Origin of the sequence: Chitinibacter sp. FCG-7 (assembly GCF_040047665.1) — a bacterium.
Classification (GTDB): domain Bacteria; phylum Pseudomonadota; class Gammaproteobacteria; order Burkholderiales; family Chitinibacteraceae; genus Chitinibacter; species Chitinibacter mangrovi.
On record NZ_CP157355.1, the window covers coordinates 1,153,432 to 1,211,102 of the forward strand.

The following is a 57,671-nucleotide window of genomic DNA, read 5'->3' on the forward strand; positions in this document are numbered from 1 at the left end:
GCTCAACACTGCCTTTGGTGCCACCGATGCCGAGGCCCTGACGCTGGCCGAGCGTGTAGTACATCAGCCCCTGATGCTCGCCCATTACCTTGCCTTCGGGCGTCACCATCGCACCCGGTTTTTTCGGCAAATAGCGATTGAGAAACTCGCGGAATGGGCGCTCGCCGATAAAACAAATCCCGGTCGAATCTTTTTTCTTCGCGTTCGGCAGATCAATCTGCTCGGCGATCACGCGCACTTCGGATTTCAGTAAATCACCGAGCGGGAAAACCGCGTGCGAGATTTGCTCTTGGCACAAGCGATACAGGAAATAAGTCTGATCTTTGCTTTGATCCGCAGCGCGCAGCATTTCGGTGCGCCCGTCCTCTCTTAATCGCGTTTTGGCGTAATGCCCGGTGGCGAGTTTGACGCCACCGAGCTTGATCGCGTATTCCAAAAACGATTTGAACTTGATTTCGCTATTGCACAGGATGTCGGGATTTGGCGTGCGGCCAGCCGAGTATTCGGTCAGAAAATGGCTGAAAACGCGATCTTTGTACTCGGTCGCAAAATTGACCAGCTCAATGTCGATACCGAGTAAATCGGCAACAGCGATCGCGTCCATCGAGTCTTCTTTGATCGAGCAATATTCGTCGTTATTGTCGTCTTCCCAGTTCTGCATAAAAACGCCGTGTACTTCATAGCCCTGCGCTTTGAGTAAATGCGCGGTAACGGATGAATCAACGCCGCCAGAAAGACCTACTACAATCTTGCTCATAATGCATTTCCATCAAAGTCACGGATGATCTCTAGCGGATAGCGCCGACCCGCCAAATAATCATCAATACAAGCCAGCAGCAGCGGGCTGCGGTGTTGCTCGGCGCGGGCGACGAGTTCATCGCGGCTCAACCAGACTGCCGCTTCAATGCCTTCATCGGCCAGACCCAATTGGCGCGCAGCATCATGCTCGCCCAGCTCGCCAGTGAACGCATAGCGCAGATAAGTCAGATCGGTGCCCGGCACGGTCCACTGATAAATCCCGACCAAGGCGCGGGGTTCAAAGTGATACGCAGTTTCTTCCAGCGTTTCACGGCGGCAGGCAGCGATGATCGATTCATTGGCGTCGACGTGGCCTGCGGGTTGATTGAGTTTAAGTTGACCTTGAATGCGTTCTTCAACGATCAGAAAGCGCCCGTCACGCTCGATTACTGCGGCAACGGTGGTATTGGGTTTCCACATGGAAGTGTCTTGTTTTTACTTGGGAATTGGCCAATTTTACCTGATCGCCGCAGAAAAATCCCCCGCAGGACAGCAAGAGCAGCAGCTCGATCAATATTCACAGCCTAGCCATTTCCACCGCGCCGATGAAATCATTTGCCGATTCGCAAGACCCAGTGCTAGAGTAAATCGTTGCTCTAACATGGGGTTAGGGCAACACGTACGGTTGTGCAAACAGGCTGGCACCAATGTGTCGGCGAGGCAGGAGACGACACTCCTGCAACGAGCGGCTGATTTAGCAGCCGCACCTGTCAGCAAAATCAGCGACGTAGATAGTGAAACCTTCAAGGAGTTCGCCATGCGATTTAACTTCATGGAAGGCTTAGCGAGTACGGTCAACGATGCGTTGATGAACTTGTTCCGGGCCTTTAAAGCACCTAGCAAACTGGATCACGATGACGCGAGAAATCTCGCTCTGGAAATCGCTGAACCATTTCGGTAGCTACGGCCAGCCAGGATTGAATGATTAAATAGCAACGGGGCGAAAGCCCCGTTTTTATTTGCGGCCATCAGCTATCTGTTACTGGCACCAGTACCCCAGCTTTAATGGCGCAACAGATTGATCGGCTCTTGCTGCTCAACAGGCGCCTCAACGGGCAGCACCAAGATAAACAAGGCCCCGCCTGCTGGCGCATCGCGCAGCTCAAGCGAGCCGCCCAGCGTGCCATTCACCAGCGAATACACCAGATACAGGCCCAGACCGCTGCCGCCCTGGCCAAAGCGGGTGGTAAAAAAAGGATCAAATACGCGCTTTTTCATCGCATCGGGAATGCCGCAGCCATTGTCCTGATAGTTCAACTCGACTTGCATCTCATTAACCATCCGCGCCGAGATCACAATTTCCCCAGCAGCATGCGCGGCAAAGCCGTGAATCAGCGAGTTATTAATAAAATTGCCGATCACCTGCTCCAGAGAGCCCGGATAACTGTGCAGCACCAGCCCTGCCGGTACTCGGTTCACAATCTGCACTGCAGTTTTGTTCAGATTCATCGCGTTTGCCGCAATCGTTTCGGCGATGATCTGCTGCAGATCAAAGCGGCGACGCTTGTTGGACGCGGTATCAACGGCCACCTGCTTTAAATTGGAAATCAGATTACTCGCCCTGCGCGCATTACGCTCGACCAGCTCGGCAATCATGCTGGTATCGTCCAGATACTGCAGCAGCAGGGTTTTTTTCATTTGCCCGTCGCTGATTTTGTCGAGTATTTCGTGATTTTTATCGAGCAGCGTGCTCGCTGCCGTCAACGTATTGCCCAGCGGCGTATTAAGCTCGTGGGCAAAACCGGCCACCAGATTACCCAGCGAGGCGAGTTTTTCCGACTCGATCAAATGCGCCATGGCTTTTTGCAGCTCGATCGTGCGCTCGACCACTCTGGCCTCCAGCTCGGTATTGTTTTGCTGCAGTTTGGCGTTCAGCCGGGCAATATCGGCCTGGAAAATCTGCCGCTCGATATTGGCCAGCGCGCGCGTGCCAATAATGGTGAGCTGATTGATATATTGCACCTCATCGGCGCTCCAGTTTTTGGTGCCGCCGCTTTGCTCAACCATCAGCACGCCATACAGGCTTTCATTCAAGCGCAGCGGACTAATCACGACTGCACCCACTTTGCCGGGCTGAAATAGTTGCTCGTACATATCCCAAGTGTGCTGGTGATGCTGGGCATTGTGCGCTACGGTCACCTCGCCCAGCCGCAGGCTTTTGAGCAATCCGGCACCAAATTGCTGCAATGATTCGGTTTTGTGCGGGTAAACCTGCCGGAACGACTGAAAATCGGTCATGTATTCCCAATAGCTCGCGCCGACACCCTTGATAATTTGCGTACTGGTCTGGCACAGCAGCAGAGCCAGCTCGTCCAGATCACAATGCTCAAGGCGGCCATTATTGGCCAGCTCAAGCAAAATGCGCCCCGAGCTGGGGCGTAAACCGGCCAGATCTTCCAGCTCGGCCAATTGTTGCTGGTGATCGTGCGGGCTGATTTTCTCGCGCAACTGATTGGCCAGCCTAAAGGCACGCAAAGCCAGTGAGGCGTCATTGACCGACTCAGCCAGCTCAGCCTGCAATATCAATAGCCGCATCTGGATATGCGCCGAACCTGATGCGCTGGCAAAATCGATCCCGGTTTGCACTTCATCCAGTGCGGCTTGCAGATGGCCTTCATGCTCGGCAATGCGGGCGCGAACGCCATAAATATTGGCCAGCGCCCACATATGATGCGCCTGCTGGCAAATGCTCAGCGCTTGCGCCAGATTGGCCTTGCTGTGCGCCAGCTCACCCTGCTCCAGATACGCCTCGGCAATCCGGAAATAAATCTCGCCAATATCATCGGCGTGATCAAGCTGCTCGGCCAGTTGCAAAGACTCCTGATAGACCGTGAGCGCCTCCTGATTCTGGCCGATCCGCAGCAGGTTCACGCCAAGATTAAGCAGGATATTCATCAATAGCGTTTTATCATCAATCAGCCGGGCTTTTTCCTCGGCCTGACGCAACAGGATGGCCGCGGTGGCATTGTCTTCCAGCGCGTCGTAAATCTGCGCAATCCCTACTTTGGCCCACACCCAGCACACCTGGTCTTCGGCCAGCGTGGCAACCTCCAGACAATGCGCCCACGCCTGCATGGCGCGGCGGTATTCGGCACGCGTATAGACTGCGCGGCCAATGACATTGAGCAGACGCGCTTCATCCTGAAACCAGTGATAGCTTTGCGCCAGCTGCAATGCTTCATACAGAATATTGATGCTGGAGTCGGGGTAGCCATGCTGATCGATCACCAGGCCATACTGGATGGCAATGGCAATAAACGCGGCATCGTCGTGCGCGGCGCGCGCCATGGCAAAGGCGGCTTCACAGTAGCCAAACGCTTCGTAGCGGTCGGCATTGCATAATTTGATGATTTTATCGAGCGCCGTTTGCAAGGGCGCGGTGATGGCGGGCAGACTCATGCACAGTCACTCGGTGTCGGGTGATGTTCACTATAGTCAGTGACCTTGGGCAAGCCAATACACCATTGCTTTTAGCGAAGGGTATATGCTTAAAAGCCAATCTGGATATAAATCAGGGCGACATACCCACAAGAAGTAATGTCGCCCTGTTTCACTTTTCGACCAATTTAAAAACCATTTGGCCCAAGCACAATACAAAAAACCTGATTAGCTGCGGTATTCGGCGTTGATTTTCACATAGTCATACGAGAAATCGCAGCTCCATACCGTCGCCTGATGTTCGCCACGATTAAGCTTGATATTGATCGCGATCTCGGCTTTGTTCATCACCGCCTGGCCCTGCTCTTCGCGGTATTCCGGGTTGCGCCCGCCGTTGATCGCCACCAGCACGTCATCCAGACGCACCTCGATGTTATCCACATCCAGATCGTTAATCCCCGCGTAACCAATCGCTGCCAAGATGCGACCCAAGTTTGGATCCGACGCGAAAAACGCGGTTTTCACCAGTGGCGAGCGGCCAATTGCGTAGCCAACGGCTTTACATTCGTCATAGCTCGCGCCGCCTTCCACATTAATCGTGATGAATTTGGTCGCGCCTTCGCCATCGCGCACAATCGCTTGCGCAAGGAACTGCGACACTTGCAACACCGCCGCTTGCAGCGCGGCAAAGTCAGCGCTGTTGGCGTCGACGATTTCGTCATTACCGGCTTGGCCTGTCGCGATCAGGATAAAGCTGTCGTTGGTGCTGGTGTCGCCATCGACGGTAATGCTATTGAACGAGTGATCGGCGGCGTATTTGAGCATTTGCTGCAGCAAAGGCTGGCTAATCGCCGCGTCGGTCGCCACATAGCCCAGCATCGTCGCCATATTCGGGTGAATCATGCCCGAGCCTTTGGCGATGCCGGTAATCGTCACGGTTTTGCCGCCGATGCTCACTTGTGTGCTGCTCGCTTTAGGCACGATGTCGGTGGTCATAATGCTGCTGGCCGCTGCAGCCCAATTGCTGGCCGAAAAGTCGGCTTTCGCCGCAGGCAGCGCGGCGATAATCTTGTCAGCCGGTAGCGGCTCTAAAATCACGCCAGTTGAAAATGGCAGCACCTGATGGGCTTCAATACCCAACTCGGCCGCTGTTGCGGCGCAAATCGCTTGCGCGCGCTGCATGCCATCGACGCCAGTACCGGCATTGGCATTGCCAGTATTGATCACCAAGGCACGGATTTCGTGACCTACAGACAAATACCCCTGACAAAGCCGCACCGGCGCCGCGCAAAAACGATTCAGCGTAAATACGCCAGCGACCCGCGCACCCGGTGCAATACGGAACAAGGTGGTGTCTTTGCGACCCACTTTCTTGATGCCTGCCGAGGCAATTCCAATTTCAACGCCGGCAACGGGCAACAGAGCAGCAGGGTCCAGCGGGGCGATATTTACGGGCATGATGGCTCCAAACGAAATCTGAAAAATGCAGCAAAAGCGCATTGTAACTGATGCGCGATGACGATTTAAGGGCAGCGCCTGAAAACGCAATGTTTGCTACGGCGGACAATTGCAGGCAGCACGCCGCGCTAGGTCTGCGAAGCTGTGTTTGCCCTGGTGCTAACGACTATGCGGGCTTGCCACAATAGAGCAAACCAGCGGGCAAAGGCATACTGCAACGCTTTGCTGTACCCCACGCGGCATCGCCAGCAACGGTACAGAAAGCGTTTTATTCATTCAGGTAAATCAATATGTCACGCGCAAACTGGGGCTCGAAACTGGGCTTTATCTTGGCTACCGCTGGCTCGGCTGTCGGGCTGGGTGCCATCTGGAAATTTCCGTATATGGCCGGCAAAAACGGCGGCGGCGCTTTTCTGGTGGTGTATCTGGCCTGCGTTTTTACCGTCGGCATCGGCATGCTGCTGGCTGAAATGGCCATTGGCCGCGCGGCGCAAAAATCGGCTACCACCGCGTATCGCAATCTGAAAGGCGGCCTGTGGCCGTGGGCTGGGCGGCTATCGGTGCTGTGCTCGTTTGTGATTCTGTCGTTTTATTCGGTGGTTGGCGGCTGGACTTTTGCCTATTTATACCAGTCGATTACGGGTGCGGCGATTACCAGCAATGTGACCGAGCTGGGGAATATTTTCAGCCAGTTTATCGCCAACCCTAGTCTGGCCATTCTCTATACCACGCTGTTTCTGGGCGTAACCATGCTGGTGGTGCTGGGCGGCGTACAACAAGGGATTGAGCGCTGCAGCAAGGTGTTGATGCCGCTGCTGTTTGGCTTGCTGATTCTGCTGATCGGCCGCTCGCTGACGTTGCCGGGCGCAATGGCGGGCGTGGACTATTTTCTGACACCCGATTTTTCGCAAGTCAACGCCCCGATGATTCTGGACGCGATGGGTCTGGCGCTGTTTTCGCTCTCGGTTGGCATGGGCTTGCTGATTGCCTACGGCTCCTATGTCGCCCCAGATACCAATCTGGCCAAAACCTCGGTCTGGATTACGCTACTGGGCACGCTCGCCTGCCTGTTGGCCGGGCTGCTGGTGCTGCCCGCGGTGTTTGCTTTTAACGTTGACCCCAGCGCTGGCCCCGGCCTGACTTTTATCACCATGCCGGCGATTTTCGCGCAAATGCCGTTTGGCCAGCTATTTGCGATTGCGTTTTTCCTGCTACTGATTTTTGCCGCGCTCACTTCATCGGTATCGATTCTGGAGCCGCTGGTGGCATTTTTGATGGACGAATTTCATTTCGAGCGCAAACCCGCCACCTGGCTTGCCAGTGGCAGCGTCTGGGTGTTTAGTATTCCGGCGGCGCTGTCGTTTGGCGCGATGAAAGATGTGCTGTTCTTTGGCAAAAATGCTTTTGACCTGATGGATTACGCCAGCAGCAACATCATGTTGCCAGCAGGTGGTTTATTGTCGGCGCTGTTTGTCGGCTGGGCTATCTGGCCGCGAATGCACCAGGATCTGCACTTGGAAGGCTCGGCGCGCATTCTGCCCGCTTTCCGCGTCGTGTGTGCCTGGGTATCGCCGCTGGTGATTGGCGCAATCTGGTGGCACAGTCTGTAACATAATTACTGCGCTTGTGCGCCAGTCGGCTCTGTATCAATCGGGGCAGATTGGGCACAATGCACAGCGTGAAAGCCACTACTTATCAAATCGAGCCGCTAGGCTATCTCGCTACGCCATTTGCCGATAAATTCGGCATTCCGCGCCAGCCGCGCCTTGCGCCACACGCCATCGGCACGCTCAAGCTATTGCCGCCATACAATCGCACCGAGTGCATACGCGGCTTGAGCGACTTTTCGCACGTCTGGCTCCAATTTATATTCCACGAAGTCGCCGGTCAGTGGTCACCCACCGTGCGCCCGCCGCGCCTGGGCGGCAATGCCAAAGTCGGCGTGTTTGCCAGCCGCAGCCCGTTTCGCCCCAATTCGCTCGGCTTGTCGCTGGTTGAGCTGCTTGACGTCGATACCACGGACGGCGTCACGCTGCGTTTTGGCGGTGTCGATCTGGTCGACGGCACGCCGATTATCGACATCAAACCGTATATTCCCTTCGTCGAAAGTCTGCCCGAGGCTCAAGGCGGCTTTGTCAGCGGCGCACCGGAGCAACTGGCGGTGGCGTTTTCCGAGCTGGCGACACAGCAGATTGCCGCCGCGCCTGAAGCCCACCTGCTTGAGCTGATCACCGAGGTATTGGCTCAAGACCCACGCCCAGCGTACGCCAGCGACGTATACCGGCTATATGGTATCCGGCTATACCGCTATGATGTGAAATGGCGTTGCGATGGAAAAACCGCTTTTGTTGAATCACTCGACCTCATTTGAACGGGTAGCATCCATATGAAAATCACCGCTTCACACCGCGCAGCACTAGCACTTTGCGCCGTTATTCTCACCGCCTGCAACACCAATCCCAGCGTACCGACTGCGCCCGTGAAAACGCCAGCACCAGCACGCATCGGCCTGGCGCTCGGCGGCGGCGCGGCCAAAGGTTTTGCGCATATTGGCGTGATCAAAATGCTCGAAGCCAACGGCATCAAGGTCGATGTCGTCACCGGCACCAGCGCGGGCAGCGTCGTCGGCAGCCTGTACGCCAGCGGCATGGACGCTTTTGCGCTACAAGAACGCGCCGTCGCGCTCGACGAAGGCCAGATTCGTGATGTGAATCTGCTCGGTGGCGGCCTCGTCAAAGGCCAGAAGCTGCAAGACTATGTCAACGCGCAAATCGGCAATAAAACCTTCGACAAGCTGGCCAAGCCCTTCGCCGCCGTCGCCACCGATCTGGACAACGGCAATCGCATCGTGTTCAGCCGCGGCAACGTCGGCCAGGCCGTGCGCGCCTCAAGCAGCATTCCGGGCATTTTCATGCCGACGGTAATCGGCAAGCATAAATACGTCGATGGCGGCGTCGTCAGCCCGGTGCCGGTCGATGCGGCACGCGAACTCGGCGCCAATTTCGTCATCGCCGTCGACATCTCAGCCAAAGCCAGCGGTAAATCATCGACCAGCACGCTGGGCATGATGAATCAGGCAATTGTGATCATGGGGCAGAAACTGGGCGAGCAAGAGCTGGCGCGCGCCGATATTGTGATCACGCCCAAAGTCGGCAAAATCGGCGCCGCCGATTTCGATCAGAAAAACGTCGCCATCGTCGAAGGCGAAAAAGCCGCACTGGCCGCGTTGCCGCTGATCCGCAAGAAACTGGCAGAAAGGAAATAAGGGTATATGTCTGTAGAGCAATCCAATATTGACTTACAGGGCAATACCCGTAGCCCGCACATCTGGGTCGACGCCGATGCTTGCCCGGTGGTGATCAAGGAAATCCTGTTCCGCGCTGCCGAGCGTTTGTCTTTGCCAACGGTGCTGGTGGCCAATCAGTTGCTGCGCGTGCCGCCGTCCAAAGTCATCCGCGCGGTGCAGGTGTCGCACGGCTTTGACGAAGCCGATCACTGGATTGTCGAGCAGGCGCAGCCGGGCGACTTGGTGATTACTGCCGATATTCCGCTGGCGGCGCGCACGGTGGAAAAAGGCGTTGCGGCGCTCAATCCGCGCGGCGAGTTTTACTCCGCCGAGAATATCCGCGAGCGGCTGAATATGCGGGATTTTATGGAAGAGCTGCGCAGCACCGGCCTGCAAGCGGGCGGCCCTGCGCCGTTTAGCCAGGCTGATCGGCAGGCTTTTGGCAAATCGCTCGATCGTTTTCTGGCCAAAATCAAGCGTTAAAATCTAAGCTCGATGATGAAAGCGGGCGCGCCGCAGCGCTTGGCTGGCTGAATGTGCGGTACCAGTTGTGCCACGCCTGCACATACAGCACCGCCAGCAGAGGAAAAACAATCCAGCTCAACGGATTAAAGCGCCAGGCTGCCGACCAATCTCCAGCCAAAATAGCTAGGCCAGCGCGCGTCATGCCACACCCCCAGCAATGATCCCAATGAAGGACAGCACTGAACAGGCATGGCGGAGCGATGGCCAGAAACTGGGCGGGAAAAATGCCGATCAATCCCGCGGCCAGCGCCGGGACGCATAAGTAAAAAAACGGCTTATTTTTTAAGAGGTCGGCCATCGACATCGGTCACTTTTCCCATGCAGATCAGGATAAAGTCGATCAGCGACCAGATACCACAGCCGCCCAGCGTCAGCAATTTAGCAATACCCAGGCCGGTATAACCCAAGTAGAAGCGATCGACCCCCAGAACGCCGACAAAGAAACTGAGCAACATCGCCACAATCCATTCTTTGTCCGATACATTTTCAGGATTTACCGCAAAGCCAGTCGAGCCGTTCACCGGCACGCCACACTTCACACATACCACTGCTTTTGCATTGACTTCAGCACCACACGATGGACAAAACGGCATAGCTTTTCCTTTTAGCAAAATTTCCAACGCAAAACTTGCGTGAATCTTTAATCATTATCCGGCGGGCTCTGCTTTTTACCAATAAAACCCGGGCGGCTGTTGTGCTATCGACGCTCAGCCAGAATGAGGTCAATCAACCCTGATCATCTTGGGCAAAGTGAACCCAATTGCTTCATTGGGCAATTGCCGCTAGAGTAGCAACATCACAGAACGTTTGTTCAATAAACTCATAGTGCAAAAATTCTCCAGCAAGGTGCTGAGTCGCAGCGCAGTACAGGCCGTACGACAAGACGAAAGCAAGGTAGCTGGAGAACTTTTGCCTTAATCAATATGGACTTCGCCAAACTCCCCGCCCCTTTGCAGGCCAAGCTCGCCAAAGTCGGTATTAGCCGGCCGTTTGATCTGGTGCTGCATCTGCCGATGCGTTACGAAGACGAAACGCATTTGTACGCCATTGCCGATGCGCCATTGGGTGCGGGCGTACTGATTGAGGGCGAAGTTTTATCGTGCGAAGTAAACTATAAGCCACGCAAACAGCTGGTTGCGCGCGTCAAGGACGCCAGCGGTTCGGTGATGGTGCGGCTGCTTAACTTCTACCCGAGTCAGGCGCAGCAGCTCGCGGTCGGTAAACGCGTGCGGCTGTACGGCGAAATCCGCCGTGGCTATTTCGGCCCTGAAATGGTGCACCCGAAAATCCGTGTTGGCGGTGAAGTGAGTTTGCAAGAAGCACTCAGCCCCATTTACCCGACGACGGCCGGTTTGTCGCAAAACCAGCTCGCCACGCTCATTGCCAAAGCCTTAAAAGCCGAGCCGCTGCCCGATACGCTGCCGCAAGCCCTGCTCGACGAAATCAGCCTGCCGGACTTTGCCAGCAGCGTGAAACTGCTGCACACGCCAACGCCTGATATTCCGCAAATCCTGCTTACCGCACGCACGCATCCGGCGTGGCAGCGTTTGAAGTTTGATGAATTACTCGCTCAACAATTGTCGCTGCGGCTCGCCCGCGCAGTGCGGCGTGAACGCACCGCGCCCAAAATTGCACCCGCTGGCCGCTTGGCAGCACAACTGATCGGCAGCCTGCCTTTTGGCCTGACGAATGCCCAAAAACGAGTATTACTTGAAATTAATCGCGACTTGGCGCAGCCGCACCCGATGCAGCGCTTGCTACAGGGCGACGTTGGCGCGGGTAAAACGATCGTCGCCGCCGTCGCAGCCTGTCATGCAATCGAGGCAGGTTTTCAAGTCGCAATGCTCGCGCCGACCGAAATTCTGGCCGAGCAGCATTATCAAAAACTCAGCCAATGGCTCGCGCCGCTTGGCGTCAAAGTCATCTGGCTGGCGGGTAGCCTGAAAACCCGCGAAAAGCGCGAAGCACTCGCTGCGGCCGCCGATGGTAGCGGCCAGTTGCTGGTCGGCACGCATGCGATTTTTCAGGCCAGCGTCGAGCTGAAAAATCTGGGGCTGGCGATTGTTGACGAGCAGCATCGCTTTGGTGTGGCGCAGCGTTTGGCGCTGCGCGAAAAAGGCGGTAGCCCGCACCAATTGATGATGTCGGCAACGCCGATTCCGCGCACGCTGGCGATGAGTTTTTACGCTGATCTGGACGTAAGCGTCATCGACGAATTGCCGCCGGGTCGCACGCCGATTGTCACCAAACTGATTTCGGATGCGCGCCGCGACGAGATTATCGAGCGCATCGCCGCCAAAGTGCTTGAAGGTCGGCAGGTGTATTGGGTGTGCCCGCTGATTGAAGAATCAGAAACGCTGCAATTACAAACTGCGGTTGATACGCACGCACAATTGAGCGAAGAACTCGAAGGAGGACAATTTGGAAAAATTTGCGTCGGCCTGTTGCATGGCCGAATGAAAGCCGATGAAAAAGCCGCAACGATGGCGGCGTTTTCACGCAATGAAATTCAGGTTTTGGTCGCAACCACGGTAATCGAAGTCGGTGTCGATGTGCCCAACGCCAGCCTGATGGTGATCGAGCACGCCGAACGGATGGGCTTGTCGCAATTACACCAGCTGCGCGGCCGCGTCGGTCGTGGCGCGCACGCGAGCTTGTGCATTTTGCTCTACACCGGCCCGCTCGGCGACACAGCCAAGGCGCGGCTCAAGGTGATTTACGAGCACACCGATGGCTTTGAAATTGCGCGGCAAGATTTGCAAATCCGCGGGCCCGGCGAGCTGGCTGGCGTCAAGCAATCGGGCGTGCCGATGCTGCGCTTTGCCGATCTGGAAGCCGATGCGGATTTGCTGGAAGTGGCTCGCGAAACGGCCGAGCAGATTCTGGCGCACAATCCACAGCTGGCACAGCCGCATCTGGATCGCTGGTTGCCGGGACGCGAAGCGCTGCTCAAGGTTTAATCCGGCCGAGATACGGCATGGCATGTTCAGATTCTGTGTTGATATGGCCGGATAGTGTGATTTGACGATGAAAGCGGTATGTCGTAGTGGGTTAGGCGGTTTTATGCCGCGTACCCACCGGGACGCGGTATTAATAAGAGTAGCGTGATGGTGGGTTACGGCCGAAATACCTTTGTAGTTTTAGGCAAGATCGTGGCGGCCTAACCCACCCTACGCATGATCAACACCAAATCTGAACATACCCATACGGCAATGGGTATAGCCCCGCAGAGCAAATAGTAAGCGTACTCCAGAGCAATACCCTTCTGAGAGTTGGCACATCATTCCGCTGATCGCGCAAGTAGGGCGCACAATCCATTATTACATCGCGAAGAAAGCCCGATTACAGTAGCATCAAGGCAGATTCTTACACGCCAGCCGCACCAGCACGGTGAAGGCTTGCAAAGCCTTGGGTGTTTTAGCATGACATTTTGCCGCCTTCCCCGCTGGCCACTGCGCAGCCTGCTGCTGGCCAGCCTGATTACCGTCAGCACCAGCAGTCAGGCCAGCGAGCTCACGCTGCTGGTGGGCGACAATCCGCCGTTTAATAGCTTTGTCCACGGCAAGCCCGAGGGGATGGCGGTCGATGTGGTCGGCGAAATGCTCAAACGCAGCGCGATCAGCGCCAAACAATACAATTATCCGTGGGCGCGGGCGCTGCAAACTGCGGCGACCACGCCCAATCATTGCGTCTATACGCTGGGGCGGATTGCCGAGCGTGAAAAGCGCTACGTCTGGATCGGGCCGATTGCGCGGATTCAAGGCGTCTTTTTTGGCTTGCGCGAGCGCCAGCTGCAGCTTAAATCGCTGGACGACGCACGCAAGCTGCGGATTGGTGATTTGCGTCAGGGCGCCAACGCAGTCTGGCTGGAGCAGCTGGGGTTTAAAATCGACTACGCCAATACTGAGGAGCAAAATATCAAAAAGCTGCTCGCCGGGCATATTGACCTCTACCCGGCCAGCCTGCACGCCGGGCCGGAAATTGCCCGCCGGATGAAAATTCCCCCGCAACGGATTACTCCTTTGCTGGCCTTTAATCAGGTTGATCTGTATCTGGGCTGCAGCCCGAACACGCCATCACCGCTGATCAAACGGCTGACGCAAGCGCTGGCGCAAATGCGCGCAGATCAAAGCCTGAAGCAGATTGAAGCCCGCTACAGCCCGCAGCTCCAAATAGCCCACTAAGGTATATCGCTACACAGCAACCTTGGAAAGACCTAGCAAGCAATACCCCTACTCACCTTGCTTGGCAGCCAGCGCGGCGGCTTCACGCAATTTGTCTTTTTTGCTTTTGCGTTTGCCCTTGATACCGCCATGATCATCAGCGACCAAGCTCACCGCCTTGCTGCTGAAAATTTCGCTCGGCTCAAAGCCGGCGATGCGTTCGCGCTCCAGCTTCAATCCCAGCTGTTTTTCCAGCACTTTGAAATGCGCGGCAAAATCGGCGCTGACAAAACTCACCGCTTCGCCCCGCTCTCCCGCCCGGCCAGTACGGCCAATCCGGTGCGTGTAGTCGGTACTGGAGCGCGGCAGATCGTAGTTCACCACGGCGGGCAGCTGGGCGATATCAATGCCGCGCGCGGCCAGATCGGTGGCGACGACCACCTGAATGCGTGACGCTTTAATGTCGCTAATCACCTGGCTGCGCTTGCCCTGCTCGAAGCTGCCGTGAAAAGCTTCTGCCTTGATCCCGGCACGTTTGAGTTTTTTGGCCACATGTTCGGCGGCGTATTGTGTGGCGACAAACACCAGCACGCGCTGCCAGCCGCGCTGTTTAAGCAAATGGCGCAGCAGCATCGTCCGCGCGGCTTCATCGACTTCAATCGCGCGCTGCCAGATGTCGGGTGCGACCACCGGCGTAGCTTCGATCTCGATTCGCGTCGGGTCGCGCAATAGTTTCTCGGCCAGCTCCTGCACCGCAGGCGCAAAAGTCGCCGAGAAAAACAGGTTCTGCCGCTCCAGCGGCAGCAAGGCCAGAATGCGGTTTAGCTCGTCGCTAAAGCCCAGATCAAACAACCGGTCGGCTTCGTCGAGCACCAGCTGCTGCACCGCATTGATTTTCAGCGCATTCTGCGCGAGCAGATCGAGCAGCCGCCCCGGCGTCGCCACCACAATATCGGCACCGCCACGCAAAGCCATCATTTGCGGATTAATCGACACGCCGCCGTAAACGCAGGCGAGCTTGGGTAATTCGGACAGACGTTTGCTCAGGCCACGAATCGTCTCGGCCACCTGCACCGCCAGCTCGCGCGTCGGCACCAGAATCAGCGTTCGGACGTGTTTGTGTTTGGGGCGTAAATCGGGGTCAAGCGCGTGGATGTGCGCACGATATTGCTGATATTTTTGCAGCAGTGGTAACACAAACGCCGCCGTTTTGCCCGAGCCGGTTTGCGCACAGGCGAGCACATCATGGCCCGCCAGCACGGCTGGAATCGCCGCCTGCTGAATCGGCGTCGGGTCTTGATAATGCAAATCCTGCGTAGCGCGGACGAGTTGATCGGATAAGGCAAGGGCAGCAAAAGGCATAGAGGCAACTATTCAAAAATACGGAAATTAAAATCAGGAATACCTGAAAAAACAGCAGTTTACCGCATCAAGCAGATTGATGCGGCTCAGACTGGGCAATAGGGTGCGCAAGGCGATGCGTTAGCGGACTTTATTTGGCCCGCGCCGACCACGCTGCTTGGGGCGCGCCACCTTCACCGGCTCTGGCTTGGCAACGCCCGGCGCGGCAATATTGAGCAACTTATATTGCCCAAGTGGAATATCATCTAGGGTATAGCCACCTACCGCATAGCGGATAAGACGTAGCGTCGGATACCCTACCTTGGCGGTCATGCGCCGCACCTGGCGATTTTTGCCCTCGGAAATAATGATTTCCAGCCATGTGGTTGGAATAGCTGCACGCTCACGGATTGGCGGCACGCGCGGCCAGACGATGGCGGGCTGCTCGATAATGCGTGCGCCAGCGGGCTGGGTTTTAAAATCGCCCAAATCTAAGCCGCCGTCGCGCAGTGCTTGTAGCGCGGCTTCATCCGGAATGCCCTCGACCTGCACCCAGTAAATCTTCGGCAATTTATGCTTAGGGTCAGTAATGCGGTGAATCAGCGTGCCATTACCAGTGAGCAATAACAACCCTTCCGAATCGGTATCGAGCCGCCCAGCGGCATAAACATCCTTGATAGTCACATAGTCGGCCAGGCATTGATGCGGCGGGCTGGGCGTAAACTGGCAAATCACACCGTAGGGTTTATTCAACAGGAGAAGCTGTGGCATGGCGAACGGGCTTGGCAGGAAAGCGTCAAACCTGTGATAATAGTGCGTTTTTTCTGTTTGGCTTGGAAAAATAAAACAAAAAGCCTCACAGGACGTTTTCAATGACTGTATTTCACAGGAAATAGCACGATGAGTCTGATCAAAGTACCTCAAGGCGGCACGAAAATCGTTCCTAACCTCGCGACGCCAGATAATCCAATTATCCCGTTTATCGAAGGTGACGGTATTGGTGTGGATATCACCCCAGTAATGATCGACGTTGTCGATGCGGCTGTGAAAAAATGCTACGGCGACGCACGCAAAATCCACTGGATGGAAATCTACTGCGGCGAGAAAGCGTCTAAATTGTACGCAGATGGCTCATACCTGCCACAAGAAACCCTCGACGCACTGAAAGAATACGTAGTATCGATCAAAGGCCCATTGGCTACACCAGTTGGCGGCGGTATTCGTTCATTGAACGTAGCACTGCGTCAAAACTTGGACCTGTATGTTTGCTTGCGTCCAGTGCGTTATTTCGAAGGCGTTCCTTCGCCAGTAAAACGCCCAGACCTCGTTGACATGGTGATCTTCCGTGAAAACACTGAAGACATCTACGCCGGTATCGAGTGGGACGCGACTTCTGAAGGCGCGAAAAAAGTGATCGAATTCCTGCAAAAAGAAATGGGCGTGAACAAGATTCGCTTCCCAGAATCTTCTTCTATCGGTATCAAACCAGTATCGAAAGAAGGTACTGAGCGTCTGGTGCGTAAAGCGATTCAATACGCAATCGACAACAACCGTAAGAGCGTTACCTTGGTACACAAAGGTAACATCATGAAGTTCACCGAAGGTATGTTCCGCACTTGGGGCTACGAGCTGGCCAAGAACGAATTCGGTGGCGTTGAGATCGACGGCGGCCCATGGTTGCAATTGCCGAACGGCATCGTGATCAAAGACGTGATCGCTGATGCGTTCCTGCAACAGATTCTGTTGCGTCCAGCTGATTACGATGTAATCGCAACATTGAACCTGAACGGCGACTACATTTCTGATGCCTTGGCAGCAGAAGTAGGCGGTATCGGTATCGCTCCAGGCGCGAACTTGTCTGACAACGTAGCGTGCTTCGAAGCAACACACGGTACAGCACCGAAATACGCTGGCCAGGACAAAGTAAACCCAGGTTCATTGATTCTGTCTGCTGAAATGATGTTGCGCCACATGGGCTGGACTGAAGCAGCTGACAAGATCATCGAATCAATGGGCAAAGCAATCCAAGACAAGATCGTAACTTACGACTTCGCTCGCCTGATGGACGACGCGCAAGAAGTGTCTTGCTCGGCCTTCGGTAAAGCAATGATCGAACGCATGTAATTTGATTTAATGCTCTGATCAGCAAAAACCCCGCTTCGCGGGGTTTTTTTATGCGCACAGCGCTCAGACGAGCCGGAACTGCAGTCGATGTTGGCGGTCAATCATCCAGCAAAAGCGCACGCCCGGCGGCTCACCTGAAGCAGTACTGCGCCATGTCGATATACTGATTGAACAGACAATAAAAAAAACCCGCAGGTCAAACAGCGGGCTTTGGGTAAACACAGCGCTTAAGGATTAAGCTGTCTGGATATTACCTGCTTGCATGCCTTTCTGGCCTTGTGTCAGCTCGAAAGAAACGCGTTGGCCTTCTTTCAGCGTCTTGAAGCCAGGCATATTGATCGCAGAGAAGTGCGCAAACAAATCATCGCCACCTTCGTCTGGAGTGATGAAGCCAAAACCTTTAGAATCATTGAACCACTTAACAGTACCTAATGCCATTTTGAAATAATCCTGCAAACTAAATTAAACAATCATGAAATGTCGGCCAACAAATGTATGCTGATACCGCGGTTTAGTTAGACAGAAATACTTCCATCAAACTTGCATTACTTTTTACGCGAGAATAACCAAGTCGGTCAAGTGGAACAATCTTTACCAATTCACAGTGTGTCATCTCTATCACGCTTGAAAAAAGCCGACTTGGAGCCAAAATAGAAGAGACATAGTAGGCAGTGGAACCAATGGCACTTACGCACCAATTTGATACCGAATTAAAAACCGCAGATGTTCGCACCGCCCCCCCGCCAATGTGGCAGGTTGTATTACTCAATGATGATTTCACCCCGATGGACTTCGTCATCGACGTGTTGCAGCAGTTTTTCGGATTAGGATCGGATCAGGCCACACAGATTATGCTTAAAGTGCACCATGAAGGTCGCGGCATCTGCGGAACTTACCCCAAAGACATCGCTGCAACCAAAGTGGCCGACGTTACGCAGCACGCTCGCTCACACCAGCACCCGCTGCAATGCATCATGGAGGTGAAATAAAATGATCGCCCAAGAACTCGAAGTCAGCCTGCATATGGCGTTCATGGATGCGCGGCAAAAGCGCCATGAATATATTACGGTGGAGCATTTATTACTGGCTCTGCTCGACAACCCTTCCGCGATTGAAGTGATGAAAGCCTGCGGCGCGAATCTGGACGAATTGCGTCGTCAACTGGGTGATTTTGTCACTGAACACACCCCCGTTGTATCGGGCACCAGTGAAGTGGAAACCCAGCCGACGATTGGATTTCAGCGTGTGATCCAACGCGCCATTCTGCACGTTCAGTCTTCCGGCAAAAAAGAAGTCACCGGCGCAAATGTGCTGGTCGCCATTTTTGGCGAAAAAGACAGTCACGCCGTGTATTTCCTGCACCAGCAAGGCATTACCCGCCTCGATGTCGTGAACTTCATTGCGCATGGCATCAGTAAAAGCGCGAGCAATTCCTCACAATCTGCGCCTAAAAACGAGCAATCGGAAGAAAGCGAAGGGGAAAGCAGCGCGGGTGGCGCACTGGAAAACTACACGCAGAATATGAATAGTCAGGCCTTGGCGGGCAAAATTGATCCGCTGATTGGCCGCGATCATGAGCTGGAGCGCGTCATTCAAACGCTGTGCCGCCGCCGCAAAAACAATCCGCTGCTGGTGGGCGAAGCTGGCGTCGGTAAAACGGCAATTGCCGATGGTCTGGCGCGAAAAATCGTCGAAGGCGATGTGCCTGACGTGCTCTCAGATGCCACAGTTTACACGCTCGATATGGGCGCACTACTCGCTGGCACCAAATATCGCGGTGACTTTGAACAGCGTCTTAAAGCGGTGATCAAGCAGCTTGCCGAAGAGCGCAACGCGATTCTGTTTATTGACGAAATTCATACGCTGGTTGGTGCAGGTGCTGCTTCAGGCGGCACGCTGGATGCGTCCAACCTGCTTAAGCCTGCGCTTTCCAACGGCACGCTCAAATGCATCGGTGCAACCACCTACACCGAGTATCGTGGCATTTTTGAAAAAGATAACGCGCTGTCTCGCCGCTTCCAGAAAATCGACATCGTCGAGCCTACCATTGAGCAGACAGTAGAAATTCTGAAAGGCTTGAAGGACAAATTTGAAGCGCACCATGGCGTGAAATACACGCAAGCAGCGATTACGACAGCGGTTGAGCTATCGGCCAAATTCATCAATGATAGGCACCTGCCTGACAAGGCCATTGATGTGATCGACGAGGCAGGCGCTGCACAAAAAATTCTGCCGCGCTCGAAACAGAAAAAAACCATCGGCAAAGGCGAGATCGAAGACATCATTGCCAAAATCGCGCGCATTCCGCCCAAATCGGTATCTACCGACGACAAAAACACGCTCAAAACACTGGAGCGTGATTTGAAAAACGTCGTATTCGGTCAGGAAAAAGCGATCGAAGTGCTGGCCACGTCGATCAAGATGGCGCGGGCTGGTTTGGGTAATCCGCAAAAGCCAATTGGCTCATTCCTGTTCTCCGGTCCTACTGGCGTCGGCAAAACCGAAGTGGCGCGGCAGTTGGCCTACACAATGGGCATTGAATTGATCCGATTCGATATGTCCGAGTATATGGAGCGCCATGCTGTCAGCCGCCTGATCGGTGCGCCTCCGGGTTATGTGGGTTTTGAGCAAGGCGGTTTGTTGACCGAGGCAATCAACAAACATCCGTATGCGGTAGTTTTGCTTGATGAAATCGAGAAAGCGCACCCCGATATCTATAACGTGCTGTTGCAGGTGATGGATCACGGTACGCTGACCGATAATAACGGGCGCAAAGCGGATTTTCGCAATGTGGTGATCATTATGACGACCAATGCGGGCGCGGAGATGCTGAACAAGTCGGTGATCGGTTTTACCGCAAAAAAAGAAGCTGGCGATGAAATGCAGGAAATCAAACGCATGTTCACGCCAGAATTCCGCAACCGGATTGATGCCATCATCCCGTTTGCATCACTCACGCACGAGATTATCCTGCAAGTGGTTGAGAAATTCCTGATGCAGCTTGAAGCGCAATTGCACGAGAAAAAAGTGGAAGCCCACTTTAGCAGCGCACTGAAGGACTATCTGGCCAAAAACGGATTTGACCCGCAAATGGGTGCTCGCCCAATGGCGCGCCTGATTCAGGATACCATCCGCAAAGCGCTGGCTGACGAACTGCTGTTTGGCCGCCTGGTCAATGGTGGCGAGGTGATGATTGATATTGATGAGGCTGGCAAGGTATTGCTCGACATCCCTCAGAAAGAAACAGTCCCAGCCTAATACCCCACTCAGATAGCCATGCTGCGATATAAAAAAACCCGCTCACGCGGGTTTTTTTATGGCTCGATCTGCAGTGCGGATTACTTCTGCTGCACAGTAATAAATTGCGCTGGTGTCGGCGCAGGAAAGCTCGCTAGCGTTTCCAGAATGACGCGATTGGTATCAAAATACACTTGCCAGTAATGATCATTGTGGCAGTACGGCCGAACAGCCAGCACTGGACCGACCAGCTGGAACTCGAGGATCTCGACATCCACAGCAGGTTCGGCCACCACATTTGGAATTTTTGCGATATTTTCTTTCAGCTGGGCAATTGCGGCTGGCACATCGGCAGCGCCTGATAATTGCGCCTTTAGATCAACCCGGCGGTACGGCGTTGAGGTGTAATTCTGGATATTGTCGCTGAAGATTTTGTTGTTACCGACCACGGTAATGATATTGTCGGGCGTCAGCACCGTGGTCGCAAACAAACCCACCTCATGCACCACCCCGGTCACACCACCAGCGGTAATCATGTCGCCCACCTTGAAGGGACGCAAGACAATCAGAAATGCGCCGCCGGCAAAATTGGCCAGCAAGCCCGACCAGGCCATACCGATAGCCACACCCGCAGCGGCGAGCAAGGCGGCGAACGTGGTGGTCTGGATGCCGAAGTAACCCAGAATACCCACCACCAGCAACACATTCAGCAACACGGTTACCGCCGAGCCAACGTAACGTAATACGGTAGGGTCGACATTCTGGCGATGTAATCCGCCCTGCACAAAGCGCACCACCACGCCAATCAGCCAGCGGCCAATCACCCAAAATGCAATCGCCGCCAGAATTTTTACGCCAAATTCAGCGGCATACCCCATTGCAATGTCTTGATACTTGGTTAGAAGCGATGCGTCCATTGTTTATTCTCCTGAAATAGTCAATTCGCAGACCCTCACGGATCTTACCCGAATCCTATTAAATTCTGAATTTTAACCGCGTGGATGATGCTCCTGATGCAATGTTTTCAGACGCTCAGCGGCAATCTGGGTATAAATCTGCGTAGTGGTAATGTCCGAATGCCCCAGCAGGGTTTGCACCACGCGCAAATCCGCGCCGTGGTTAAGCAAATGCGTGGCAAAGGCATGCCGCAGCACGTGCGGGCTGAGCAATTCGGGTGCGATGCCCGCTTGCGTGGCGTATTGCTTGATAATGAACCAGCAGCCTTGCCGCGTCATGGCCTCGCCACGCTGGTTCACAAACAAACATGCCTGAGACGGGCTGTTTAGCAAAAGTGGGCGAGCCTCGCGCGCATAGCGGGCCACCCAGTCGGCGGCGACTTCACCCAGCGGAACCAGCCGCTGTTTGCCGCCTTTACCATTGGTGACATGCAGATAGCGTTCGCGCAGATAGACTTGGGCAATCGGCAGCGTGACCAGCTCGGTGACACGCAAGCCGGTGGCGTACATCAATTCGAGCATGGCTCGATCCCGCACGCCGGCGGCCTCTTCCAGATTGGGCGCGTCCAGCAAGGCCTCAATGCTATTCTCGGACAGGGATTTGGGGAGTGGGCGGACGCGTTTGGGCGAAACCAATTGAGCACAAGGATCCAGCGAGAGCATTTCCTGTGCAATCCAGTAGCGATAAAATTTGCGCAAGCTGGCCATCCGCCGCGCCAGACTCGCGGCCTTTAAGTCCCTCGCCTGTCGGGCCAGAAAAGCCTGCACATCATCGCGATCAGCCAGCCAAAGTGTTTTCTGGCGCTCGTTTTGCAGCCACCCAGCCCAGATCAGCAAATCACACCGATAACTGTCGATGGTATTTTGCGCCAGACCATCGCCCAGCCAGATGCCATCTAGAAAACGATCTATCAGCGCCTCTTCTGATTGCGCCAGCGCTGCAGGCGGTAAAGCTAAATCGCTCATTGGCTAGCTGCACGCTCGATCACGCCTTCATGCGCCAGCAGCCAGCGTTTGATCGGCATCCAGTCCAGGCCATTACGATTGGCGTTAAAGCCGCCCAAACCTTGCGCAGCAACGACCCGATGGCAGGGAATAATAATGGGAACCGGATTGCGACCACACGCGCCGCCAACCGCGCGCGGGCTGGAAGCAATTGCGCTGGCAATCTCGGCATAACGCCGGGTTTGCCCGGTGCCGATAGTCGCAATTTGCTGCCAGACTTTCTGCTGATGTGCTGTGCCCTCCAGCTGCAAGGGCAAATCAAACACATGCGCGGGATTACGCGCATACGCCAGCAACTGCTGTTCGGCCTCGTCCAGCAAGGCGTGGGTCGCCGTCGACGGGCAAGCGATTTCTTCGGCGAGAAAGTCCAGCCTGCACACTGCAGTATCTGTTGCACATAGCTGGACAAAACCGAAGGGCAAAGCGATGCAGCGCGAAGCCAAAGCAGATTCAGACATAAATACCCCGCAAAGTATATGGCTGCATGATAGACGCAAATTGCCCTAGAAGAATATACCTAACGAGTTGATTCGTATAAGGCATCGAGCAAGCGGCTATCGTGATCTTCGGTCAGCTCCCAGAACATCACGCCCGCTAATTTCTGCGCCTTAGCGTAGCGCCCTTTCAGCGCAATCGACTCACAGTCTTCATAACTGATAAATTCGTCACCATCGTATAAGTACGGCACCTGGGCATCTGCATCCCAATAGCGAATAAAACGGCCAGAAGGGAGCAGCTCGGCATTAATCTGGCGAAAGCTGGGCGCGCTATTGCTGCCCGCCAATCCGGGTTGCCCCAAGCCGGGCGAGGCGACGCCTTTCAATGAACGGCCGTATAGCGGGCAACCTAGCACCAGTTTTTCGCGCGGCACACCCTCTTTAATAAACAGCTCTATGCTTTTCGCGGCGCTATCGCCCGCTGAATCGACGGTACTATTAAATAGATTGGCGTGATGGCCCGCACGCGTCGCCCAGCCGTTGTAGAAGTCATAAGTCATCAAGTTGATAAAGTCACACGCCGCAGCCACACGCCGGATTTCAACCTTATCCAGATAATATTGACCAGCGCCAGCCGCAATACACAGCTGATAAGGGGCGCTGGATGCGCGCCCATCGCGCTCGGATTGCGCATCCAGCTGTACGCGCAAAGCCTCCAGCAGCAGCGAGAAGTTCTGCTGGTCTTCTGGCCTGGCTTTAATGCTGGCCATGTCGTTGCCGGGATACTCCCAATCCAGATCAATGCCGTCGAGCTGATAATCCCGCATAAACTGCACGGCAGAGCTGGCAAACTGTTCACGCGATGGGGCAGTGAGCGCCGCATCGGAAAATCCATCAGCACCCCAGCCACCGACCGAAACCAGTATTTTCAAATCCGGATTACGCTGCTTGAGTGTCAGCAATTGGGACAAAATACCCTGCTGGCGAGCTAATTCATCGGCATCTTGATCAGGTGCAAACGATGGTTTTAAACCAACCTGATGCTCATGCACATCAGCAAAGGCATAGCATAAATGGCTGAGTTTCTCGGCGGGAATTTGCGCCAGATTGCAGGGTTGCCACGAAGCAAAATACGCCAAGAAAATACCCGCCATACCGACCTCAAACAGATTAAAACTGGAAAAAAGCCCGGCTTGGCCGGGCGACGATGGGCTTTGCTCAGCCCGGATGGTATTTACAGTGCAGCAATGACCGTCATTTCGACCAGATAACGCGGATCAGCCAGCTTGGCTTGCACAGTCGCGCGGGCAGGTGTATGTCCCGCCGGCACCCATCCCGACCAAGCCTGATTCATTGCATCGTAATCGGCCATATCGCTCAGAAAAATAGTCACCTGCAAGATTTTGCTTTTATCCGAGCCCACCTCGGCCAGCAGGCGATCAATACAAGCCAACACTTCTTCGGTTTGCCCCAGAGCGTCTTTCGTCAGATCTTCGGCAATCTGGCCAGCCAAATAGACCGTATTGTTATGCACCACGGTTTCGCACAATCTTGGCCCAACATGGTAGCGCTGAATTGATGACATTTTTGTCTCTCCAAAATAAAAGGCAAGCTTGCACTTGCCTTGATTCAAACAGTTTACGCCACCGCACGCAGGCGAAGCGAGAAATCGGCCAGCGCCTTGATGCCACTGGCCTCAGCCCGCACGCACCAGTCTTGCAATTGAAGAACCAGTTCATCTCGCGTCAGTGTGGAGCGCTCCCAAATGCGGGTTAGCTCTTGGCGCATCTGATACACCTGCTTTAATACTGCGCTTTGCGCCAGCAGAGCTTGCAAATGCATTTGCTCGGCGAGCGGCAAGTCTTTATCGTCCTGCTTGAGCCAAGTCTTCATTTTTTTGCGCAGATTGATATTGAGCGCGGGCATGGCTGCCGATGTTTTCAGTGAATCAAGCTCGGCAGAGACTGTCACCATCAGGGTGCGGGCATAATTGGCCGCAATCGCATAGCGGTTGGCAATAATCGCCTGCAGTGCAGCTTCGTCCAGCACAGGGCGAACCTGCGTCAGCTTCACCTTCGGTGCAATTTTGCGCACGGTGGCCAAACGACAAGCAGCCAGAGCCCGGATATAGAGCCAGCCGATATCGAATTCGAACCATTTATACGACAATTTGGCCGACGTGCCGAAGGTGTGATGATTGTTGTGCAGCTCTTCCCCACCGATCAGAATGCCCCACGGCACAATATTGGTCGAGGCGTCTTCACATTCAAAATTGCGATAACCCCAGTAGTGACCAATGCCATTGATAACACCGGCTGCAGTAATCGGAATCCACAACATTTGAATCGCCCAGATCCAGATGCCATTAACACCGAATAGCATGAGATCAAGTAGCGCCATCAAAGTGGGTCCCCAGAGCGCACGTTTGCTGTACAGATGACGCTCAAGCCAATCGTCGGGCGTGCCATGACCGTATTTTTGCAGCGTTTCAGTGTTGGCAGCTTCGGCACGATACAGCTCCCAGCCTTCAAAAAATACTTTTTTGATGCCGATAATCTGCGGGCTGTGCGGGTCTTCTGCCGTTTCGCATTTGGCATGATGCTTGCGGTGAATGGCAGCCCATTCTTTCGTCACCTGCGCAGTGGTCAGCCAGAGCCAGAAACGAAAGAAGTGGCTGGCCAGCGGGTGCAAATCAAGCGAGCGATGCGCCTGATGGCGGTGCAAAAAAATCGTTACCGAAGCAATCGTAATGTGCGTCAATAACAAGGTAACCAGTATATAAGCCCACCAAGGCAAATCGATGAGGCCATTGAGCCATTCCAAAACCATATTACATCCTATCTATTCAAGGCCAACTTCTGTGCGGTATCGAGCTATACAGTTTCTTTAGCGACATGCCCTGTATCGGAGGGTAGCAGCATTACATCCCGGCGGGGATAAGGAATTTCGATAGCATGCTCTTTAAACGCATGCCAGATTTTCAGATTCAAATCCGACTTCAAACCCATTTGCCCGTTTTCCGGATCTGCCAGCCAGAAACCCAGCGTTAAATTAATGCCGCTATCGGCAAAGGCAGTCACAAAAGCCGCAGGCGCAGGCTGGGGCAGAATACGGGGATTACCTTCGGTAACCGAGACCATCACTTTCATCACCAGCTCAAGGTCGGAATCATACGCCACCGAAACGGGCAAACCCACCCACACCGAGCGATCATTGTAAGACTGATTCACCACGGTCTGCGTGATCATGGTGTCATTAGGCACCAGAGACTCCGTCCCATCCGCAGCTTTTAACACGATATACCGCGAGGTTAAACCGCTAATGACACCCTGGCGATTATCCACCGAAATCAGATCGCCCAGCTTGATTGAGCGATCAAGCAAAATAATAAAGCCAGAGACATAATTGGACGCAATCTTCTGCAAGCCAAAGCCCAGCCCCACGCCAAGCGCACCACCAAATACCGATAACACAGTCAAATCAATCCCGACCATGGAAAGTGATAGCAAAATCGCCACCACGATCAACGCCGAATGAATCACTTTGACCAGCACAACCCTGACATTCATATCCATGACTTTGGTCGACATCAGGCGCTGCTCCAGCGTGCGGGCAATCCACATCGCAACCAGCAAAGTACCCGCCACAGAGAGCAGGCCCTGCAGCACCGTCAACACTGAAATATGCACCTTGCCAGCATTAAAGCTGATGGCGTCCAGCGTACTGAGCACTTCGGGCAAAATACCCAGTACATGCAGCACATAAGCGCACCAAATGCTGATCGCAATATAACGTTCCCACTGCTGCACCCATGCTGCGCCCTCAAAGACTCGGCGGATCACGTACACCAGAATGCGGATATTCACCATCGCCAACATCAGCAAATTGGCGACGCGCAGCAGTGAATTATTCTGCCCTTCCAGCAGATGCAGCACCAGATTGGCGGCACTCACCAGTAGCAAAGCCAGCCCAGGAAAGAGCAGACGCTTTAAACCATCGCCGCCCGTTTTCCAGCGCAAGGTTTGAATGCTTTGGTGCCGCAAAATATTTCTGGCCAGAAAGTAGGCACTTCCCCAGCACAGCAATAGCAAAACAGCCTGAATCAGTATTTGCGGGTGCAGAAAGCCAAATTCGGTCAGGTCCCGCACCAGGGTCGCCAGCAAATTATGTCGGTCTAATTGCATCGTGCCTCACTCACCCCGAATCAACTGCAATGTCTTGGTCGTTGAAGTATCAAACAAAAATGGGATGGAATGCACCGAGCCACCACGCGCTAAGACTTCTTTACTGCCCACGATGTGCTCAAGCGACCAATCGCCACCTTTAACCAGCACCTCGGGTTGAATCAGTTTGATGAGTTCCAGTGGTGTATCTTCATCAAACCAAGTCACCAGATCAACAGACGCCAAACTGGCCATAACCGCAGCCCGATTGGCCAACGAATTGATCGGCCGATCATCGCCTTTGCCCAAGCGACGCACCGAGGCATCAGTATTAAGCGCCACAACCATGCTTGCACCCAAAGCGCGCGTCTGCGCCAGATAGGTGACATGCCCACGGTGCAGAATATCAAAGCAGCCATTGGTAAACACCAAAGGCCGCGCCAACCCAACTAGGCGCTCAGTCAGCTGCTCCGGCGGGCAGATTTTTTGCTCAAAGCTTGGCTTGGCATACTCAAACATGGGAAAACCTTAAATGGGGATCAAAGACGGAAGAAGAATACTACCAAGAAATAGTAACTTTGGTTTTTATAAGAATGACAGAAATAGATTTAGTTTCGCCGCTCGTAACAATTCACATCCGCTCAAACAGCAGGGGTATACACCTGCAATTCAGACCTGACCTAGCTTTTAACCATATACCCCTGTCTCGCGGACAGCAAAAAGCCCAGCTCTTTCGAACTGGGCTTCTGGCTTTCTTAGGGAAGTCTGGCAATGACCTACTTTCACACGGGCAATCCGCACTATCATCGGCGCTGAGGCGTTTCACTGTCCTGTTCGGGATGGGAAGGAGTGGGACCACCTCGCTATGGTCACCAGACAAAACTGGGTGAGTTGACTGCTTAGGCTTTCACCTTTGCAACCACTCGAAATCAATAGAAGAAGTAATCTTTCATCAGTCGCATTCGCATGCTTCCGGTTCATCTCTTTATTTAACAATTCGCAATCGGGTCAATTGCACCTTCATCGCATAACGCGTCTCAGGTTATAGGATCAAGCCTCACGGGCAATTAGTATCGGTTAGCTTAACGCATTACTGCGCTTCCACACCCGACCTATCAACGTCCTGGTCTCGAACGATCCTTTAGAGGTCTTAAAGACCTAGGGAAGTCTCATCTTGAGGCTAGTTTCGCGCTTAGATGCTTTCAGCGCTTATCTATTCCCGACTTAGCTACCCGGCAATGCCACTGGCGTGACAACCGGTACACCAGAGGTCAGTCCACTCCGGTCCTCTCGTACTAGGAGCAGCCCCCCTCAAACTTCCAACGCCCACTGCAGATAGGGACCAAACTGTCTCACGACGTTTTGAACCCAGCTCACGTACCACTTTAAATGGCGAACAGCCATACCCTTGGGACCGGCTACAGCCCCAGGATGTGATGAGCCGACATCGAGGTGCCAAACTCCGCCGTCGATGTGAACTCTTGGGCGGAATCAGCCTGTTATCCCCGGAGTACCTTTTATCCGTTGAGCGATGGCCCTTCCATTCAGAACCACCGGATCACTATGTCCTGCTTTCGCACCTGCTCGACTTGTCGGTCTCGCAGTTAAGCCGCCTTTTGCCATTACACTATCAGTACGATGTCCGACCGTACCTAGGCGACCTTCGAGCTCCTCCGTTACAATTTGGGAGGAGACCGCCCCAGTCAAACTGCCTACCATGCACGGTCCCCGATCCGGATAACGGACCAAGGTTAGAACCTCAAAGGGGTCAGGGTGGTATTTCAAGGACGGCTCCACTGAAACTAGCGTTCCAGCTTCAAAGCCTCCCACCTATCCTACACAAACCACTTCAAAGTCCAATGCAAAGCTACAGTAAAGGTTCACGGGGTCTTTCCGTCTAGCAGCGGGGAGATTGCATCTTCACAAACACTTCAACTTCGCTGAGTCTCGGGAGGAGACAGTAGGGCCATCGTTACGCCATTCGTGCGGGTCGGAACTTACCCGACAAGGAATTTCGCTACCTTAGGACCGTTATAGTTACGGCCGCCGTTTACTGGGACTTCAATCAAGAGCTTGCACCCCATCATTTAATCTTCCAGCACCGGGCAGGCGTCACACCGTATACATCCACTTTCGTGTTAGCACAGTGCTGTGTTTTTGATAAACAGTCGCAGCCCTCATTTCTCTGCGGCCTCATTTAGCTCCGGTTGTACACCTTCACTGACTAGAGGCACACCTTCTCCCGAAGTTACGGTGTCAATTTGCCGAGTTCCTTCTCCCGAGTTCTCTCAAGCACCTTAGAATTCTCATCCTACCCACCTGTGTCGGTTTGCGGTACGGTTCGATATTAGCTGAAGCTTAGTGGCTTTTCTTGGAAGCAGGGTATCGCTCACTTCGTCTACAAGTAGACTCGTCATCATGCCTCAGCGTTAAAGCAGCCCGGATTTGCCTAAGCCACACGCCTACACACTTAAACCAACTCTTCCAACCGTTGGCTGAGGTAACCTTCTCCGTCCCCACATCGCACTAATACCAAGTACAGGAATATTAACCTGTTTCCCATCGACTACGCATTTCTGCCTCGCCTTAGGGGCCGACTCACCCTGCGCCGATGAACGTTGCGCAGGAAACCTGGGGTTTTCGGTGAGGGGGCTTTTCACCCCCTTTATCGCTACTCATGTCAGCATTCGCACTTCTGATACCTCCAGCATCCTTCTCAAGACACCTTCACAGGCTTACAGAACGCTCCTCTACCATATGTACATGGTACATATCCGCGTCTTCGGTTATCAATTTGAGCCCCGTTACATCTTCCGCGCAGGACGACTCGACCAGTGAGCTATTACGCTTTCTTTAAATGATGGCTGCTTCTAAGCCAACATCCTGGCTGTCTATGCCTTCCCACCTCGTTTTCCACTTAATTGATCATTTGGGACCTTAGACGGCGGTCTGGGTTGTTTCCCTCTTGTCCCAGGACGTTAGCACCCCAGGACTGTCTCCCATGCTCGCACTTGACGGTATTCAGAGTTTGCCATGGTTTGGTAAGTCGCGATGACCCCCTAGCCATAACAGTGCTTTACCCCCGTCAGTGATACATGAGGCACTACCTAAATAGTTTTCGAGGAGAACCAGCTATTTCCAAGTTTGTTTAGCCTTTCACCCCTAGCCACAGCTCATCCCCTGACTTTGCAACGTCAGTGGGTTCGGACCTCCAGTGCGTGTTACCGCACCTTCATCCTGGCCATGGCTAGATCACTTGGTTTCGGGTCTACGCCCAGCAACTGTGCGCCCTATTCGGACTCGGTTTCCCTACGCCTCCCCTATTTGGTTAAGCTTGCTACTGAACGTAAGTCGCTGACCCATTATACAAAAGGTACGCAGTCACAGAACAAGTCTGCTCCCACTGTTTGTATGCATCCGGTTTCAGGTTCTATTTCACTCCCCTCCCGGGGTTCTTTTCGCCTTTCCCTCACGGTACTGGTTCACTATCGGTCGATGATGAGTATTTAGCCTTGGAGGATGGTCCCCCCATCTTCAAACAGGATTTCTCGTGTCCCGCCCTACTTCTCGTACGCTTAGTACCACAATTGTGTTTTCATATACGGGGCTATCACCCACTATGGCGGCACTTTCCATTGCCTTCTATTAACACGACTGCTATCACGTACAGGCTCTTCCCATTTCGCTCGCCACTACTTTGGGAATCTCGGTTGATTTCTTTTCCTGCGGTTACTTAGATGTTTCAGTTCACCGCGTTCGCTTCACATGACCTATGTATTCAGTCAAGGATGACCCAAAAGGGCCGGGTTTCCCCATTCGGAAATCGTGGGATCAAAGCACTTTGCCAGCTCCCCCACGCTTATCGCAGGCTATCACGTCCTTCGTCGCCTATCATCGCCAAGGCATCCACCAGATGCACTTATTCGCTTGATCCTATAACCTCAAACACGTTTTACCGTACTCTTGGTCAGAGTTTCGTATTTACGACTTGTTGAATAGTTTCTCAGGCTATTCAACGGCTAGTCTTTCGACCAGCAGATACAATCAACCCAATTTCATACTGTAAGGAGTGAGGCGTAAGGCGTGAGGCGTAAACCTCAAACCCAACTTCACTCCTACATTGTTTAATTAGGAGATATTACTTCTTCTATTTTGTTAAAGAACGATACAGCCAATTAAATCGCTGCTGATTTAAGAAATCAGAATTCAAACAACTAACGGTGTTAATTGCTTCAATTGTGATATCTCGTTTAAGCTAGTTTGGAACAGGTTTTACACCTTACTCTTCACGCCTAACACCTCACAGTTTGATTGGTGGAGGATGACGGGATCGAACCGACGACCCCCTGCTTGCAAAGCAGGTGCTCTCCCAACTGAGCTAATCCCCCAATCTGGCATTACTAAGCTGTTTCCACTGACGAATCAATGGTGGGTCAAGCTGGAATCGAACCAGCGACCCCCGCCTTATCAAGACGGTGCTCTAACCGACTGAGCTACTGACCCAGCTTTCCAACCGAGTAGTGATCAAGTTGCCTTGAGCACAGTCTCTGTATCTTCAAAATCTACAGCCGATGAGTGTGAGTACTTGACCCGCAGGTCTTTCTCTTGAAAGGAGGTGATCCAGCCGCAGGTTCCCCTACGGCTACCTTGTTACGACTTCACCCCAGTCATGAATCCCACCGTGGTAAGCGGCCTCCTTGCGGTTAGCCTACCTACTTCTGGTGAAACCCACTCCCATGGTGTGACGGGCGGTGTGTACAAGGCCCGGGAACGTATTCACCGCGACATGCTGATCCGCGATTACTAGCGATTCCGACTTCATGCACTCGAGTTGCAGAGTGCAATCCGGACTACGATCGGTTTTGTGAGATTGGCACCCCCTCGCGGGTTAGCGACCCTCTGTACCGACCATTGTATGACGTGTGAAGCCCTGGTCATAAGGGCCATGAGGACTTGACGTCATCCCCACCTTCCTCCGGTTTGTCACCGGCAGTCCCACTAAAGTGCTCAACTGAATGGTAGCAACTAGTGGCAAGGGTTGCGCTCGTTGCGGGACTTAACCCAACATCTCACGACACGAGCTGACGACAGCCATGCAGCACCTGTGTTACGGTTCCCGAAGGCACTCCTCGATCTCTCAAGGATTCCGTACATGTCAAGACCAGGTAAGGTTTTTCGCGTTGCATCGAATTAATCCACATCATCCACCGCTTGTGCGGGCCCCCGTCAATTCCTTTGAGTTTTAGTCTTGCGACCGTACTCCCCAGGCGGTCAACTTCACGCGTTAGCTGCGTTACTAAGCTCCGAAAAGCCCAACAACTAGTTGACATCGTTTAGGGCGTGGACTACCAGGGTATCTAATCCTGTTTGCTCCCCACGCTTTCGTGCATGAGTGTCAGTATCAGCCCAGGGGGTTGCCTTCGCCATCGGTGTTCCTCCACATCTCTACGCATTTCACTGCTACACGTGGAATTCCACCCCCCTCTGCCGTACTCTAGTTAGCCAGTTCACAATGCAATTCCCAAGTTGAGCTCGGGGATTTCACATCGTGCTTAACAAACCACCTGCGCACGCTTTACGCCCAGTAATTCCGATTAACGCTTGGACCCTACGTATTACCGCGGCTGCTGGCACGTAGTTAGCCGGTCCTTATTCTTCAGGTACTCTCATCCCCGGTGGGTATTAGCCACAAGGATTTGCTCCCTGACAAAAGCGCTTTACAACCCGAAGGCCTTCTTCACGCACGCGGCATTGCTGGATCAGGCTTGCGCCCATTGTCCAAGATTCCCCACTGCTGCCTCCCGTAGGAGTCTGGACCGTGTCTCAGTTCCAGTGTGGCGGATCGTCCTCTAAGACCCGCTACTGATCGTCGCCTTGGTGAGCCTTTACCTCACCAACTAGCTAATCAGCCATCGGCCGCTCCAATAACAAGAGGTCTTGCGATCCCCCTCTTTCCCCCGTAGGGCGTATGCGGTATTAGCTATCCTTTCGGATAGTTATCCCCCATTACTGGGTACGTTCCGATGTATTACTCACCCGTTCGCCACTCGCCACCAGACCGAAGTCCGTGCTGCCGTTCGACTTGCATGTGTAAAGCATGCCGCCAGCGTTCAATCTGAGCCAGGATCAAACTCTTTCGTTTAATCTCTAAGCTAAATGTACTACTTGGCTTGTACTTCAATACTCAAAGAAACTGCGAGATAAATTCCGAAGAATTTGTCTTTCAATTTTCTTTTCAATTGAGTGCAAGCACTTGATTTGACTTACGAATCAAGCACTCACACTCATCGGCTGTAATTTGTTAAAGATCGGGCTGAACAACCAGAGAAACGACTACTTCGTTTCGCTGCGTCATCAGCAGAGAGGCCGAACTATACCCACGCCCCTGAAACACGTCAACACCTGAGTACGAAGAAAAGCCAACAAAGGCGCTAAGTGATTGATCGGAAAGGGAACGAAAATCAAACTATTTTGGCAAGAAGCGCAGAAACACAAACAACAGCACCAGCGAAACGCTCAGCAAAACGGGGGAAAACCAGCAAGAACTGCGCGCAGCGGGCAAAAACAACCCAACAGAATGCTGAAACAGTGCAAAACCCACCCCGAAAAGCACTCAGCCCGCTGGCGCGGGCTGAGTTTTTATACTTTTATTTGATCTGCTCAATCTTTGGCTGGTTTATCTCGATTGCCACCTGCGATCATTTTGTATTCAAACAAACGGCATTCGAGTGGCCCATTAAACAAGACCGTGCGTTTTGACGCTTTCAAACGCATGTATTTAGGCATATCCAGATCGGCAGTGAGGAAATAAGCATTCCAGCCCGCAAAGCGTTGCTTCAATACCGTAGCCCATTGCGGATACAAACTCGCCAGATGCTCTTTCTCGTCCATCCGCGCGCCATATGGTGGATTGCAAACCCACACACCAGACTCAGCAGGCGGCTTGGCATCAAGCACATTCAATTGCTTCAATTGAATCGCGCCATCCAAACCTGCAGCCGCGATATTGGCTTTGGCATGAATCAATACCGTACTTGATACATCGGAACCTGAAATCAGATTATTAGTGCTGCTTTCTTTCGCTTTCGCTTCTGCGCGAACGGTTTGCCAGAACGCATCGTCAAACATCCGCATTTGCTGGAAGGCAAACGAGCGGCGAATGCCTGGTGCGATATTACGCGCGATCATCGCCGCTTCAATCAGGAAAGTACCTGAACCGCACATTGGATCATAAAATGCCTGTTCTGGCGTCCAGCCGCTAAGCGACAAAATCCCTGCTGCCAGATTTTCACGCACTGGCGCATCGCCCGTTTCAACGCGATAACCACGCTTGAACAGCGCCTCGCCCGAGGTATCGAGATATAACGTTGCCATTTTGTCGGACAAATACAGATGAATCCGCATATCAGGCTCTTTGGTATCCACGCTCGGGCGATTACCGCACTTCAGGCGGAAACGATCGCAGACACCGTCTTTCACTTTCAGTGCAATAAAATCGAGGCTACGCAAAGGCGAGCGCACCGCGGTCACCGTCACCTTGATGGTGTTTTCGACCGCGAAAATATCGGCCCATTCGGTATCGCGCGCCATACGGAAAATATCGTCTTCGGTGCGATATGGCTTTTCAACCAGTTTCCACAAAATCCGGCTGGCCACGCGCGAATACAGATTCGCCTTATACATTACCGTCCACGGGCCCGCGAAAGCCACACCACCGTCGGTGACTTTGACCTTCTTGGCGCCCTGCGCCAACAATTCCTGTTCCAGAATTGGCTCTAAGCCACGCGGACATGGGGCGAAAAATTCAAATATTTGCAGCACAGGCTTCTTCTTTATAAAAACTATACGGTTGTAGCCACTATAGCCGCATCGAGCGGCTCGATACGGCGGCGGGTTTGCATGATCAATGGCGCCCAAGTTTCGCCCGGACGTTTTTTACGCGTCGTGAGCGTCAGCTCGGACGGACCATACACATTGGTGTTATGCGTTAATGGCGTGGTGATCAGATACTGCGCTTGCGTCGCTTTCAGGAAAGCGCCGACTCGGTCAATATTGAAAATATCCAAGTGGGCAAACGGCTCATCGATAAAGACAAAGCCCGATGGATTACTATCGTCCATCATCAGACCGATCAGCAAAATCAGCGATTTCATCACCTGCTGACCACCCGATGCTTCGCCGTCGTTCAAGCCCATCATGCCTTTCTGGTCGAAATTGAAACGCGCGGTCAAACCGGCTTGCGCCAGCACGACGTCGTCATTTTCCAGATGCGGCATATCGAGTTCGACGTCGATCCCGGCCAGATCGCCCAAACCTTTGATATTGCGACCATAAGCGCGCACCGTAGCACGCAGCTTATTGATATACGCCGCGCGCGCTTCTTCGGTCAGCTGACCGGTACGCTCAACTTCTTGGCGGTGACCCTGCGATTCATCTTCGAGCGCGTCATAATCGGCGACCAATTTATCGCGGCGTTGGATGATGGTTTCGTCTTTTTCCCAATGCGCTTGCGTCAATTGCTCTTGCTGGCGTTCGATGATATGACGCACCTCGGTCACGCTGCGATATTCTTCTTTCAGCTGTGCCAGCACATTCGGCAACAACCACGCTGGCAGCGCTTTTTCTTTCAGCACGCGAATCGCACCGAGCTGGCGGCTAATTTCATTACGCTGGCGTGTGATTTGCGCTTGCAATTCTTCAACCGCACGACGGAACTGATCGCGTTCGATTTCGATTTTTTGCGCCGCCAAACGCAAATCGGAACGGCTCTCACGCGAACCTTCGAGTGCAGCCTGCGCAGCGGCAAGCTCGGCACCAAGGCGCTGCACTTCAGCTTGTTCAGCCGGGAAGCGTTCAGCCGCCGCGGCAAACTCGGCCTGACGCGATGCGAGCTGCAACACCGCCTGCATGCCCATCAATTGCACCGTAATACTCTGAATATCGCGCTGAACGCTGGCGAAATCGGTTTCCTGATCCAAAATCTGATCATTCAAGGCTTTCAAGCGCACCGCAATATCGTTCAAACGTGAATGACGCGCCGCTTCACCGAAGGCATATTCACGGGTATCGACCCCAATGAACCGTGCACCGCGGCGTTCACGGTAATACCCCTCACGGGTAATCCAATCACTGCTGATACGGCTACCGGCTTCCACCGATTTCACGCGCTGAATGCTATTCAGTTGGCGACTCAACCATGCTGGCACCGGCGCCTTGAAGTCGATAATTTCCAGAATCGAACCCAGATTGGCACGCGGCGCTGGCTCGCGCTCGGACACGATGAAGTGGCGATAGCGCAAACGCTCACCCACTTCCCATGCGCGCTGCTTATCCGCTTCGCGTTGCAGCAAGATCAAGTGACGTGATGGTGCCAGCAAAGCCTCGACCGCATCCTGCCACGCCGGATCTTGTACTTCACAAATTTCGGTCAGCAATTGATGCGGAATACCCGCTTCATCAAGCGCGGCGCGCATCTGGCGGACGAACTCGGGCGACGGCGCTTTACCGGCTTGCAGCGCAAATTGCGCTTCGGACAATTGCTGGCGTTCATCGCGGGCATTTTTCAGTGCGAGTTTTTTCTCGGTCTCAATGACTTTCAGATCGGCCAGTTTATCGTTCAGGCCAATCGCATCCGCGCCATGCTCGCGCTCGGCGAGTTCACGCAGCTTTTCGCCCTCACGGATGACACGCTCGATATCACGCGCAGCGTCGCGCACTTCCTGAAACTTGGCAAACATCGCGTCGTAATCGGCTTTGCTTTGCTGCTCACCATTCAGGGTTTGATTCGCCGCCAGTTGCGCCACAGCCAGACGTTTGTCGAGCTGGATCAAATCACCGCGCTTATGCCAAAGATTGCGCCGATTTTGCTTAAATTGCGCGACGTAATTGCGCAGCGTGTCTTGCGCCTCGGCGACCTGCAAAGCGGGAATCACTTCGTTTTCGAGCCGCACCGTATCCGTACCGAGCGAACACCATTCCAGATAGGAGCTGGCGCGCAGGCGGAAACGTTCAACATCCAAGCCCAACTGAGACAATTGCTGCTGCATTTTGTCGAGCTCGCCCTCGGCTTCGCGCAAACGCACTTTGGCTTCTTGATAATGGTCGAGCACTTCCTTGTCGCCAAAGACCTGGAACACCAGATCGAGCAATGCCTTAGGGGAGTATTCGCACAGCTTGTCCGTATCACCTTGCTCCAGAGCCAATACCTCGGCAATTGCAGGTGTTAAACCCGCCTGCTCAAGGCGGCGACGATAATCACCCACGCCCAGCCACTGCAAAGTCGTTTCGGTTTGCCCGTCAAGCTGCGCATCGCCTTCGGCAATTGCGTACTGGCGCACCCAGTCACCGCCCTGCTTTTTAATCCGGCAAAACAGCGTCACCGTTTCAGACGCGAGCGGGAAAAACAAATACGGAAAAAAGCCGCCACCGCTGCGGCGCGGATTGCTGACCACGGCGCGCAGCCAGGCGATGTTTTCCTTGTTATTACGTACATAGCGCTTGTAATCACGGCGGCCCGAGCATTTGAGCGCCAAAATCGTGCGCAAGGCATCGAGCAATGTCGTTTTACCCGAGCCATTCGGGCCCACTACGGTGACAATTTGCGCATCGAGCGGCACAGAAATGCGTTGCCAGAAATCCCAGTGCACCATTTCCAAAGTTTTAATCTGGAACATCAGTTCACCTCCACATCAGCCGCGATTTTGGTATCGGAGACTTTCAGAATATCGGCCATCGCACCATTAATAATGCGCGGCGCGAGCTTGGCGTAATCAATCATTAAATCGAGCATCGGACCTTCATAAATCATCCGGTTGCGGCGCACGACAAAACCGAGCTTGGAGAGCTGCCCCAGATTGGTCGTAAAGCGCATTTTGCCGCCGAGCACTTTACCAAAGTCGGCATACAGTGCGTCTTCCGACACACCTTGTGCGACGCCTTCGCCGTGTTCAATCGGCTTTTCCGCACCAAATAAATCTCCCTGGTCTTCATTACCCGCTTCAACGCGCGCAATCTGGCGTTCGCGTTTCGGCAAAATAATCAGCGCCCACACCACGACCAGCAGCGCGATGCCATCACGCGGCAAGCCCATATTATTCGATAGCCAGTTTTCGCCTTCGCCAAACACCCATTCTTCCATATGCGGCTGTAGCGCCACCGCGATATGTTCGGCGTAGGGATTTTCGAGCAATTGCAGACCACATTCGGCCAGTCGATGTTCGAGCGACTCGCGAAAAGCTTCATCAATCAGCGCACGGCGCGCGAGTGGGTCTTTGCGCAACACAAAACGTTGCGCCAACAGACGCGCAACAAGGATATTCAGGGCTTGATCCATGTTCTATCAGCCTTTTTTCAGCATGGTATTCAGTGGTGTGAGTCGGCCATGACTAATGCTGGCGACTTCCGGATGATCAGGTTCAAATAATTCGGCGCTGGCTTCCAGCCGCAACGGGATTTTGACAATATCGGCGACGATACTTTTTTCCAGCGCAGCTTCAGCATCACCCAGCAAGGACAGCAGGGATAGTCGATAAGCGGTTTCGTTATACGTCGGCGCAATCACCGCTGCGGGCAAATCACCGCCCAAACCTTCTGTCACCAGACGATTCAAATCTTCATACAAGGATTCGGCCAACATCAGGCGCTCGGCCTCGACTTCGCCAACCACTTGCGCTGCAGCACCGGCCGGCATTTCGCTGACAATATTGATCGGGCGTTCGCGCTCGCAAATTTCAAACTCAGCGACGTCGAGCAAAATATCCGATACGACAAAATGCGGCTCGGGATGGAACAAAATCAAATCACGGCCAAGGCCGGCGAGTTTTTCCTGCGTTTGCTGGCGCAACCAGTCGGCGACGTTGGTCGTCGACAAACCGGACTGCCCCAAATGCACGCGCTGCGAAGCCAGCTCGGACAGGCGACGATGAAATACCGAAGTCAGCCGCAACATGCGCGCTTGCGCCAAGGCGATTGACTGGGCAATTTGGTAGACGCGTGGGTCAGTGGCTTCGTCGGTCAGCACGGTACGAATCACGTCCGTGCCTTTTTCGACCCATTGCCACACTTTTTCTAGCTTTTCGCGCGCGGCGCGGATTTGGAATTCGGATTGCGATTCAAGCGCAGCTTCAAAATCGGCGTATAGCTCGTTCAAACGTGCGAGCAAATTGAGCATCACTTCGTTAGAAACCTGGCCTAACGATTGACCGGCCGCCACCTGCGAGGTGAGATAGCCGAGTTCGGCATCACCCTCGGCAAACTGCATCATCGTACCCATCGCCGCCAATGCGACACGCCCTGCTTCGGACATCGCATACAGCTGCTCGTCACTATCCCAGACCAGCAAGCCATTATCGCGCAGACGTTTCAATACGGTATCGAGTTTGACCTGATTGATATAGGCAAAATGCGATTGCAAATCAGCGGGCGACCAGCGCGGCGCATCGGCACGCGCGCCAATTTCGCGCAGGACGATCAGACGAACAAAAACCTCGTCTTCGCCACCGCGAAACAGCGTGATAAACGCATCAATATACGTGCGTGCGCGCAGCAGTTCCGCCATTTGCGGCAGTTCGTGCGGCACAAAACCGGGCTGAAAAAAATCGGAGAATAAGTTTTCGTCTTGCATGGAGATGACAAAAATCAGGAAGCAGCAAGACTAAAGGCAAATGAGGCGAAAAACAATGCCTTTAGCGGGAAGTGAGGCAACAACATGGCCGAGCAATCAATTTGTGCGGCCATCAATACAAAAAGGGGTATTACTCTGCGGAACTTAATACAAATAGCCTACAGGGCAATACCCCCTAAACATCAATTACTCAATATCACCATTGGCTGCAATCGCCGCCGCACGCGCTGCTAGCAAAGCTTCTTGCTCGGCTGCCAAACGGGCGGCAGCATCTTCTTCCTGCTGCTTGGCGAGTTTTTTCGCCTGCTCCAGATAGTCGGCAATTGCGTAGGTCAAATCGCGACAACCTTCACCGGTCAGACCCGCAATCACGAAGTAGCGTGGCTTCGCTGGATCGAATGCCGCATATTCGTCGTATTCGCCGGCGTCCCAGCCGTAGGCTTTCAGGAAAGCTTGTACGCGCTCTTCACGCTCTTCTTCCGGAATCATGTCGACTTTATTGAGCACCAACCAGCGCGGCTTGTTGTAGAGCTCTTCGTCGTATTTGCGCAGCTCTTCAACAATCGCGTTGGCTTCAGCGACCGGATCAACGCCTTCATCAAACGGAGCCAAGTCAACGAGGTGCAGCAAAATACCGGTCCGTTGCAAATGCTTCAAAAAGCGATGACCCAGACCTGCACCGTCCGCAGCGCCTTCGATCAAACCCGGTACGTCAGCAATGACAAAGCTGCGATTTTCGTCGATACGCACCACGCCAAGATTTGGGTGCAGCGTGGTGAATGGATAATCAGCGACTTTCGGTTTCGCGGCAGAAACAGCGCGAATAAAGGTCGATTTACCGGCGTTTGGCATGCCGAGCAGGCCAATATCGGCCAGCACTTTCAATTCGAGTTTAAGTTCTCGGCGCTCGCCTTCAGCGCCCGGCGTCGTTTGGCGCGGCGCGCGGTTGGTTGACGATTTGAAGTGCAAATTACCAAAACCGCCTTGGCCACCTTTAGCAATCGGCAGACGCTCGCCATTTTTGGTCAAATCAGCGATCAGCTCGCCAGTTTCCGCGTCGGTAATTGTCGTGCCAATAGGCATACGCAATTCGATATCATCGCCGCCCTTGCCGTAGCAATCGGCACCGCGACCACCTTCACCGTCTTTGGCTTTGTATTTGCGCACAAAGCGGTAATCAACCAAGGTGTTGATGTCTTCATCAGCAATCGCCCATACCGTACCGCCTTTACCGCCATCGCCACCATCGGGGCCGCCGCGCGGAACGAATTTTTCGCGGCGCATACTGGCCGAGCCATTACCGCCCTTGCCACCGATCACTTCAATTTTTGCTTCATCAATAAATTTCATCGTTTTCTCCTGCCAACAGGGTATCGCCCCGCGAACCAAGGGATTTACCACATACAGCCTTATACCAAGGGATGTATCTGGAAAATCACCTAGCCAGACTGCAAAACCCAGAATATGGGGTCGAATAAATTCGCCCCTGCATCATCAATTCTGATCCAGCGGATCAGAAAGAAAAAAAGCCCCATCACGTGGACAGGGCTTTCAAATCACGCGAGCAAGAAGCTTAAGCTTCTTCGCCTACGTAAGGCAGTACAGTCACAGTGCGACGCTTCAGAGCGCCTTTCACTGCGAATTGTACGTAGCCATCGCATTTTGCGAACAGGGTGTGATCTTTGCCCATACCTACATTGTCACCCGCGTGGAATTCAGTACCACGTTGACGAACAATAATAGAACCAGCAGGAATCAATTCACCACCGTAAACTTTGATACCCAAGCGTTTGGCTTCTGAATCGCGACCGTTACGCGAACTACCACCAGCTTTCTTATGTGCCATGGTTCAGCTCCTTAATTACTTAACGATTTCGTCAATGCGGATTTCAGTGTAGTTCTGGCGATGGCCAGCACGACGCATATAGTGCTTACGACGGCGCATTTTGAAAATGCGAACCTTCTCACCACGACCTTGAGAAATAACAGTTGCTTTGATGGAAGCGCCGGCAACCACTGGGGCACCAATCACTACTGCGTCACCGTCTGCCACCATCAATACTTCATTCAGTACGATCTGGCTGTCGATGTCTGCAGCAATCTGTTCTACTTTAAGTTTTTCGCCGATAGCAACTTTGTACTGCTTGCCACCAGTTTTTACGACTGCATACATAACAAGCTCCTAAGAGTTTGACCCAACGTGCCGCGGACTATTCACACCGGCACGCATCCCCAAAATTGGGAATCGAGCATCTTAATGACTGTTTTTAATAAAGTCAAGGACTTAAGACACCATTCAAACAGGGCAGCGCGGCAAAACGGGCGTACAGGGCGGTTTTCTGCTAAGATCACGCGATTATTTATTCATGCGACTGCGATGCAAACCATTGCACAGCAGTCTTAGCCCAAAGGGTAAACACAGCGTGTCGATGCAGTTTGTAAAGTCGGTCGTAGATGCCGACATGGCCATCATGGACAACGTCATTCGTGACCGCCTCTACTCCGATGTTGTTCTGGTGCGTCAAGTGGCCGAATATATTGTTGCCTCCGGCGGGAAACGGCTACGCCCGATGATCACCCTGCTTTCCGCTCAAGCACTAGGCTACCAGGGCCAACACCACCACGAACTCGCGGCGGTGATCGAATTTATTCACACCGCCACACTACTGCACGATGACGTGGTAGACGAATCGAGCTTGCGCCGTGGTCGCGACACGGCCAATGCACTGTTTGGCAACGCAGCCAGCGTGCTGGTCGGCGATTTTTTATATAGCCGCGCCTTTCAGATGATGGTGAACTGTGGCTCGATGCGGATCATGCAAGTTTTGTCAGATGCCACCAATATCATCGCTGAGGGCGAAGTATTGCAACTGATGAATATCGGCAATATTGATGTCGATGAAGCCGATTACCTGAAAGTGATCCGCTACAAAACAGCCAAACTGTTTGAAGCCGCCTCACGCCTGGGCGCAATCCTAGCCGAGCAGGATGCAAGCACCGAAGATGCGCTAGCCCGCTACGGCATGCATCTGGGCACCGCATTCCAGATCATCGACGACGTACTTGATTATTCGGGCAAGCAAGAAGAAATCGGCAAATCACTCGGCGACGACTTGGCCGAAGGCAAACCGACACTGCCATTGATTTATGTGATGCGCCACGGCCAAGCCGAGGCGGCCGCCACCGTCAAAGACGCCCTTGAACACGCCAAGCGCGAAAATTTCAACGCCGTACTCAATGCCGTCCAGCAATCAGGCGCATTGAAATACGCGCGCGACGTCGCAAAAAAAGAAGCGCAACTCGCCAAAGAATGCCTCGTCCAGCTACCCGCATCACCCTACGCCCAAGCATTACTGGCACTGGCCGACCTGGCCATTGATCGCAACAGCTAATCCAAACCAATCCGTAAAACAAAAAACCCCGGCTTCTTGCGAAGGCGGGGTTTTTTCTTGCAGTAATTGCCGTGCAATTAAGCAGCTGGAGCAGCCACTTTGCGCGCTGGCAATTTTTCCTTGATACGCGCAGATTTACCTGAACGATCACGGAGGTAGTACAGCTTAGCGCGACGAACGTCACCACGGCGCTTAACTTCAATTGAAGCCACCAGTGGAGAGTAAGTCTGGAATGTACGCTCAACGCCAGTACCAGAAGAAATTTTGCGAACGATGAAGTTGCTGTTCAGACCGCGGTTACGCTTAGCGATTACCACGCCCTCGTAAGCCTGCAGACGTTCACGGTTACCCTCTTTTACTTTTACCGATACGACAACAGTGTCGCCTGGCGCAAATTCTGGCAGGGTTTTACCCAAACGGGCGATTTCTTCTTGCTCGAGTTGTTGAATCAAGTTCATTTTAATACTCCATATGAGGCTTGTACCTTCTGCCGCAATCACTCTTGCGGTGGCGCCGAATACTCAGTTTTAAATTCGGCCAGAAGACGAGTCTCTTCTTTAGATAACTGGCGATTTTCCAGCAAATCCGGACGGCGCACCCAAGTGCGGCCGAGCGACTGCTTCAAACGCCAGCGCCTTATTGCGGCATGGTTACCCGAAAGCAAAACCTCAGGCACCACCATATCGCGATAAACTTCGGGACGGGTGTAATGCGGACAATCCAGCAACCCATCCACAAACGAATCTTCCACCGCACTGGCCGCAGTATTTAACACCCCCGGCAACAGGCGGGACACGGCGTCAATCACGATCATCGCGGGCAATTCGCCACCCGACAAGACATAATCACCCACCGAGATTTCTTCGTCGACGTGCGAGGCAATCACCCGCTCGTCCACTCCCTCATAACGCCCACACAACAAAACCAGAGCCGGCTTTTGCGCTAACTCGGCCACTTTTTGATGTGTCAACGGCGCACCCTGAGGGGACAGATACACCGTATACGGCTGCAAGCCAGACGCAGATTGACGTTGCTTGCTATACCCAAGGGCAGCATCCAGCGGCGCAGGCAACATCACCATCCCCGGACCACCACCGAACGGCCTATCATCGACACGATGATAATTGTCGCTCGTGAAGTCACGCGGATTGCAGGTTTCCACCCCAATCAAGCCCAGCTCCACCGCCCGGCGCGTGACGCCGTGCGCAGTGATGGCGCTAAACATCTCAGGAAACAGAGTCACCACATCAAACTGCATACTACGCCGTGGTTTTTCTAACTCAGACATTGAATACGGCCCGGATTAAAAATCCAGCCCCCAATCCACCCGCATTTCACGCGCTTCAAGATCAACATCCAGTACAACGTGCGCCACAAAAGGCACCAAACGCTCTTCGTCACCGTCTTTAACGACAATCACATCGTTAGCGCCAGTCTCGAACAGCTTATCAATAACACCAAGGCGTTCACCTTGCGCATTCACCACCACCAAGCCGATCAAATCTGCCCAGTAGTATTCACCCTCTTCCGGCTCAGGCATTTCGCTACGCGGCACCGCGATCTCGCAACCTTTTAAAGCAAAGGCAGCATCCCGATCGTTAACCCCTTGCAGCTTGGCACCCAGCTTTTTCGGCTGAACATGTGCATCCGCAAGCTGATACGATTTCCACTGACCATTTTTACCCAACCACCATGTTTTGTAGTCGAGCAAACTGTCAGCGTATTGCGTATCAGCAATCAAACTAACCCAGCCCTGAATACCAAAAGCCCCGCTAATGTAGCCCATCACCACCAGATCTTCCGGCACGGTATTTTGAGCATCCATTGACGAGGCTTTAAGATTTTTCACCACGGAAAAATCAGGCCGCTTTTTGCTGTTTGATCAAACGAGCTACGGTATCAGAAGGCTGCGCACCAACACCCAACCAGTAGTTCAGACGATCAGCAACAAAGCGCAACTCTTCAGCAGCGCCAGAAGCTTGTGGATTGTAGAAGCCAACGCGCTCGATGAAACGACCATCGCGGCGGTTGCGAGAATCAGTCACTACAACGTTGTAGAACGGGCGATCTTTTGAGCCACCGCGAGCAAGACGAATCACGACCATAATAAAACCCAATATTGGTAGATAAAAATAAGCTCGCAATCATGCCAGAATTCACCAGCAGCTGCAAGACCAAATACAAAACCATCGCACAAACGGCGATTACATCCCCGGCATTAAGCCCTTGAGCCCGCGCATCATTTTCATCATGCCGCCGCCCGAGAATTGCTTCATCATCTTCTGCGTCTGCTCAAACTGCTTGAGCAGACGATTCACTTCCTGCACCGACACCCCCGCCCCGGCTGCAATCCGACGCTTGCGGCTCGCCTTGAGCAACTCGGGCTTGCGACGCTCGAGTGGGGTCATGGAATTGATAATCCCTTCAATTCGCGCTACCGCTTTATCGGTCACCTGACTATCAGCCATCGCACTCAATTGCCCTGGCAGCTTATCCATCAGCGCGGCCATGCCACCCATTTTTTTCATTTGCTGAATCTGGGTTTTAAAGTCTTCCAGATCAAACCCTTTACCGGACTTGACCTTTTTCATCATTTTGAGCGCTTCGGCTTCATCAACCGAATTTTGCACATCTTCAATCAGCGAGAGGACATCACCCATCCCCAACACACGACTCGCCATCCGATCCGGATGGAATGGCTCTAAGCCTGTTAGTTTCTCACCAGTACCCAAGAACTTAATTGGCTTACCCGTAATATGACGCACCGACAGCGCCGCACCGCCACGCGAATCGCCATCCATCTTGGTCAACACCACGCCGGTGAGCGGCAATGCCTCATTGAAGGCCTGCGCGGTATTCACTGCATCCTGGCCCTGCATCGCATCGACCACAAACAGCGTCTCAACCGGTTTGACTGAAGCATGCAGCGACTTGATCTCCTGCATCATCGCTTCATCAATCGCCAAACGACCTGCAGTATCAACAATCAGCACATCAAAGAAATGGCGCTTGGCATGATCAATTGCCGCATTAGCAATATCAACCGGCTTTTGCGTTACATCCGACGGAAACCACTCAACCTGCAACTGCCCAGCCAAGGTTTTAAGCTGCTCAATCGCTGCAGGCCGATAAACGTCGGTCGATACCAGCAACACTTTTTTCTTTTGCGTTTCTTTCAGCAGCTTGGCCAGCTTACCCGAGGTCGTCGTTTTACCCGCCCCCTGCAAGCCCGCCATCAGAATCACAGCTGGCGGTTGCGCAGCCAGATTGAGCGCGTCGTTTTGCGCGCCCATCAACTTGGTCAATTCTTCATAGACCACGCCGATGACCGCCTGACCCGGCGTCAAACTACCAACAACCTCTTTGCCCTCTGCGCGAACTTTAACATCAGCGATAAATTGCTTCACCGCAGGTAGCGCCACATCGGCCTCAAGCAGCGCCATACGCACTTCACGCAACGCATCTTTAATATTGTCTTCGGTCAGGCGAGAGTGCCCCCGCAGAGTTTTAACAACACCGCCCAAGCGGCCAGACAAGTTTTCAAACATGCAACGCTTCCTTAAACGACAGATGCCGCAGCGGCACCCACTCTGTTAGACTTAATTACTTTCCATTTTACCTCAATTGCCGTGCTGACTCTGCTTGCGCCGCTTTCTTTATTTATTTACCTGCTACTCGGCTGGCATTTTTGCCAAACCCGGCTCGCAGGCAAACGCGCACTTCCAGCAAAACTGGATCACCTCCTTTTGGCGGTAGCTCTGGGAGCACACGGCACCCTGATTGCACACAACGCCATACAGACTCCGCCTTTTTTCGGCGCAGCAGAAGCGCTCTCATTAACGGCTTGGCTCTCACTAGCCATTTATTGTCTAGGCCAGCTCAAATGGAAACTGGACGGACTTGAACCCCCGGTTTTCGCTTTCGCATCAGCTTTTTTGCTACTCTCGATCATGCTTCCCGCCGGACATCCGATTACCTACACGCAATCAAGCTTGTCGCGAGCCCATTTCGTCTTCGCAATGCTGGCGCAAAGCCTACTTTTTATTGCGGCCGGAATTGCAGTCCTGATGCGAATGACGGACAACACCCTACACCATCACGCAAAAAAGCTGCTTGTACGCAATCTACCCCCCTTGTTAACGCTGGAAAGACTGTTGTTTGGCACCATCGCCAGCGGTTTTACGCTACTAACCCTCGCATTTATCGCTGGGGGATACCTCACCCTGCAATCACACGGCGTGATCGCCCAACTCTCGCACAAAACATTATTTGCAGCGATTTCGTGGCTACTTTTTGCCACTCTTTTAGCGGGGCACTACATAAAGGGCTGGCGCGGCAGTTTTGCCGCGAACTGGACAATCGCGGCTTTTGGGATTCTGTTTCTGGGCTACATCGGGTCACGTATAGTCATAGAAGCCATACTCAACAAGACCTAGAGCAGGATACCCCGCACAAGTACAATTCAACTAAGCCACAGCGCGCCCTCAAGGACGTGCAAGCAGCACAACAAGCAACACATCGCCCGCAAATCCACACACCAATACCGCGATTTCCAGTCGCATCTGCTAGACTAGATAAAGACACTATATTGATATGACGCGACTCATAGACCAAAAACATTTGGCGTCTTATGCTGTCATTTGACCAACTGGAGTGATTTTTTTGTTATGAGCACCCCGCAAATTTCCGGCCTTGCCCGTTTATTGGTCCAGCACGGACGTCTAAGCGAGACGGATGCTGAAGCACTGCAATCAGCCGCCAGTAGCAATAAAACCACTTTCATCGAACAACTGACACAAAGCAAAAAACTCACCGCCAGAGAAGTAGCCGAGTTTTCGGCACAAACCTTTGGCTACCCTCTGCTTGACTTAGATCGCATCGACTCGAGTTACCTGCCGCAGGGCGTACTCGACAATAATGTCATGCGCGCACAACGCCTTGTCCCGCTTTTTAAACGTGGCACCAAGCTATTTATCGGCCTCTCTGACATTACCAATTTGGAAGCCGTAGAAAAAGTCCGCTTTCAAACCAATTCCCAAGTTGAACCAATTATTGTCGAAGACAATAAGCTGATCGTTTTGCTAAACCAAACGATAGAAGCAACCGGCGCTAACCTGAAAGATATGGTCATTGACGAAGCCGACCTAGCATTGGAGGGCGGCGAACAGGAGCCCACGGCAGCAGAAACACAAATGGGGCAAGATATTGACGATGCGCCGATTGTCAAATATCTGCAAAAAGTATTGATGGATGCCATCAACGGCGGCGCGTCCGATATCCACTTTGAGCCATATGAGAAATTTTACCGGATCCGTTACCGTGTCGACGGTGTCTTGCGCGAAGTTGCTCAACCCCCACTGGCCATTAAAGAAAAAATTTCATCACGTATCAAAGTTATTTCCAAACTAGACATTTCGGAAAAACGCGTTCCACAAGATGGCAGGATGAAACTGGTTCTCTCCAAATCACGCGCGATTGATTTTCGGGTCTCAACCCTCCCCACTATGCATGGCGAGAAGATTGTAATGAGGATTTTGGACCCATCTTCTGCCACGCTGGGGATTGATGCACTTGGCTATGATCCTGATCAAAAAGCCATCATCTTGGACGCAATCCAGCGACCTTATGGCATGGTGTTGGTGACAGGCCCAACGGGCTCAGGGAAGACTGTTTCGCTCTACACCTGTCTGAATTTACTCAATAAGCCCGACATCAATATCGCAACAGCAGAAGACCCTTGCGAGATCAACTTACCTGGTATTAATCAGGTCAATGTCAACGATAAGGCAGGGCTCACTTTTTCAGCAGCACTGAAAGCCTTTTTGCGCCAAGACCCGGACATCATCATGGTGGGCGAGATTCGCGATCTGGAAACTGCCGATATCGCCATTAAAGCCGCCCAAACTGGCCACATGGTTTTTTCGACGCTACATACCAACGATGCACCAACGACACTGACCCGTATGCTTAATATGGGCATCCAGCCGTTTAATATCGCATCTTCGGTGATCTTAATCACCGCTCAGCGCCTAGCACGGCGTCTATGCAGCTGCAAAAAGCACGTAGACATTCCAAATCAGGCCCTGCTTGATGCTGGATTTAACCAAGAAGATCTAGATGGATCATGGCGACCTTATGGCCCAACAGGGTGTGATATTTGCAAAGGAACGGGCTACAAAGGACGGGTAGGTATTTATCAAGTCATGCCGATTACCGACGAAATCAACCGGCTGATTATGAATCACGGCAATGCAATTGACATCGCCGACCAAGCTCGGCGCGAAGGTGTACTTAGCCTGCGCGAAGCCGGGTTACGTAAAGTCAAACAAGGCCTCACTTCACTCGAAGAAGTCATGGCCGTCACCAATGTCTAGCTAGGGGCTGAATATGGCAACTAAAACAAAAACACCCAACCTCAAAGACTTCACCTTTCGCTGGGAAGGAAAAGATCGTACTAACAAAATCGTCAAAGGTGAAATGCGTGCCAGTGGTGAAGCTGTAGTTAAAAGCACACTGCGCCGCCAAGGGATCAACGTCACCAGCATCAAGAAAGTACGCCTTGGTGCAGGGCGAAAAATTACCGAGCTTGATATTGCCATGTTTACGCGACAATTGGCCACCATGCTAAAATCGGGAGTACCTTTGCTTACGGCATTTGACATTGTAGCCAAAGGTCATAGCAATCCCTCAGTCACCAAGCTATTGATGGAAATTAAAACCGATATTGAAACTGGCTCTTCTCTGACCCAAGCATTTCGTAGACACCCCAATCAGTTCGACGCTCTTTACTGTAATTTGGTACAAGCCGGTGAGCAGGCCGGTATTCTGGATGCCTTGCTAGCTCGCCTAGCAACGTATAAAGAAAAAATTCTGGCTGTAAAAAAGAAAATCAAGTCTGCGATGTTTTATCCGACTGCGGTTCTTGTTACTGCATTTGTTATTACGGCCGTAATCATGATTTTTGTAATTCCAGCATTCAAAGACCTCTTCTCAAGTTTTGGTGCTGATCTGCCAGGCCCCACCTTATTAGTGATGGCGATTTCTGACTTTTTTGTTTCATATTGGTACATTATTTTTGGCGGAATTTTTGGCGGAATTTATTTATTCCTTCAGGCTTGGAAAAAATCAGAAAAGCTCCAATTTTTCATGGACCGTTTACTGTTAAAGCTACCAGTTTTTGGTCAAATTGTACGCAACGCAACGATTGCCCGCTGGACACGAACCCTTGCAACAATGTTTGCAGCTGGCGTGCCACTGGTTGAATCTCTGGAGTCCGTTGGAGGCGCATCAGGAAATATCGTTTACAAACTAGCGACACAAAAAATTCAAGCCGAAGTCAGCACTGGAACTAATTTAACCACGGCCATGCAGAACGCCAATGTATTTCCAAATATGGTGATGCAAATGACGTCGATTGGTGAAGAGTCCGGCTCTCTTGACTCCATGCTGAGCAAAGTTGCCGATTATTTTGAAGAAGAAGTCGACAATGCTGTTGAGGCTCTGTCAAGCTTGATGGAACCTGTGATTATGGTGGTTCTAGGCACACTGATTGGTGGCCTAGTTGTTGCAATGTACCTGCCGATTTTCAAAATGGGCGCAGCGGTGGCTGGTTGATGCTGGAATTAATACAAACAGGAATTGGCCTATTGGTTTTTACAGGCCTGATTGGTTTATTTGTTGGCAGTTTTTTAAATGTTGTGATACACAGACTCCCGATTATGATGGAGAGAGAATTTCGTGCCGAATGCCAGAACTTTGCAGGAACTACCACAGAGCAAGATCAGAATGACACTTACAACCTAGCCATTCCAAGATCTGCCTGCCCCAAATGTCAGCACCAGATTACTGCCCTGGAAAATATCCCGGTCATTAGCTGGCTGGCGCTCAGAGGCAAGTGCAGTAATTGCAAAATTCCTATCAGCATCCGATACCCGTTGGTAGAACTGAGCACTAGCCTGATCTCCATCGGTCTGGCTTGGCATTTTGGCTATGGCTTAGCGCTACTCGGAGCTCTCTTATTTGCCTGGGCATTGATTGCCTTGATTTTGATTGATGCCGATACTTGTCTGCTCCCAGACAGCATTACACTGCCACTGGTATGGCTGGGCATTTTATTCAATACCCAAGGTGTCTACACCACCTTACCCAGTGCAGTATATGGCGCAGTCGCAGGCTATATGAGCCTTTGGAGCATATACTGGCTATTCAAGCTGGCAACAGGCAAAGAGGGTATGGGTTATGGCGACTTCAAACTATTGGCTGCCCTTGGTGCATGGCTAGGCGCAGCCATGCTGCCTGCGATCATTTTACTGTCCTCCCTAAGTGGCGCAGTCATCGGTCTGATTATGATTGCTGGCGCCAAACGCGGCTGGAATAAGCCCATGCCATTTGGCCCTTACCTTGGGATTGCAGGGCTTCTGGCGCTGATCTGGGGGCAGGATTTAAGCCAAGCTTTGTACGGGCTGTGAGATGCGTGTCGTAGGTTTAACAGGTGGAATAGGCTCAGGAAAAAGTACCGTCGCAGAGTACTTCGCTGCCCACCACATACCGATTATTGATGCCGATCTGATTGCCCATCAGTTGAGTGATTTGGCAGAAGTCAAAGACGAGATTATCAGCGTCTTTGGCGCAAATAGCCTTGGGGCAGATAGCCATCTGAATCGTGGCTGGTTGCGTGAACAAATTCATCAGCATGAATTGCTTCGCAAACAGCTTGAGCAAATTTTTCATCCTCGAATTATTTCACAATGCAAACACCAGATTTCGGCTAATACTGGGGCGGCATATACCATCCTGATGGTGCCGCTACTACTAGAGAAGCCTGAATTTAAGGCACTCTGCAGCGACATTATTGCGATTGAATCCGCAGAGGAGCTGCGCATCAATCGGGTGATGCAGCGCAATGGTTTAGCGCGTGAAAGCGTTGTAGCAATCATAAATAATCAATACTCTGATGCACAACGCCGACAAGAAGCTGACTTCTTGATTTACAATGACGGGACATTAGGCACACTCAGCAAGCAGGTTGATCAGATTGATCAGCAACTGCGTCTTTTGCACCCAGTGCGCAATTAGCGCCACATAATGATTTCTTGATTAGGCCTTGCATTGTGATTAGCTATGAATTTCCAATTAATGAGCGTATCCGGACTTTATTGCGCCTGGAGGAGCTTTATATTCGAACTTCAAAGCTGGTCAATCGTGAAGAAGCGCTTGACCATCACATGGCCTTGCTGGGCATTTTTGAAATCATGGAAGTGGCGAGCCGGGCCGATCTGAAATCCGATTTGCTTCAAGAACTGGAGCGGCAACGCCAGACTTTGGCCGGGCTACGCAACAACCCGCATATTTCGGAAGATGCTCTCGATTTGGTGCTGAATGAAATTGAAAGCACGCACACACGTTTACTGGAAATGACCGGGAAGTTTGGCCAATACCTGCGTGAAAATGAATGGTTAATGGCCATTAAACAGAGGGTTTCCATTCCTGGCGGCGTGTGTGAATTTGATTTGCCTTCCTACCACTATTGGCGCAAACAATCACCCGAGCGACGGCGCGCAGATCTGGAACGCTGGCTGACTCCGCTACTGCCCATCAAGCACGGACTCGACATTGTCCTTAAATTACTGCGCGACTCAGCCAAAAGCAGTCATTACACCGCCAAGCAAGGCTGCTTTCAGCAAATGTCCGGCGGCAAAGTGGTACAAATGCTCAAGGTTACTCTGCCTGATGATATGCCGGCGGTACCGGAACTTTCCGCCAACCGCTATGCAATCAATATCCGCTTCATCGTGCCATCGACCAGTGGCGAACGCGCCAAAGTGATCGACAGCGATCTGGATTTTACCCTCAGCTATTGTAATTTATGACCACCAGCAACCCCACAACACCACAGGTCAAGTGTCCAACTTGTGGTCAACTCTCCCCCTATTCTCCCCAGAACGCGTTCCGCCCATTCTGCTCGGAACGCTGTAAATTGATCGATTTGGGTGAATGGGCCAGCGAGTCGTATCGTATTCCCGACAACAGTCAAAGCCCCACCAGCGCTGATGATGGCAGCCTGCTGCAATAGCGACGCTCCGCCTACTACTTCCAGATAGATACCTAGCGCAGTATCCATCTGCAGCACTTATCGAATCTCTTCTGCAGTGCAATACCCCGCTTAGATTGTAAACTTTAAAGCAATTTATCTAGCACATCTTTCTTTGCTGGCCGTCTGTCGGCCACTGAAATCTTTTCATCACAGCAAATTAATCGCATCGTCACACTGCACAAGTAACTTGTAGTCACTCATCTGGAGGACACATCCATGCAGCTTGACCACCATCACTACAAGCAACGCGATAATAAATCCATCACAGTGACCCTGGCTAATAACAACGATCAGATTCGTGCCGCGCAAGCACTTCGCTATCGTGTTTTCGCCGAAGAAATGCAAGCCCGTCTGAATACCAAAGAACCCGGCATTGATCAGGACCTATTTGATGCATACTGCGACCACCTGATCGCACAAGATGAACAGACGGGCGAGGTCATCGGCACCTACCGTATCTTGCCCCCACACCAGGCACGCAAAGTGGGTAGTTACTATTCGGACACCGAGTTTGATTTGACACGGCTGCAGCACATCCGCAGCCAGTTGGTTGAACTGGGGCGCACCTGCGTACACCCCCAATACCGCAATGGTGGCACGATCGCGATGCTGTGGGCGGCTTTGACGCAGTACATGCTGCGTCACAATTATCAATACATGATGGGCTGCGCCTCGGTACCGCTCAGCGACGGCGGCCATACGGCGGCCAGTCTGTACCGTAAAATGGCGACTGAATCAATGGCCCCGATAGAATGGCGCGTTTTCCCCCGCTGCCCACTCCCGATGACCTCGTTCGACACCAAACTCGAGATCGCCACCCCTGCGTTAATCAAAGGCTATTTACGCGCGGGTGCCATGGTGTGCGGTGAACCTGCGTGGGATCCTGATTTCAACACAGCCGATTTTCTGATGCTACTTCCGACACAATGCATCAACAAGCGTTATGCCAGCCATTTTAAGCGCTGATCAAGCTGAGAAAACCGGGTAAAATCAGAGTGTATTTTGAATGGAATCAGGCCTATGTCATTGCGAAGCATTCAACGGGCTCTGCAGCTCGCAGCACACATCACCATTGGCTTATGCTTGATTCGTTTTGCCTTCCCGAGAAAGACAGGCCAGCAACAGGCAGAAATAACCAGAAGATGGTCAGAAAAACTGGCAAATATCCTAAATATTCAAATTGTCAGCAGCGGACTCAAACCTGAATTGACACCCAAAAATCAGATGTGCCTGGCTAATCACATCTCTTGGTTTGATATCTTTGCCTTAAATGCAATCTTCAACTCCCGGTTCATCGCCAAAGCTGACGTAGCGCATTGGCCTGTCGTTGGCTCACTCTGCAAAGGGGCTGGCACTTTTTTTATTAACCGCGAAAAAATCAAAGACACCAAGCGCATTAACGACTCGATTACGCAGTCCCTTAAGCAAGGGGAGTGCATTACCTTTTTCCCGGAAGGAACCACCAGCAATGGCGTAGAGCTCAAGCCACTGAAAACTTCTTTACTGCAATCCATAGTCGAAAGCCAAGGCCTGATCCAGCCTATTTATATTAATTACCGCAAGGCCTGCGGCGCACACTGCCAGGAAGCTGCTTATATTGACGACATCAGCTTCGGGCAGTCCTTGGCGGCCTTACTGAAAGCCGACGGCATCAGTGTCCACGTACATTTTCTCGATGCAATTCATACAGACGGACAAAATCGAGCACAGCTTAGCGCACAAGTACAAACCGCCCTGCACTACGCACACCAGAATTTCATGCGCCAACTTGTTGATAAGCGTGTGCTGCCTCAACAGCAAATGTCTGCCGATCTTCCAGCCGCAACGCAGTAAGCGCACCACCCCAGATACAGCCTGTATCAAGGCAGGTGTAGTTTGGCGTCTGCTTCAATCCCAGTGCAGACCAATGCCCAAAGATGATGGGCGCATCGAAACAATTCAGACCTGATTCAAACCAGGGGTGCAAATGCTCTGGCGCAGAATCAAGCTCGCCTTTGAATTTGAAATCAAGCTTATTCTCTGCGCAAAACCGCATGCGAGTGAATGCATTCACAGTAAACCGGAAAGACTCTTCGGTCGTGAGTTCTGCTTGCCATTGATTCGGTTTATTACCAAACATAACTGAAAACCAATGCATACGCTCCTTACCTGCGTAACGCACTCTTGCCTCATTAGCTAGCTCAAATGCAGTCCGCTGACTCCAGCCCGGATAAATGCCGGCATGAACAACCGAATGCCCATCGACAACACGCATCAACGGCTGCTGAATCAGCCATTCCAGTAAAACATCAACATCATTTGCATGCAGAATTTCTACTGCGGTATCACCTGATTTTGCTTTGGCAAAACCCAACCACACTGCGAGCAAAAAGAGGTCATGATTGCCCAGCACAATATCAACATCACTGCGGTGCTGATAAACCCAGCGTAATACAGCCAGCGATGCAGGCCCGCGATTAACAAGGTCGCCAAGTAATATCAAACGATCTTCCCCGACTTTGAATTGAATAAGTCCCAACAACGCCATAAACTCATCCATACAGCCCTGAATATCACCAATCACATACTTCGCCATCACTTCTCACCTTGTTATTAACCGCAAATGCCAGGCAAAAAAAAACCGACCAAAGGCCGGTTTTTTATTCTTAGCAACAAATTACTCTGCTGCTTCAACTTCTTCTGGACGATCAACGAGCTCAACGTATGCCATTGGCGCATTGTCACCTACACGGAAGCCGCATTTCAGGATACGCAAATAACCGCCATTGCGGGCAGAGTAGCGTGGGCCCAAAACGTCAAACAACTTAACTACGATATCACGATCACGTGTACGAGAAAAAGCCAAACGGCGATTAGCCAATGATGGTTTTTTGCCCAAAGTGATCAGTGGTTCTGCTACACGGCGAAGTTCTTTCGCTTTTGGCAGAGTAGTTTTAATTACTTCATGCTTCAACAAGGCATTTGCCAAGTTACGAAGCATCGCAAGACGGTGACTTGTCGTACGATTTAATTTACGATTAGAAAGACGATGACGCATTTGTCAATTCCTTTGCTAGTACCGGCTTAAGGCTTATCCAAGCCAGCTGGAGGCCAGTTTTCAAGGCGCATGCCAAGGCTAAGCCCTTTCGAAGCAAGCACTTCCTTGATCTCATTGAGTGATTTACGACCCAGATTTGGTGCTTTAAGCAACTCAGTCTCGGTACGTTGAATCAGGTCACCGATATAGTAAATGTTTTCCGCTTTCAGACAGTTAGCAGAGCGAACAGTCAACTCAAGATCATCTACCGGACGAAGCAGGATAGGATCAATTGTTACTTGTGGCTCAACCACTTTTTCTTCTTGCGTACCTTCCAGATCGGCAAAAACGCCAAGCTGGTCGATCAACATGCGTGCGGCTTGACGAACTGCTTCATCAGGCTCAATCACACCATTGGTTTCAATATCGATAATCAAGCGATCAAGATCAGTGCGCTGTTCTACACGAGCACTTTCTACTTGGTAGCTAACACGGATAATCGGGCTGAACGAAGCGTCCAGAATGATCGTCCCAATGGAACGACCTTCTTCCTTGTTTACACGTGAAGGGCCAGGCTGATAGCCACGACCTTTTTCCACGGTAATATCCATGCTCAACTTACCGCCAGCAGACAGATGTGCAATCACATGATCCGGATTAATCACCTCAACATCATGTGGCAACTGAATGTCGGAAGCCTTGACGACACCCTCACCCTCTTTCGAGAGAGTAAGCGTGACAGAGTCCCGACCATGCAGCTTCAGCACAACGCCTTTGAGGTTTAACAGGATATCGACAACGTCTTCCTGCACGCCATCCAACGCGGAATATTCGTGCACAACACCATCAATTTTGACTTCAGTCGGTGCAAAACCCACCATTGAAGACAATAAAATTCGGCGCAGTGCATTACCGAGAGTATGGCCATAACCGCGCTCAAACGGCTCCATAACGACTTTCGCGTGAGCTTGAGCCAGAGCTTGCACATCGATGATGCGCGGTTTGAGCAACTCGTTTGCATTGATTTGCATAAGTCAGTATCCCTTGCCAACCGGTTCAGGTTATTACTTGGAGTAGAATTCAACAACCAGCGATTCATTGATATCGCTAGATAGATCTGAACGCTCTGGCATGTTTTTAAACACGCCTTCCATTTTTTTAGAATCAACCTGTACCCAGCTTGGGAAGCCAATGCCTTCAGCCAAGCTCAAAGCTTCCTGAATACGTACTTGCTTCTTAGCTTTTTCACGTACGGCAACAACATCACCTGCTTTCACTTGGAAAGAAGGAATATTTACAACGTTGCCATTGACAGTGATTGCCTTGTGGGAAACGAGTTGACGAGATTCGGAACGAGTAGAACCGTATCCCATGCGATATACAACGTTATCCAGACGCGACTCAAGCAGTTTCAACAGGTTCTCACCAGTTGAGCCTTTGCGACGAGCAGCTTCTTCAAAATAACGACGGAACTGACGTTCCAAAACGCCGTAAATGCGACGGATTTTTTGCTTTTCACGCAAGTGAACGCCGTAATCCGACAGACGCGTATTCTTTTTAGCGCCATGCTGGCCTGGGGCTTGTTCCAGCTTGCACTTGCTGTCGAGCGAACGACGTGCGCTTTTCAAGAACAGATCCGTGCCTTCGCGGCGTGCAAGTTTGCACTTGGGTCCAATA

Annotated in this window: 53 protein-coding genes, 2 tRNA genes and 3 rRNA genes (2 of these 58 only partly in view); 20 read left to right on the forward strand and 38 right to left on the reverse strand. The window is 52.5% G+C overall.

Going from position 1 to position 57,671, the window contains the following annotated elements; all coding sequences use genetic code 11:
- Both mnmA and ABHF33_RS05295 read right to left on the reverse strand, forming a co-directional pair.
- Positions 1-757, reverse strand: partial view of a tRNA 2-thiouridine(34) synthase MnmA gene (mnmA, locus tag ABHF33_RS05290; protein ID WP_348945970.1) — the 5' portion only. The gene continues 308 nt to the left of window position 1, outside the view; only the first 757 of its 1,065 coding nucleotides appear in the window; its start codon is at positions 755-757; the stop codon falls past the left edge of the window.
- Positions 754-1,218, reverse strand: a complete 465-nt coding sequence (locus ABHF33_RS05295) for an NUDIX hydrolase (protein ID WP_348945971.1) — start codon at positions 1,216-1,218, stop codon at positions 754-756. Before ABHF33_RS05295 ends, mnmA begins: the two co-directional genes overlap by 4 nt.
- Here ABHF33_RS05295 and ABHF33_RS05300 point away from each other — a divergent pair.
- Complete coding sequence (locus ABHF33_RS05300; protein ID WP_348945972.1) at positions 1,217-1,699, forward strand: hypothetical protein; 483 nt, start codon at positions 1,217-1,219, stop codon at positions 1,697-1,699. The two genes, ABHF33_RS05295 and ABHF33_RS05300, sit on opposite strands and share 2 nt — an antisense overlap.
- 101 nt (positions 1,700-1,800) lie before the next feature.
- On the opposite strand, the gene ABHF33_RS05305 is transcribed toward ABHF33_RS05300, so the two are convergent.
- Complete coding sequence (locus ABHF33_RS05305) at positions 1,801-4,197, reverse strand: ATP-binding protein (RefSeq protein ID WP_348945973.1); 2,397 nt, start codon at positions 4,195-4,197, stop codon at positions 1,801-1,803.
- 207 nt (positions 4,198-4,404) lie between these two features.
- Positions 4,405-5,634, reverse strand: a complete 1,230-nt coding sequence (argJ, locus tag ABHF33_RS05310) for a bifunctional glutamate N-acetyltransferase/amino-acid acetyltransferase ArgJ (protein WP_348945974.1) — start codon at positions 5,632-5,634, stop codon at positions 4,405-4,407.
- A gap of 290 nt (positions 5,635-5,924) precedes the next feature.
- Between argJ and ABHF33_RS05315 the strand changes: the two genes are divergently transcribed.
- From ABHF33_RS05315 to ABHF33_RS05330, 4 genes are all read left to right on the forward strand, one after another.
- Positions 5,925-7,244, forward strand: a complete 1,320-nt coding sequence (locus ABHF33_RS05315) for a sodium-dependent transporter (RefSeq protein ID WP_348945975.1) — start codon at positions 5,925-5,927, stop codon at positions 7,242-7,244.
- A 68-nt stretch (positions 7,245-7,312) separates the two neighbouring features.
- Positions 7,313-8,005 carry a tRNA (N6-threonylcarbamoyladenosine(37)-N6)-methyltransferase TrmO gene (tsaA, locus tag ABHF33_RS05320; RefSeq protein WP_348945976.1) on the forward strand — a complete coding sequence of 231 codons (693 nt, stop codon included), beginning with the start codon at positions 7,313-7,315 and terminating at the stop codon, positions 8,003-8,005.
- Between the two features lie 15 nt (positions 8,006-8,020).
- Positions 8,021-8,899, forward strand: a complete 879-nt coding sequence (locus ABHF33_RS05325) for a patatin-like phospholipase family protein (RefSeq protein ID WP_348945977.1) — start codon at positions 8,021-8,023, stop codon at positions 8,897-8,899.
- A 6-nt stretch (positions 8,900-8,905) separates the two neighbouring features.
- Complete coding sequence (locus ABHF33_RS05330; protein WP_348945978.1) at positions 8,906-9,403, forward strand: YaiI/YqxD family protein; 498 nt, start codon at positions 8,906-8,908, stop codon at positions 9,401-9,403.
- Here ABHF33_RS05330 and ABHF33_RS05335 read toward each other — a convergent pair.
- On the reverse strand, positions 9,393-9,749 hold the full coding sequence (locus tag ABHF33_RS05335; RefSeq protein WP_348945979.1) for a DUF2752 domain-containing protein: 357 nt from the start codon (positions 9,747-9,749) through the stop codon (positions 9,393-9,395). The two genes, ABHF33_RS05330 and ABHF33_RS05335, sit on opposite strands and share 11 nt — an antisense overlap.
- On the reverse strand, positions 9,721-10,038 hold the full coding sequence (locus ABHF33_RS05340) for a TM2 domain-containing protein (RefSeq protein ID WP_348945980.1): 318 nt from the start codon (positions 10,036-10,038) through the stop codon (positions 9,721-9,723). Before ABHF33_RS05340 ends, ABHF33_RS05335 begins: the two co-directional genes overlap by 29 nt.
- Positions 10,039-10,368: 330 nt before the next feature.
- Between ABHF33_RS05340 and recG the strand changes: the two genes are divergently transcribed.
- Positions 10,369-12,405: an ATP-dependent DNA helicase RecG gene (recG, locus tag ABHF33_RS05345; protein WP_348945981.1), complete on the forward strand. Its 2,037-nt coding sequence runs from the start codon at positions 10,369-10,371 to the stop codon at positions 12,403-12,405.
- 462 nt (positions 12,406-12,867) lie between these two features.
- Positions 12,868-13,629, forward strand: a complete 762-nt coding sequence (locus tag ABHF33_RS05350) for a substrate-binding periplasmic protein (RefSeq protein WP_348945982.1) — start codon at positions 12,868-12,870, stop codon at positions 13,627-13,629.
- A 48-nt stretch (positions 13,630-13,677) separates the two neighbouring features.
- Here ABHF33_RS05350 and ABHF33_RS05355 read toward each other — a convergent pair whose 3' ends face one another.
- On the reverse strand, positions 13,678-14,970 hold the full coding sequence (locus ABHF33_RS05355) for a DEAD/DEAH box helicase (protein ID WP_348945983.1): 1,293 nt from the start codon (positions 14,968-14,970) through the stop codon (positions 13,678-13,680).
- A 120-nt stretch (positions 14,971-15,090) separates the two neighbouring features.
- Positions 15,091-15,720 carry a pseudouridine synthase gene (locus ABHF33_RS05360; protein WP_348945984.1) on the reverse strand — a complete coding sequence of 210 codons (630 nt, stop codon included), beginning with the start codon at positions 15,718-15,720 and terminating at the stop codon, positions 15,091-15,093.
- A 129-nt stretch (positions 15,721-15,849) separates the two neighbouring features.
- Between ABHF33_RS05360 and icd the strand changes: the two genes are divergently transcribed.
- Entirely contained in the window at positions 15,850-17,073 is a 1,224-nt protein-coding gene (gene icd / locus ABHF33_RS05365) for an NADP-dependent isocitrate dehydrogenase (protein ID WP_348945985.1), read from the forward strand.
- Positions 17,074-17,307: 234 nt separating this feature from the next.
- Here icd and ABHF33_RS05370 read toward each other — a convergent pair whose 3' ends face one another.
- Positions 17,308-17,511: a cold-shock protein gene (locus ABHF33_RS05370; protein ID WP_157669486.1), complete on the reverse strand. Its 204-nt coding sequence runs from the start codon at positions 17,509-17,511 to the stop codon at positions 17,308-17,310.
- A 242-nt stretch (positions 17,512-17,753) separates the two neighbouring features.
- Between ABHF33_RS05370 and clpS the strand changes: the two genes are divergently transcribed.
- Positions 17,754-18,062, forward strand: coding sequence for an ATP-dependent Clp protease adapter ClpS (gene clpS / locus ABHF33_RS05375; protein ID WP_157669487.1), 309 nt, complete (start codon positions 17,754-17,756; stop codon positions 18,060-18,062).
- Between the two features lies 1 nt (position 18,063).
- Positions 18,064-20,331 (forward strand): ATP-dependent Clp protease ATP-binding subunit ClpA, encoded by a 2,268-nt coding sequence (clpA, locus tag ABHF33_RS05380; RefSeq protein ID WP_348945986.1) that lies wholly within the window; start codon positions 18,064-18,066, stop codon positions 20,329-20,331.
- 80 nt (positions 20,332-20,411) lie between these two features.
- On the opposite strand, the gene ABHF33_RS05385 is transcribed toward clpA, so the two are convergent.
- The 20 genes from ABHF33_RS05385 to rplU all read right to left on the reverse strand — a co-directional run bounded on the left by ABHF33_RS05385 (position 20,412) and on the right by rplU (position 41,666).
- Positions 20,412-21,227, reverse strand: coding sequence for a mechanosensitive ion channel family protein (locus ABHF33_RS05385; protein ID WP_348945987.1), 816 nt, complete (start codon positions 21,225-21,227; stop codon positions 20,412-20,414).
- 72 nt (positions 21,228-21,299) lie between these two features.
- Positions 21,300-22,232, reverse strand: coding sequence for a site-specific tyrosine recombinase XerD (xerD, locus tag ABHF33_RS05390; RefSeq protein ID WP_348945988.1), 933 nt, complete (start codon positions 22,230-22,232; stop codon positions 21,300-21,302).
- The gene (locus tag ABHF33_RS05395) at positions 22,229-22,729 is read right to left on the reverse strand and encodes a methylated-DNA--[protein]-cysteine S-methyltransferase (RefSeq protein ID WP_348945989.1); all 501 of its coding nucleotides are present in this window, start codon (positions 22,727-22,729) and stop codon (positions 22,229-22,231) included. Before ABHF33_RS05395 ends, xerD begins: the two co-directional genes overlap by 4 nt.
- Before the next feature lie 59 nt (positions 22,730-22,788).
- Entirely contained in the window at positions 22,789-23,862 is a 1,074-nt protein-coding gene (locus tag ABHF33_RS05400) for a glycoside hydrolase family 18 protein (protein ID WP_348945990.1), read from the reverse strand.
- An 80-nt stretch (positions 23,863-23,942) separates the two neighbouring features.
- On the reverse strand, positions 23,943-24,293 hold the full coding sequence (locus tag ABHF33_RS05405) for a RidA family protein (protein ID WP_348945991.1): 351 nt from the start codon (positions 24,291-24,293) through the stop codon (positions 23,943-23,945).
- A gap of 53 nt (positions 24,294-24,346) precedes the next feature.
- Entirely contained in the window at positions 24,347-25,537 is a 1,191-nt protein-coding gene (locus ABHF33_RS05410; RefSeq protein WP_348945992.1) for a DesA family fatty acid desaturase, read from the reverse strand.
- Between the two features lie 44 nt (positions 25,538-25,581).
- Entirely contained in the window at positions 25,582-26,892 is a 1,311-nt protein-coding gene (locus tag ABHF33_RS05415; protein WP_348945993.1) for a mechanosensitive ion channel family protein, read from the reverse strand.
- A gap of 6 nt (positions 26,893-26,898) precedes the next feature.
- Positions 26,899-27,390, reverse strand: coding sequence for a D-glycero-beta-D-manno-heptose 1-phosphate adenylyltransferase (gene rfaE2 / locus ABHF33_RS05420; RefSeq protein WP_348945994.1), 492 nt, complete (start codon positions 27,388-27,390; stop codon positions 26,899-26,901).
- A gap of 244 nt (positions 27,391-27,634) precedes the next feature.
- Positions 27,635-27,748, reverse strand: a 5S ribosomal RNA gene (gene rrf / locus ABHF33_RS05425).
- 169 nt (positions 27,749-27,917) lie between these two features.
- A 23S ribosomal RNA gene (locus tag ABHF33_RS05430) occupies positions 27,918-30,804 on the reverse strand.
- 379 nt (positions 30,805-31,183) lie between these two features.
- Positions 31,184-31,259, reverse strand: a tRNA-Ala gene (locus ABHF33_RS05435).
- A gap of 38 nt (positions 31,260-31,297) precedes the next feature.
- A tRNA-Ile gene (locus ABHF33_RS05440) sits at positions 31,298-31,374 on the reverse strand.
- Positions 31,375-31,479: 105 nt separating this feature from the next.
- Positions 31,480-33,013 (reverse strand): 16S ribosomal RNA (locus ABHF33_RS05445).
- Together the 16S, 23S and 5S rRNA genes with 2 tRNA genes alongside form the textbook arrangement of a ribosomal RNA operon.
- Before the next feature lie 518 nt (positions 33,014-33,531).
- On the reverse strand, positions 33,532-34,692 hold the full coding sequence (locus ABHF33_RS05450) for a THUMP domain-containing class I SAM-dependent RNA methyltransferase (protein WP_348945995.1): 1,161 nt from the start codon (positions 34,690-34,692) through the stop codon (positions 33,532-33,534).
- Between the two features lie 20 nt (positions 34,693-34,712).
- On the reverse strand, positions 34,713-37,544 hold the full coding sequence (locus ABHF33_RS05455; RefSeq protein WP_348945996.1) for an ATP-binding protein: 2,832 nt from the start codon (positions 37,542-37,544) through the stop codon (positions 34,713-34,715).
- Positions 37,544-38,203, reverse strand: a complete 660-nt coding sequence (locus tag ABHF33_RS05460; protein WP_348945997.1) for a hypothetical protein — start codon at positions 38,201-38,203, stop codon at positions 37,544-37,546. The genes ABHF33_RS05455 and ABHF33_RS05460 overlap by 1 nt, the downstream gene beginning before the upstream one ends.
- Before the next feature lie 6 nt (positions 38,204-38,209).
- A complete protein-coding gene (locus ABHF33_RS05465) occupies positions 38,210-39,493 on the reverse strand; it encodes a hypothetical protein (protein ID WP_348945998.1) in 1,284 nt (427 codons plus the stop codon).
- A 186-nt stretch (positions 39,494-39,679) separates the two neighbouring features.
- Positions 39,680-40,843 (reverse strand): GTPase ObgE, encoded by a 1,164-nt coding sequence (gene obgE / locus ABHF33_RS05470; protein WP_348945999.1) that lies wholly within the window; start codon positions 40,841-40,843, stop codon positions 39,680-39,682.
- Between the two features lie 223 nt (positions 40,844-41,066).
- Complete coding sequence (gene rpmA, locus ABHF33_RS05475) at positions 41,067-41,339, reverse strand: 50S ribosomal protein L27 (protein ID WP_348946000.1); 273 nt, start codon at positions 41,337-41,339, stop codon at positions 41,067-41,069.
- Between the two features lie 15 nt (positions 41,340-41,354).
- Positions 41,355-41,666, reverse strand: a complete 312-nt coding sequence (gene rplU / locus ABHF33_RS05480; protein ID WP_348946001.1) for a 50S ribosomal protein L21 — start codon at positions 41,664-41,666, stop codon at positions 41,355-41,357.
- 256 nt (positions 41,667-41,922) lie between these two features.
- Here rplU and ABHF33_RS05485 point away from each other — a divergent pair, with 256 nt between their 5' ends.
- A complete protein-coding gene (locus ABHF33_RS05485; RefSeq protein WP_348946600.1) occupies positions 41,923-42,885 on the forward strand; it encodes a polyprenyl synthetase family protein in 963 nt (320 codons plus the stop codon).
- A 77-nt stretch (positions 42,886-42,962) separates the two neighbouring features.
- Here the strand turns inward: ABHF33_RS05485 and rplS are convergent, their stop codons facing one another.
- The 5 genes from rplS to ffh form a co-directional block, all read right to left on the reverse strand.
- Complete coding sequence (gene rplS / locus ABHF33_RS05490) at positions 42,963-43,343, reverse strand: 50S ribosomal protein L19 (protein ID WP_348946002.1); 381 nt, start codon at positions 43,341-43,343, stop codon at positions 42,963-42,965.
- 38 nt (positions 43,344-43,381) lie between these two features.
- Entirely contained in the window at positions 43,382-44,143 is a 762-nt protein-coding gene (trmD, locus tag ABHF33_RS05495) for a tRNA (guanosine(37)-N1)-methyltransferase TrmD (protein WP_348946601.1), read from the reverse strand.
- Positions 44,144-44,188: 45 nt separating this feature from the next.
- On the reverse strand, positions 44,189-44,710 hold the full coding sequence (gene rimM / locus ABHF33_RS05500; protein ID WP_348946003.1) for a ribosome maturation factor RimM: 522 nt from the start codon (positions 44,708-44,710) through the stop codon (positions 44,189-44,191).
- A 34-nt stretch (positions 44,711-44,744) separates the two neighbouring features.
- Positions 44,745-44,990, reverse strand: a complete 246-nt coding sequence (gene rpsP, locus ABHF33_RS05505; RefSeq protein WP_348946004.1) for a 30S ribosomal protein S16 — start codon at positions 44,988-44,990, stop codon at positions 44,745-44,747.
- Between the two features lie 99 nt (positions 44,991-45,089).
- The gene (gene ffh, locus ABHF33_RS05510; RefSeq protein ID WP_348946005.1) at positions 45,090-46,433 is read right to left on the reverse strand and encodes a signal recognition particle protein; all 1,344 of its coding nucleotides are present in this window, start codon (positions 46,431-46,433) and stop codon (positions 45,090-45,092) included.
- Positions 46,434-46,514: 81 nt separating this feature from the next.
- On the opposite strand from ffh, the gene ABHF33_RS05515 reads away from it, so the two are divergent.
- From ABHF33_RS05515 to ABHF33_RS05555, 9 genes are all read left to right on the forward strand, one after another.
- Positions 46,515-47,321 (forward strand): cytochrome C assembly family protein, encoded by an 807-nt coding sequence (locus ABHF33_RS05515; protein ID WP_348946006.1) that lies wholly within the window; start codon positions 46,515-46,517, stop codon positions 47,319-47,321.
- Between the two features lie 231 nt (positions 47,322-47,552).
- Complete coding sequence (gene pilB / locus ABHF33_RS05520) at positions 47,553-49,259, forward strand: type IV-A pilus assembly ATPase PilB (RefSeq protein ID WP_348946007.1); 1,707 nt, start codon at positions 47,553-47,555, stop codon at positions 49,257-49,259.
- Between the two features lie 13 nt (positions 49,260-49,272).
- Entirely contained in the window at positions 49,273-50,499 is a 1,227-nt protein-coding gene (locus ABHF33_RS05525) for a type II secretion system F family protein (protein ID WP_348946008.1), read from the forward strand.
- Positions 50,499-51,353, forward strand: a complete 855-nt coding sequence (locus ABHF33_RS05530) for a prepilin peptidase (RefSeq protein ID WP_348946009.1) — start codon at positions 50,499-50,501, stop codon at positions 51,351-51,353. The genes ABHF33_RS05525 and ABHF33_RS05530 overlap by 1 nt, the downstream gene beginning before the upstream one ends.
- Before the next feature lies 1 nt (position 51,354).
- Positions 51,355-51,960 (forward strand): dephospho-CoA kinase, encoded by a 606-nt coding sequence (gene coaE / locus ABHF33_RS05535; RefSeq protein ID WP_348946010.1) that lies wholly within the window; start codon positions 51,355-51,357, stop codon positions 51,958-51,960.
- Between the two features lie 35 nt (positions 51,961-51,995).
- The gene (gene zapD / locus ABHF33_RS05540) at positions 51,996-52,754 is read left to right on the forward strand and encodes a cell division protein ZapD (protein ID WP_348946011.1); all 759 of its coding nucleotides are present in this window, start codon (positions 51,996-51,998) and stop codon (positions 52,752-52,754) included.
- Positions 52,751-52,957, forward strand: coding sequence for a DNA gyrase inhibitor YacG (locus ABHF33_RS05545; RefSeq protein WP_348946012.1), 207 nt, complete (start codon positions 52,751-52,753; stop codon positions 52,955-52,957). The genes zapD and ABHF33_RS05545 overlap by 4 nt, the downstream gene beginning before the upstream one ends.
- Before the next feature lie 237 nt (positions 52,958-53,194).
- Positions 53,195-53,944 carry a GNAT family N-acetyltransferase gene (locus ABHF33_RS05550; protein ID WP_348946013.1) on the forward strand — a complete coding sequence of 250 codons (750 nt, stop codon included), beginning with the start codon at positions 53,195-53,197 and terminating at the stop codon, positions 53,942-53,944.
- A 54-nt stretch (positions 53,945-53,998) separates the two neighbouring features.
- A complete protein-coding gene (locus ABHF33_RS05555; protein WP_348946014.1) occupies positions 53,999-54,811 on the forward strand; it encodes a lysophospholipid acyltransferase family protein in 813 nt (270 codons plus the stop codon).
- On the opposite strand, the gene ABHF33_RS05560 is transcribed toward ABHF33_RS05555, so the two are convergent.
- The 4 genes from ABHF33_RS05560 to rpsD form a co-directional block, all read right to left on the reverse strand.
- Positions 54,735-55,553, reverse strand: a complete 819-nt coding sequence (locus tag ABHF33_RS05560; RefSeq protein ID WP_348946015.1) for a symmetrical bis(5'-nucleosyl)-tetraphosphatase — start codon at positions 55,551-55,553, stop codon at positions 54,735-54,737. The two genes, ABHF33_RS05555 and ABHF33_RS05560, sit on opposite strands and share 77 nt — an antisense overlap.
- Before the next feature lie 81 nt (positions 55,554-55,634).
- Entirely contained in the window at positions 55,635-56,015 is a 381-nt protein-coding gene (rplQ, locus tag ABHF33_RS05565; protein WP_157670818.1) for a 50S ribosomal protein L17, read from the reverse strand.
- Positions 56,016-56,041: 26 nt separating this feature from the next.
- On the reverse strand, positions 56,042-57,025 hold the full coding sequence (locus ABHF33_RS05570; protein ID WP_157670819.1) for a DNA-directed RNA polymerase subunit alpha: 984 nt from the start codon (positions 57,023-57,025) through the stop codon (positions 56,042-56,044).
- Between the two features lie 33 nt (positions 57,026-57,058).
- Positions 57,059-57,671: the 3' portion of a 30S ribosomal protein S4 gene (rpsD, locus tag ABHF33_RS05575; protein WP_157670820.1), read on the reverse strand. It continues 11 nt past the right edge of the window; 613 of the gene's 624 nt are visible here — the last part of the coding sequence; the start codon falls outside the window, past its right edge — the gene reads right to left on this strand; the stop codon is at positions 57,059-57,061.

Excerpts from the sequence above, each read along its gene's own strand:
- ABHF33_RS05465 (WP_348945998.1), bottom strand. The coding sequence starts at position 39,493 with ATGCAAGACGAAAACTTATTCTCCGATTTTTTTCAGCCCGGTTTTGTG.
- ABHF33_RS05530 (WP_348946009.1), top strand. The coding sequence starts at position 50,499 with ATGCTGGAATTAATACAAACAGGAATTGGCCTATTGGTTTTTACAGGC.
- ABHF33_RS05360 (WP_348945984.1), bottom strand. The coding sequence starts at position 15,720 with ATGCCACAGCTTCTCCTGTTGAATAAACCCTACGGTGTGATTTGCCAG.
- rpsP (WP_348946004.1), bottom strand. The coding sequence starts at position 44,990 with ATGGTCGTGATTCGTCTTGCTCGCGGTGGCTCAAAAGATCGCCCGTTC.
- ABHF33_RS05305 (WP_348945973.1), bottom strand. The coding sequence starts at position 4,197 with ATGAGTCTGCCCGCCATCACCGCGCCCTTGCAAACGGCGCTCGATAAA.
- argJ (WP_348945974.1), bottom strand. The coding sequence starts at position 5,634 with ATGCCCGTAAATATCGCCCCGCTGGACCCTGCTGCTCTGTTGCCCGTT.
- clpS (WP_157669487.1), top strand. The coding sequence starts at position 17,754 with ATGGCACTTACGCACCAATTTGATACCGAATTAAAAACCGCAGATGTT.
- ABHF33_RS05295 (WP_348945971.1), bottom strand. The coding sequence starts at position 1,218 with ATGTGGAAACCCAATACCACCGTTGCCGCAGTAATCGAGCGTGACGGG.
- ABHF33_RS05570 (WP_157670819.1), bottom strand. The coding sequence starts at position 57,025 with ATGCAAATCAATGCAAACGAGTTGCTCAAACCGCGCATCATCGATGTG.
- xerD (WP_348945988.1), bottom strand. The coding sequence starts at position 22,232 with ATGAGCGATTTAGCTTTACCGCCTGCAGCGCTGGCGCAATCAGAAGAG.
- rpmA (WP_348946000.1), bottom strand. The coding sequence starts at position 41,339 with ATGGCACATAAGAAAGCTGGTGGTAGTTCGCGTAACGGTCGCGATTCA.
- pilB (WP_348946007.1), top strand. The coding sequence starts at position 47,553 with ATGAGCACCCCGCAAATTTCCGGCCTTGCCCGTTTATTGGTCCAGCAC.
- recG (WP_348945981.1), top strand. The coding sequence starts at position 10,369 with ATGGACTTCGCCAAACTCCCCGCCCCTTTGCAGGCCAAGCTCGCCAAA.
- rfaE2 (WP_348945994.1), bottom strand. The coding sequence starts at position 27,390 with ATGTTTGAGTATGCCAAGCCAAGCTTTGAGCAAAAAATCTGCCCGCCG.
- ABHF33_RS05325 (WP_348945977.1), top strand. The coding sequence starts at position 8,021 with ATGAAAATCACCGCTTCACACCGCGCAGCACTAGCACTTTGCGCCGTT.
- trmD (WP_348946601.1), bottom strand. The coding sequence starts at position 44,143 with ATGCAGTTTGATGTGGTGACTCTGTTTCCTGAGATGTTTAGCGCCATC.
- obgE (WP_348945999.1), bottom strand. The coding sequence starts at position 40,843 with ATGAAATTTATTGATGAAGCAAAAATTGAAGTGATCGGTGGCAAGGGC.
- ABHF33_RS05415 (WP_348945993.1), bottom strand. The coding sequence starts at position 26,892 with ATGCAATTAGACCGACATAATTTGCTGGCGACCCTGGTGCGGGACCTG.
- ffh (WP_348946005.1), bottom strand. The coding sequence starts at position 46,433 with ATGTTTGAAAACTTGTCTGGCCGCTTGGGCGGTGTTGTTAAAACTCTG.
- clpA (WP_348945986.1), top strand. The coding sequence starts at position 18,064 with ATGATCGCCCAAGAACTCGAAGTCAGCCTGCATATGGCGTTCATGGAT.
- ABHF33_RS05555 (WP_348946014.1), top strand. The coding sequence starts at position 53,999 with ATGTCATTGCGAAGCATTCAACGGGCTCTGCAGCTCGCAGCACACATC.
- icd (WP_348945985.1), top strand. The coding sequence starts at position 15,850 with ATGAGTCTGATCAAAGTACCTCAAGGCGGCACGAAAATCGTTCCTAAC.
- ABHF33_RS05525 (WP_348946008.1), top strand. The coding sequence starts at position 49,273 with ATGGCAACTAAAACAAAAACACCCAACCTCAAAGACTTCACCTTTCGC.
- rplQ (WP_157670818.1), bottom strand. The coding sequence starts at position 56,015 with ATGCGTCATCGTCTTTCTAATCGTAAATTAAATCGTACGACAAGTCAC.
- ABHF33_RS05460 (WP_348945997.1), bottom strand. The coding sequence starts at position 38,203 with ATGGATCAAGCCCTGAATATCCTTGTTGCGCGTCTGTTGGCGCAACGT.
- ABHF33_RS05330 (WP_348945978.1), top strand. The coding sequence starts at position 8,906 with ATGTCTGTAGAGCAATCCAATATTGACTTACAGGGCAATACCCGTAGC.
- ABHF33_RS05545 (WP_348946012.1), top strand. The coding sequence starts at position 52,751 with ATGACCACCAGCAACCCCACAACACCACAGGTCAAGTGTCCAACTTGT.
- ABHF33_RS05300 (WP_348945972.1), top strand. The coding sequence starts at position 1,217 with ATGGAAGTGTCTTGTTTTTACTTGGGAATTGGCCAATTTTACCTGATC.
- ABHF33_RS05335 (WP_348945979.1), bottom strand. The coding sequence starts at position 9,749 with ATGTCGATGGCCGACCTCTTAAAAAATAAGCCGTTTTTTTACTTATGC.
- ABHF33_RS05410 (WP_348945992.1), bottom strand. The coding sequence starts at position 25,537 with ATGGTTTTGGAATGGCTCAATGGCCTCATCGATTTGCCTTGGTGGGCT.
- ABHF33_RS05350 (WP_348945982.1), top strand. The coding sequence starts at position 12,868 with ATGACATTTTGCCGCCTTCCCCGCTGGCCACTGCGCAGCCTGCTGCTG.
- ABHF33_RS05455 (WP_348945996.1), bottom strand. The coding sequence starts at position 37,544 with ATGTTCCAGATTAAAACTTTGGAAATGGTGCACTGGGATTTCTGGCAA.
- ABHF33_RS05400 (WP_348945990.1), bottom strand. The coding sequence starts at position 23,862 with ATGGCGGGTATTTTCTTGGCGTATTTTGCTTCGTGGCAACCCTGCAAT.
- ABHF33_RS05485 (WP_348946600.1), top strand. The coding sequence starts at position 41,923 with ATGCAGTTTGTAAAGTCGGTCGTAGATGCCGACATGGCCATCATGGAC.
- coaE (WP_348946010.1), top strand. The coding sequence starts at position 51,355 with ATGCGTGTCGTAGGTTTAACAGGTGGAATAGGCTCAGGAAAAAGTACC.
- ABHF33_RS05340 (WP_348945980.1), bottom strand. The coding sequence starts at position 10,038 with ATGCCGTTTTGTCCATCGTGTGGTGCTGAAGTCAATGCAAAAGCAGTG.
- rplU (WP_348946001.1), bottom strand. The coding sequence starts at position 41,666 with ATGTATGCAGTCGTAAAAACTGGTGGCAAGCAGTACAAAGTTGCTATC.
- ABHF33_RS05355 (WP_348945983.1), bottom strand. The coding sequence starts at position 14,970 with ATGCCTTTTGCTGCCCTTGCCTTATCCGATCAACTCGTCCGCGCTACG.
- ABHF33_RS05385 (WP_348945987.1), bottom strand. The coding sequence starts at position 21,227 with ATGGACGCATCGCTTCTAACCAAGTATCAAGACATTGCAATGGGGTAT.
- ABHF33_RS05550 (WP_348946013.1), top strand. The coding sequence starts at position 53,195 with ATGCAGCTTGACCACCATCACTACAAGCAACGCGATAATAAATCCATC.
- ABHF33_RS05405 (WP_348945991.1), bottom strand. The coding sequence starts at position 24,293 with ATGTCATCAATTCAGCGCTACCATGTTGGGCCAAGATTGTGCGAAACC.
- ABHF33_RS05395 (WP_348945989.1), bottom strand. The coding sequence starts at position 22,729 with ATGTCTGAATCTGCTTTGGCTTCGCGCTGCATCGCTTTGCCCTTCGGT.
- rplS (WP_348946002.1), bottom strand. The coding sequence starts at position 43,343 with ATGAACTTGATTCAACAACTCGAGCAAGAAGAAATCGCCCGTTTGGGT.
- rimM (WP_348946003.1), bottom strand. The coding sequence starts at position 44,710 with ATGGATGCTCAAAATACCGTGCCGGAAGATCTGGTGGTGATGGGCTAC.
- ABHF33_RS05370 (WP_157669486.1), bottom strand. The coding sequence starts at position 17,511 with ATGGCATTAGGTACTGTTAAGTGGTTCAATGATTCTAAAGGTTTTGGC.
- ABHF33_RS05315 (WP_348945975.1), top strand. The coding sequence starts at position 5,925 with ATGTCACGCGCAAACTGGGGCTCGAAACTGGGCTTTATCTTGGCTACC.
- ABHF33_RS05560 (WP_348946015.1), bottom strand. The coding sequence starts at position 55,553 with ATGGCGAAGTATGTGATTGGTGATATTCAGGGCTGTATGGATGAGTTT.